Annotated in this window: 30 protein-coding genes (2 of these 30 only partly in view); 16 read left to right on the top strand and 14 right to left on the bottom strand. The window is 65.9% G+C overall.

Annotated features, from left to right (window positions below; all coding sequences use genetic code 11):
* Together ABC728_RS25495 and ABC728_RS25490 are read left to right on the top strand one after the other, a co-directional pair.
* A protein-coding gene (locus ABC728_RS25495) for a filamentous hemagglutinin N-terminal domain-containing protein (RefSeq protein ID WP_416621085.1) crosses the window boundary here: on the top strand, positions 1 to 17,143 show its 3' portion. 2,720 nt of this gene lie to the left of the window's left edge; the window shows 17,143 of its 19,863 coding nt (coding positions 2,721-19,863); the start codon falls outside the window, past its left edge; it ends in the stop codon at positions 17,141 to 17,143.
* A gap of 104 nt (positions 17,144 to 17,247) precedes the next feature.
* Positions 17,248 to 17,973: a SapC family protein gene (locus ABC728_RS25490; protein WP_416621084.1), complete on the top strand. Its 726-nt coding sequence runs from the start codon at positions 17,248 to 17,250 to the stop codon at positions 17,971 to 17,973.
* 161 nt (positions 17,974 to 18,134) lie between these two features.
* On the opposite strand, the gene ABC728_RS25485 is transcribed toward ABC728_RS25490, so the two are convergent.
* Positions 18,135 to 20,255 carry a UPF0149 family protein gene (locus tag ABC728_RS25485; protein WP_416621083.1) on the bottom strand — a complete coding sequence of 707 codons (2,121 nt, stop codon included), beginning with the start codon at positions 20,253 to 20,255 and terminating at the stop codon, positions 18,135 to 18,137.
* Positions 20,256 to 20,508: 253 nt separating this feature from the next.
* Here ABC728_RS25485 and ABC728_RS25480 point away from each other — a divergent pair, with 253 nt between their 5' ends.
* From ABC728_RS25480 to ABC728_RS25450, 7 genes are all read left to right on the top strand, one after another.
* Positions 20,509 to 22,761: a TonB-dependent receptor gene (locus ABC728_RS25480; RefSeq protein ID WP_416621082.1), complete on the top strand. Its 2,253-nt coding sequence runs from the start codon at positions 20,509 to 20,511 to the stop codon at positions 22,759 to 22,761.
* A gap of 8 nt (positions 22,762 to 22,769) precedes the next feature.
* Positions 22,770 to 24,419, top strand: coding sequence for a carboxylesterase/lipase family protein (locus ABC728_RS25475; protein ID WP_416621081.1), 1,650 nt, complete (start codon positions 22,770 to 22,772; stop codon positions 24,417 to 24,419).
* A 74-nt stretch (positions 24,420 to 24,493) separates the two neighbouring features.
* On the top strand, positions 24,494 to 25,201 hold the full coding sequence (locus ABC728_RS25470; protein WP_416621080.1) for a TetR/AcrR family transcriptional regulator: 708 nt from the start codon (positions 24,494 to 24,496) through the stop codon (positions 25,199 to 25,201).
* 25 nt (positions 25,202 to 25,226) lie between these two features.
* On the top strand, positions 25,227 to 26,885 hold the full coding sequence (locus tag ABC728_RS25465; protein WP_416621079.1) for an AMP-binding protein: 1,659 nt from the start codon (positions 25,227 to 25,229) through the stop codon (positions 26,883 to 26,885).
* Between the two features lie 95 nt (positions 26,886 to 26,980).
* Complete coding sequence (locus tag ABC728_RS25460) at positions 26,981 to 28,162, top strand: DUF3089 domain-containing protein (protein ID WP_416621078.1); 1,182 nt, start codon at positions 26,981 to 26,983, stop codon at positions 28,160 to 28,162.
* Between the two features lie 40 nt (positions 28,163 to 28,202).
* The gene (locus ABC728_RS25455; RefSeq protein WP_416621077.1) at positions 28,203 to 29,591 is read left to right on the top strand and encodes an MFS transporter; all 1,389 of its coding nucleotides are present in this window, start codon (positions 28,203 to 28,205) and stop codon (positions 29,589 to 29,591) included.
* Positions 29,588 to 31,141 (top strand): hypothetical protein, encoded by a 1,554-nt coding sequence (locus tag ABC728_RS25450; RefSeq protein WP_416621076.1) that lies wholly within the window; start codon positions 29,588 to 29,590, stop codon positions 31,139 to 31,141. The genes ABC728_RS25455 and ABC728_RS25450 overlap by 4 nt, the downstream gene beginning before the upstream one ends.
* A 28-nt stretch (positions 31,142 to 31,169) precedes the next feature.
* Here the strand turns inward: ABC728_RS25450 and ABC728_RS25445 are convergent, their stop codons facing one another.
* Positions 31,170 to 32,519, bottom strand: a complete 1,350-nt coding sequence (locus ABC728_RS25445) for an APC family permease (protein ID WP_416621075.1) — start codon at positions 32,517 to 32,519, stop codon at positions 31,170 to 31,172.
* 143 nt (positions 32,520 to 32,662) lie between these two features.
* The gene (locus ABC728_RS25440; RefSeq protein WP_416621074.1) at positions 32,663 to 33,355 is read right to left on the bottom strand and encodes a TetR/AcrR family transcriptional regulator; all 693 of its coding nucleotides are present in this window, start codon (positions 33,353 to 33,355) and stop codon (positions 32,663 to 32,665) included.
* Between the two features lie 210 nt (positions 33,356 to 33,565).
* On the opposite strand from ABC728_RS25440, the gene ABC728_RS25435 reads away from it, so the two are divergent.
* The 4 genes from ABC728_RS25435 (at position 33,566) to ABC728_RS25420 (ending at position 40,840) form a co-directional block, all read left to right on the top strand.
* A complete protein-coding gene (locus ABC728_RS25435; RefSeq protein ID WP_416621073.1) occupies positions 33,566 to 36,187 on the top strand; it encodes a TonB-dependent receptor plug domain-containing protein in 2,622 nt (873 codons plus the stop codon).
* Positions 36,188 to 36,297: 110 nt separating this feature from the next.
* Complete coding sequence (locus ABC728_RS25430) at positions 36,298 to 37,620, top strand: spinster family MFS transporter (RefSeq protein ID WP_445376544.1); 1,323 nt, start codon at positions 36,298 to 36,300, stop codon at positions 37,618 to 37,620.
* Positions 37,620 to 39,269 (top strand): carboxylesterase/lipase family protein, encoded by a 1,650-nt coding sequence (locus ABC728_RS25425; RefSeq protein WP_445376543.1) that lies wholly within the window; start codon positions 37,620 to 37,622, stop codon positions 39,267 to 39,269. The genes ABC728_RS25430 and ABC728_RS25425 overlap by 1 nt, the downstream gene beginning before the upstream one ends.
* Positions 39,269 to 40,840 carry an AMP-binding protein gene (locus ABC728_RS25420; protein ID WP_416621871.1) on the top strand — a complete coding sequence of 524 codons (1,572 nt, stop codon included), beginning with the start codon at positions 39,269 to 39,271 and terminating at the stop codon, positions 40,838 to 40,840. The genes ABC728_RS25425 and ABC728_RS25420 overlap by 1 nt, the downstream gene beginning before the upstream one ends.
* Before the next feature lie 52 nt (positions 40,841 to 40,892).
* Here the strand turns inward: ABC728_RS25420 and ABC728_RS25415 are convergent, their stop codons facing one another.
* The 10 genes from ABC728_RS25415 to ABC728_RS25370 all read right to left on the bottom strand — a co-directional run bounded on the left by ABC728_RS25415 (position 40,893) and on the right by ABC728_RS25370 (position 53,409).
* Positions 40,893 to 41,480: a carboxymuconolactone decarboxylase family protein gene (locus ABC728_RS25415; protein ID WP_416621870.1), complete on the bottom strand. Its 588-nt coding sequence runs from the start codon at positions 41,478 to 41,480 to the stop codon at positions 40,893 to 40,895.
* A gap of 101 nt (positions 41,481 to 41,581) precedes the next feature.
* Positions 41,582 to 42,340, bottom strand: coding sequence for an SDR family oxidoreductase (locus ABC728_RS25410; protein WP_416621869.1), 759 nt, complete (start codon positions 42,338 to 42,340; stop codon positions 41,582 to 41,584).
* Positions 42,337 to 44,097 carry a hydantoinase B/oxoprolinase family protein gene (locus tag ABC728_RS25405; RefSeq protein WP_416621868.1) on the bottom strand — a complete coding sequence of 587 codons (1,761 nt, stop codon included), beginning with the start codon at positions 44,095 to 44,097 and terminating at the stop codon, positions 42,337 to 42,339. Before ABC728_RS25405 ends, ABC728_RS25410 begins: the two co-directional genes overlap by 4 nt.
* A complete protein-coding gene (locus ABC728_RS25400; RefSeq protein ID WP_416621867.1) occupies positions 44,094 to 46,190 on the bottom strand; it encodes a hydantoinase/oxoprolinase family protein in 2,097 nt (698 codons plus the stop codon). The genes ABC728_RS25405 and ABC728_RS25400 overlap by 4 nt, the downstream gene beginning before the upstream one ends.
* Before the next feature lie 15 nt (positions 46,191 to 46,205).
* Positions 46,206 to 47,141, bottom strand: coding sequence for a BKACE family enzyme (locus tag ABC728_RS25395; RefSeq protein ID WP_416621866.1), 936 nt, complete (start codon positions 47,139 to 47,141; stop codon positions 46,206 to 46,208).
* Between the two features lie 86 nt (positions 47,142 to 47,227).
* A complete protein-coding gene (locus tag ABC728_RS25390; protein WP_416621865.1) occupies positions 47,228 to 48,535 on the bottom strand; it encodes an MFS transporter in 1,308 nt (435 codons plus the stop codon).
* Positions 48,536 to 48,590: 55 nt separating this feature from the next.
* Positions 48,591 to 49,364 carry an SDR family NAD(P)-dependent oxidoreductase gene (locus tag ABC728_RS25385; RefSeq protein ID WP_416621864.1) on the bottom strand — a complete coding sequence of 258 codons (774 nt, stop codon included), beginning with the start codon at positions 49,362 to 49,364 and terminating at the stop codon, positions 48,591 to 48,593.
* Positions 49,365 to 49,389: 25 nt separating this feature from the next.
* Positions 49,390 to 50,547 carry a serine hydrolase domain-containing protein gene (locus tag ABC728_RS25380; RefSeq protein WP_416621863.1) on the bottom strand — a complete coding sequence of 386 codons (1,158 nt, stop codon included), beginning with the start codon at positions 50,545 to 50,547 and terminating at the stop codon, positions 49,390 to 49,392.
* Between the two features lie 23 nt (positions 50,548 to 50,570).
* Positions 50,571 to 52,739, bottom strand: coding sequence for a TonB-dependent receptor (locus ABC728_RS25375; RefSeq protein ID WP_416621862.1), 2,169 nt, complete (start codon positions 52,737 to 52,739; stop codon positions 50,571 to 50,573).
* Between the two features lie 106 nt (positions 52,740 to 52,845).
* Positions 52,846 to 53,409: a cupin domain-containing protein gene (locus ABC728_RS25370; protein ID WP_416621861.1), complete on the bottom strand. Its 564-nt coding sequence runs from the start codon at positions 53,407 to 53,409 to the stop codon at positions 52,846 to 52,848.
* 407 nt (positions 53,410 to 53,816) lie between these two features.
* On the opposite strand from ABC728_RS25370, the gene ABC728_RS25365 reads away from it, so the two are divergent.
* Entirely contained in the window at positions 53,817 to 54,629 is an 813-nt protein-coding gene (locus tag ABC728_RS25365; protein WP_416621860.1) for a GntR family transcriptional regulator, read from the top strand.
* A 4-nt stretch (positions 54,630 to 54,633) separates the two neighbouring features.
* Here ABC728_RS25365 and ABC728_RS25360 read toward each other — a convergent pair whose 3' ends face one another.
* Positions 54,634 to 55,980, bottom strand: coding sequence for a hypothetical protein (locus ABC728_RS25360; protein ID WP_416621859.1), 1,347 nt, complete (start codon positions 55,978 to 55,980; stop codon positions 54,634 to 54,636).
* Between the two features lie 402 nt (positions 55,981 to 56,382).
* Here ABC728_RS25360 and ABC728_RS25355 point away from each other — a divergent pair, with 402 nt between their 5' ends.
* Positions 56,383 to 56,535 (top strand): hypothetical protein, encoded by a 153-nt coding sequence (locus tag ABC728_RS25355; RefSeq protein ID WP_416621858.1) that lies wholly within the window; start codon positions 56,383 to 56,385, stop codon positions 56,533 to 56,535.
* A gap of 33 nt (positions 56,536 to 56,568) precedes the next feature.
* A protein-coding gene (locus ABC728_RS25350; RefSeq protein WP_416621857.1) for an efflux RND transporter periplasmic adaptor subunit crosses the window boundary here: on the top strand, positions 56,569 to 57,671 show its 5' portion. The gene runs 160 nt beyond the window's last position; only the first 1,103 of its 1,263 coding nucleotides appear in the window; it begins with the start codon at positions 56,569 to 56,571; its stop codon lies off the right edge, out of view.

Genomic DNA, 57,671 nt, shown 5'->3' with positions numbered 1-57,671 from the left:
CCTGCTGGCCAATGCCGGCAATGGCGGGGTATATTTCACGAACGCCGGGTCGTCGGACAGCGCCAACACCATATTCTCCGAAGTCAGAGCCAATAATGGCGACATCGTCCTGAAGGTGACCCGGGGCAGCGCCAATCTCCATGACATCGCCATAGCGTCAGGTGCCGGCAATATCGATGTCAGCGTTGCCAACAACCTGAGCTACGGCACCATCAATGCCGGTAGCGGCAACGTCACCCTGACAGTTGACGGCACCACCACCAGCCAAAGCGGCGGCACGGGCATCACGGGCGACAAGCTGAAGGTCGTCGCGACCAACGCCACCCATACGATGACCCTGCTGACCCAGGTCAATGAGATCGACGCGGTCAGCGCCTCATCGCTGACCTTGACGCAGACGGGTTCGGTGACGCTGAAGCGTCTGGCCTCTGCAACCATCAATGCTACCGTCGAAGGCGACGGGGCGGAAACCACCGTCGGCACCCTGGGTACGGCCACATTTTCGGGAACGGTTTCGCTGACCACATCGGGAAAGATCATTGCCGCGGCCGGCAACAAGGTGGGCGGTACGGGCGTCACGATCACTGCGGGCGGCGATGTCGGTGCCGATGCCGCACGCCTGGACACCCGGACGGGGGTGCTGAGTGTCACAAACACGGGCAGCTTCTTTATTGATAATGATTCGCACCTGACCAGGCTGACCATCAACAACAAGCATACGGGCTCCACCCCTAACAGCTTCGTGCTGACCGCGCTGAGCCAGACATTCGACGTTACCGACAATGGCACCACGGTGACGATCAGCGATATTTCCAACAGCTTCCTGACCAGCTTCAGCTTTACCAGCGACAAGAACCTGGTTCTGGGCCGGTTGCGCATAGCGGACTCGACAACCGGCAACGCCGCGCCTCCCTCGGCATCCATCACGACGACCGAAGGGTCGATCCTGGACGATGGCAACCGCAACACCTTCCTTTCGGCCAGTGTGCTCAAGCTGTCGGCGACGGAAGGTGTGGGGGCCAACGGGGCGGCGTTGGGTATCAGTACCCAAGACCTGGAAGTGACCACGGCCGGCGATCTGGTCATCGCCAATGAAAGCTATTTCAACCGGCTGGTGATCGCCAGCACCCACAAGGACGCCGACGCGGACTACATGTTCGGCATCACGGGTCAGAGCCTGGATGTGTCCCTGACCGACGGGCCGGACGGTTACCTCTTCACGCGACTGATCAGCAACGGCGGTTGGGATGAAAGTCGGGGCCTGAACATCTTCAGCTTCACCGGCGACCGCGACATCACCCTGGGCGAAGTGAATATCGGCAGTCTTGAGTTCAGCATGCCGTCCCCGATGGGGGGGGCGTCGACGAAGACCCTCAACACCGTCCTGTTCAAGTCCACCACGGGTGCCATCAAGGATGATGGCAGTGACAGCACCCGCGTCCTGGCGGGGGCTGTCAACCTGCAGGCAGCCAAGAGTGTCGGTGCGTCCGATGCTGGTATGGACATTGATATCGTGGCCCGCGCGATCGCCGTCTATGCCGGTACGGGCAGCGGGCTTGCGGACGGAGAGGCCGGCATCTACGTCACGGCCAGTTCGATTGTCAATCCGACCAACGCCGATAGTGCTCTCCTGGTCGGCAAAGGCGGCGCCTTCACCGATAATTTCCGTACCAGCAATGGCGATATCGTGCTGAGGCTGCTTGCGGGCGACATCGAGATTTCTTCCAGTACTGTCGGCACGACCAAGGGTGCGCTCACGATGGAGGCCCTTTCGGGCTCCATCCTCTCCTCCACGAGCAGCAACACCATCCGTTCCACCGGCAAGATGGAATTGAAGGCGTCGCAGAACATCGGCACCAGTGCCACTTTGCTCCAGGTGGATGCTGGCGAACTTGTTGCGGAAGCAACGGCCGGTATCATCAATGTCCGGGCCAACGCCTTCACTGGCGGCGACACGCTGACCCTGACCAAGGTGGTGGCCGGTGGCGACAGCCTCACGCTGAGCAGCAGCGGCGCGCTGGACCTGGGAGAGATCAAGGCCGGCGGCGGCACCGGGGCGATCAGTATCACCGCCAGCGGTGCCATCAACGATGACAGCGAAACCGATGCGCGGGTCGAAGGCGGTTCCATCAGCCTGCGGGCCAGCAGCAGCAACAGCATCGGCAGCAGCCGGCAGCTCAAGCTGAAGACCGGGAAACTCACGGTCGAGGGTAAGAGCACCATCGACATCGATAATGACCAGGCCCTTACCAGCCTGGATATCATCCGCGACAGCGGCAGCGGCAGCGTGTCGATCAGTGGCACTGGTCAGACGGTCAGCATCAGCGGTGCCGGCAGCCTTGCGACATTGACCAGCGCCACCGATCTGGATTTCTCGCTGACGGTCAAGGGTGGGACCGTCGGTCTGGGGGCGGCCAATGTGGGGGCCGGCAAGTTCGTGGTCGTCGGCGATGGCGCCATCACCAAGACCGGCGGGGGCAGTGACCGCATCGTCGCCGGATCGGTCAGCCTGACGGCCGGGACCAGTTCGTCCATCGGATCGTCCAGCAGCCCCATCCTGATCAGCAGTACCAAGCTGGACGTGTCGGCCGGCCGCGACATCTATGTTGGCAGCGATGTGGGACTGACCCATCTGACCATCGCCAGCACCAACAGCACGACCGCGAGCAACACGGCAAGCCTTTTCGGCATCACGGGCCCGGCAGGGGAAGTGGTTGCCCTGACGGATAACGGGACGACGCTGACCGTCGATGTGGTTGGCAGCGCCGGGCTGACTGATTTCGGCCTGAGCGCGAGCAAGAACATCGCCGTCAGCGAAATCGTCGTCTCCGGCGCGGTCACACTGAAGACGGAAGGCGGTGGGGCCAATTCCAGCCTGTCGCTTTCGGGCGGGGGTACGGTCATTGCCAGCAGCGTCACGTTGGTTGCCACCGGCACCGGCAGCGATGGCGGTGCCATCGGCTCCTCCAGCCGGGCCTTCAAGACCAGCGCGGCGTCGCTGAGCGTCACCAATAACGGCAATATCTATATCAACAACAGCAATACGGCCCTGACCACACTGGCGGTCACCAATACGCACAAGACCACGTCTCTCACAGACATCAATACCATCAGCTTCATCAATGTCGGCTCGGGGCGGAGTGTTACCGTCACCGAAGCGGGTGGCGTGACCACGGTGGGTGCCAATAGCGGCGCCGGCATCATGGATTTCAGCTACAGCGTCGATCGGGCGATCCGTGTCTCTTCGATCGATGCCGGGACGTCCACCACTGGCAAGGTGACTTTGAAGAGCACGGGGAGCGCCGGGTCCGGCGGCTCCACCGTTTACAGCTTCATCACTGGCAACAATCAAGACGGTACCATTACCGCTGGTGAGGTTTCGCTGACGGCCACGGGATCGAACACGGGCGGTATCGGCAACAACGATGCAATGTTCTTCGTGGATACGAAGAAACTTTACATCAAGTCTGGTGGCAGTGTCCGTTGGGACAACGCAACAACCCTGACCGATCTGACGCTGGATCTTTCTTTTGAGACGACCGGTTCGGTTAATAGCGGATCCTATACATATGAAGTGTATGGTAGCAATAACCCTTCGCTCAGTCTGAATGTTGCTGTTTTAAACAATAGTGTATCGGGCCTGAATATTCAGAATATCTCGCAGACCTCGTCCCCCCTCAATCTGACTGTTCTTTCAACCAAGCAGATCAATGTTTCGGGAATCAATGTCGGCACCGGAACGGTGAAGCTGCAGGCCGGCACGACGTCCGGTGATACCTTCAGCGGTGCCACCGTTAACGCCAGTCGGTCAACCAGTGTGATCACCGCTGGCCGCCTGGAAATCATGGCCAGCTCCGTTGGCAATTCACAGAGCGGACAATCGACGTTCTTCGGTACAGTCGGCACGTTGAAAATCAATGCTACGGGTGACGTGAATTACCAGAATGCGGGTGACCTTGTACTGGATGGTGTAAGCAATCGCACCACCTCCGACGGACGTTCAATCACATTGGCTGTCACCAACGGGAACCTGACCCAGGCCGTCGGTAGTACGGGGGGGCTGTTCACCAATGATCTGACATTGAAGGTCGAGAACGGCAGTATCGGCACTAGTGAAACATCGCTGCTGATCGAGGCGGAAAGCCTGACGCTGACAAGCGGCCTGAATGTCTATTTGAATAATCTGGCCGATCTGGACAAGTTCGATTGGACATTGAGGCATTCCAGTGCGATCAACCAATATAGCATTACCGGCGTGAACCTTACGGTGAACATGCCTGCCAGCCTTGCGTCGGGCAGCACCACGATCAATACGTTCACCGACACGTCGGGTCTTGATCTCAGCATCAGCACCGATACATCCCTGGTCGTGGGTAACATCGACGTCCAGAAGGGGCGGTCACTCAGCCTGACGACGACGGGCACCGCCAAGAGCATTTCCACGCTGGGTGGTGGGATGACCATGCGGGCCGGCAGGATCAACCTGACGGCAACCGGATCGGCCGGTACGAGTGCCAGTACGCTGAGGACCCATACCGAGGCGTTGTTCATCAACACCGTGGACGATGTTTATATCAATAACAGCGCTGCCGACCTGCAGACCCTGTCCATCAAGAACAGCCGGACATCGGGCGATGGCGCCGCCGCCTACAGCCTGCTGTCCGGTAATGCGACCATTTCGATCTCGGGCTCCAGCTCCTATGCGCTCGCCGTGACCGACACGACCGGCCTCGACTTCACCTTCGAAACCAAGATCTCGCAGATTGTCGGCATTGTCGACCTGACCAAGGCCGGGACTCTGACGCTTAAATCCGAAGCGTCGCTTTTCGGCGGCGCCAACAGCAGCCTCTCCCGCATCACGGCGGGTTCGCTGTCCCTGGATGCCATGCTTCTCGGGTCGACTGGCGCCAGGTTCTATATCGACGCCCCTGTGGTGACGCTGAAGGCGCAGGGTGACGTTTATGTCACGTCCAGCACCCATATCGACAAATTGTCGCTGACCAACTCCAGTTCTAGCAGCACCGCGGACCGCACGTTCGACATTGTCAGCGCGGGGCTGGATGGAACGGCGGGGACCGTGCAGGTCCAGGCGACCCACACCAATACCGGCGGCACAGTGTTCAGCCAGATCACCGACACATCCGGGATGGATTTCAGCTTTACCGGTGACCGTTTGGTCACTGTGGACAGTGTCGAAATCGGTGCTGCCAACAGACTGACACTGTCAGGCAATTCCGGTATTCAGGAACTTGACGATGCATCATACATCAAGGCGGGTGTCGTTCATTTGATCGCTTCCTCTGGTGCGGTTGGTCAGACGGCGGGCACCGGCGGCGGCTTGCTGGATATCACCACCGGCTATCTGAAGATTTCTGCCAACAACGGCGCCCTTGTCGACCTGAAGCAGAAGGCCAAGGTCGCGGGAATCACCGTGGCCGGCACCAGCGTTTTCCAGATCAGCAGCGGCGATCTGGATATCGGTTCGCCCGATGATACCGATGGAGGCTGGTCGTTGAACGGTGCCGCCGTGACGGTCAATGTGGTCAATGGCTCCATCCTGGGCGGTGGCTTCATTTCCGGTTCCGGCGACCTGACCCTGACGGCATCCGGTGCCATCGGTGCGGATGGCAAGGCATTGGGCATCAGTGCCGCCAGCAACGGCACGACGACCCTGACGGCGACGGCAGCCGGGGGCGGCATCTATCTCACTGAATCCCAAGCCCTGACCATCAGCAGCATGAATGCGGCCGGTGATGTGGTGGTGGCTGCCGGTAATGGTCAGCAGCAGAAGGACCTGACCATTGCCGGCGCCATCACGGCAACGGGCCACAAGGTGACGCTGACAGCCGCCAACGCGGCGATCAAGTCCGACACCAGTTCCGTTATCGACGCGGCCGAACTGGTGCTGACGGCGATGGGCGGCGCCAATGCCGGCGCCGGCGCCATCGGCGCCAGCACGAACGCCAATACCAGGGTCAAGACCACCGCCACGAAGCTGACCATCAATACCGGCGGCAACATCGTTGTGGGCAGCAACAGCGACCTGACCGACCTGACCATCGACCGCAAGACATCGCAGAACAACACGAGCAGCAGCGGTACATTGTCGGTCACCGCAACCAATCTGACCTTTACGGCCAGTGACAATGGCACAACCACGACCCTGACCAACATCTCCGACACGACGGGCCTCAACCTGACCATCTCGGCCAAGGGGAACATCGCGGTCGGCACCATCTCGGTCGGCAGCGGCAGCGTGGACCTGAACACGGCGGCCTTCACGACAACGAATGCCGCCACCAGCATCACGGCCATCAATGGCAGCAGCCTGATCACGGCCGGCAGCCTGTCGCTGGCCACCAACAGCTATACGGGTGCCGGCATCGGCACCAGCAGCCAGGCAGTGCTGACCAGCGTTTCCCGCCTCACGCTGAATACCGCTTCCGGTGGCGCCTATGTCTCCAATGCCGGCGCGCTGACCACGGGTGCATTGACCAGCAACGGTGCATTGTCCGTCAAGACCGGTTCGGGCGATCTCACTCTGGACGGGGCGGTAAGCTGGGGTTCCAGTGCCGCATTGACACTGGAGGCTGGTGGTCACCTGCGCTCCAACGGGATCGGCCTGACCGCCGGCGGCACCAGCGCCAGCATCAATCTGAAGGCCGGCAGCGGCATCGGCACCGCCAGTGACGTGTTCCGGATCACGGCATCTAACGCCGGTGGCACTGGTTCACTCGTCTCGGCCACGGTGACGGGTGATGGTTCGGCCTATCTCGCCTTCACCGGTGGTGTGAACGGCGGGCTCAGCACCTCCGTCAAGAATGGCAGCACGATCGTCACGGCCGGCGGGACGGTGGTGATCGGCACCATGACCATCACGGACGATGCCGCGGGCAATGATATCCGCGTCACGGCCAATGGCAGCATCACCATCGGCAGCACGGGGACGGCCGGCAGCGTCAGTACCGGCATGGGCGAGGGTCAGGTGGTGCTGACCGCGCTGTCCGGCGGGATTCAGCAGGGCAATAACGGCAGCAGCATCAGCGGCGGCACCGTCACGCTGAATGCGACCGCCGGTTACGGTTCCAGCAGCGCGGCCCTGGGCGTCAACAGCCGCGACCTGACGGCCGTATCGTCCACCGCCGGGCTCGGCACCTATCTGAAGGCCACGGGCACGGAACTGGGCCTGTCCAACATCGTCACCAATGGCGGCGTGATCAGTGTTACCGGTGCCAACACGGCCATTTCACTGGGCCGCCTCGTCTCCGGTGGCAGCGACATCAATGTCGAAGCCACGGGCATTTCCAACCTGCAGGTGGGCATCGTCGATGCCAGCGGCGGCGGTACCGGCAATGTGACCCTGTCCGCGGGTTCGGGCAGCATCACGGATGATGAACTGTCCAGCACCGGGATCACGGGCAACACCGTGACGCTGACGGCCGGCACCGGTATCGGGACCAGCACACATGCCGTCAATACGCATGCTGTCACCCTGCTGGGCGGCACCAGCGGCACCGGTTCTGTCCATCTCGCCGATGGCAACAGCGCGGGCGTCAGCCTGGGCAACAGCAGCACGGGCCTGACCGTCAATGACGGCTCGCTCACCGTGACGGCGGCGGGACCGCTGGCCGTGGTCAATGTCGTGCAATCGACCGATGGCGCGGGCAAGGACGTCACCCTGTCCACCACCAGCGGCGATGTCACCATCACCAAGCTGTATGCCGGCGCCAGCGTTTCCACCGGTGCCCCCAGCAGCAGCCAGGCCAGCGTCACGGCCGCCGGGGGCATCACCACCGTCGGCAACGATACCCATATCATCGCAGGCAAGCTGTCGCTGACCGCCAATGACGGAAATATCGGCGCGGTCACCAATATGGCCACCGGTGACGGCACGCCCGTGCTGGTGAAGGTGTCCAGCATCACGGGCCTGTCGGCGGCCAAGGCGGCGGCCGTCGTTTCCATCTCCAACAGCGGCACCGGCACGTCCACGCTGGGCAGCGGCGCGCTGACGCTGGGGACGGGGGCTTCGGCCTATATCAAGACGGCGGGCGATCTGTCGGTCGAAGGACTGTCGCTTTCCAGCGGCAACCTGCTGCTGGAAAGCGGCGGCACCCTGACGCTGCCATCCTCGGGCAGCTTCAGCACCACCGGCGCTGTGACGCTGAAGGGCACGACCGACATCGTGAGCAGCGGCGGCGGCCGCACCGTGTCGGTGACGGCCTCGGCGCTGACCTTCGTCAGCGGTTCGGCCGGCGGTGACACCACGCTGACCACCACGGTCGACACGCTGGATGCCAGCCTGACCGGCAACGACAAGAACCTGATCGTCACCAACACCGGCGAGGTTTCCTCCCTCACGCTGGCGGCGAATGGTGATGTCACCTTCACCAACAGTGTCGGCTTCACGGCTACCGACATATCGGCCACGGGTGCCAACCGCACCATCACCCTGACGGCGACGACCGGTGATCTGACGCTGGATACCATCAATGCCGGTGCCACGGGCACGCTGACATTGCTGGCGGCCACCGGCAGCGTCCTGTCGGCGGATGGCGGCGCCACCTTGACGGGCGAGACGCTGAATCTGACCACCTTCACGGGCGTGGGCTCGGCGGATGCGGCTTTCGATACCACCTTCACGAAAATCTCGGCCAATGTGACGGGTGTCGGCGGGATCTACCTGTCGGGCACCAGCTTCCAGCTTGGCGACCTGACCACCACCAATGGTGACATCGTCGTCACGACGACGGGCAACATCACCGACACCAACATGGTCAACGGTTTCTCGGCCGGGACCAGCGGCAATGTCACGCTGAAATCCACCGGCGGCTCGGTCACCCTGACCAAGGACTTCAACTCCACCGGCAGCGATGCGACCAAGGCCGGCCTGGCGATCGAAGCCAACAGCATCACCGTGGCCGCTGTCGGTACGGCCGGTGCGCAGGAGTATAAGGGCAATACGACGCTGACCGGCGACCTGACCGGCAAGTCCGTCACCATCACGGGCAATGCCACGCTGGGCGGCAGCAACAGCGCCGTCACCATCAACACCAGCCCGTTCAACGGCGATATCGGCATCAGCGGCACGATCACCGGTGGCGGCAAGGGCCTGACCCTGACGGCCGGCACCGGCACCGCCACGCTGGGGGGAGCCGCGACGGGCCTGGCCAGCCTGGCCGCCACGGCCGGCACCATCAGTGCGGCCGGTGCGAGCAGCACCGGCGCCCAGGCCTATACCGGTGCCACCACATTGTCGGGGACCTATGCCATCACCGGCACAGGCAATTTCGGCGTGACCGGGGCCCTGACCCTGGGCGGCGACACGACCATCGGGGCGGGCGCCAACCAGATCAACCTGTCCAGCACCGTCAATGGTGCATACGCGCTGGCGCTGAACGGCACGGGCGCCGTGACGGTCGGCGGGGCGGTCGGCGGCACGACGGCGCTGGCCAGCCTGACCACGGATACCGGCGGCACCGGCTCCTTCAAGTCGGTGCGGACAACGGGCACGCAATCCTATGGCAGCGGCGTTACCCTGGACGGCACCTATGCGACCACCAACAGCGCCGTCACCTTCTCCGGTGCCGTGACGCTGGGCGGGAACACCACGGTCAGCACCGGCAGCGGCAATGCCACCTTCTCCGGCGCGGTCGACGGGGCCCGTACCCTGACGGTCAACAGCACCGGGGCCACCAGCTTTGCCGCGGCGGTCGGCGGCACCACGGCGCTCAGCAGCCTGACCACCGATGCCGGCGGCACGGTGTCCCTGCAGGCTGTCACCACGACCCTGTCGCAATCCTATGGCGAAAACGCCACGCTGAACGGCAACCTGACCACCACGGCCAATGGCGCCGTCACCCTGGCCGGCGCGGTCCAGCTTGGCGGAGCCACGACGATTGCCACCGGCAGCGGTGCCATCCAGGTGACGGGCACCATCGACGGGGCGCACGCCCTGACCCTGAACAGCGCTGGCACCACGGCCCTCAGCGGCGCCGTGGGTGGCACGACGGCGCTGGCCAGCCTGACGACCAATGCCGGCGGCACGCTCACCCTGAAGTCGGTATCGACGACGGGTGCGCAGACCTATGGTGAGACCAGCGTCACGCTGGACGGTATCTATACGGTCGGAACCGTGGATTTCACGGCAAGCAACAACTTCATCCTGGCCGGCGACACCACGATCAACGCCGGCGCCAATGCCATCAACCTGACGGGCACCATCAACGGTGCCCATGCCCTGGCGCTGAACAGCACGGGGGCGACGACGCTGACCGGCGCCGTGGGCGGCACGACGGCGCTGGCCAGCCTGACGACCAATGCCGGCGGCACCAGCAGCCTGCGGTCGGTCACGACGGCCGGTGGCCAGACCTATAATGACGCGGTCACACTGAATGGCACCTACACCACGGGCAATGGCGACTTCCTGACCGCACAGGCCCTGACACTGGGCGGCAATGTCACGGTCAGTGCGGGCACCGGTGGCGTCACCTTCCAGGGGACCGTCGACGGCACCCACGCCCTGACCGTCAACAGCCAGGGGGCGACGTTGTTCAGCGGTGTCGTGGGTGGCACGACGGCGCTGGCCAGCCTGATCACCGATGCCGGCGGCACGACGACGCTGGGCAATGTCACCACCAACGGTGTCATCACCATCGGTGATGCCGCCACCATCGGCGGCACCTATACGTCCAACAACAATTGGACGATCAGCTTCGCCGGGCCGGTCACCCTGACGGCCGATACCACGGTTGCGGCCGGCAGCGGCGCCATCACCTTTGGCGGCACAATCGACGGGGCGCATGCCCTGGTGCTGAACAGCACGGGCGTGACGACGCTGTCCGGTGTGGCCGGCGGCACGACGGCGCTGACCAGCATCACCACCAATGCCGGGGGCAGCGCCATCCTGACGGGTGTGATCACGACGGGTGAACAGACCTACAATGACGATGTGACGCTGAGCGGGCTGTTCCAGACCAGCGACGCGACCTTCGACGCCAAGGGTAATGTGACCCTGGCCGGGGCCACGACAGTGGAAACCGGAACCGCCGGCCTGGAATTCGCCGGCACGGTGAACGGCGGCCATGCGCTGACCATCACCACCAGCGGTGACACGAAGTTCAACGCGGTCGTCGGCGGCACGACGGCGCTGGCCAGCCTGACCACCACCGGTTCGGGCAATGTCACGGCGATATCCGTCTATACCAGCGGCGACCAGACCTATGCCGGCAACGCCACCCTGAACGGCACCTACAGCCTGGCCGGTGGCGCGTTCCTGACCAGCGGCGGGCTGACCCTGGCGGGCGATGTCACCATTACGGGTGGCAACGTGACGTTCAGCAGCAATGTCGATGGCGCCCATGCCCTGACCATCAGCAGCACCGGTGCCACGACGGCCAATGCCGCGATCGGCGAGGGTACGGCGCTGGCCAGCCTGACGACCAGCGGTGGGGCGATCAACCTCCAGTCGGTCACCACGACCGGAGCGCAGTCCCTGGGCGGCTCCGGCGGGTCGCTGAACGGCACCTACGGCGCCGGCAGCTTCACGCTGACCAGTGCGGTGTCGCTGGCGGGCAACACGACCGTTTCGGCCGGGTCCATCACCATCAGCGCCACGATCGATGGCGGCAGCGACCTGACGCTGAACAGCAGCGGCGCCACCAATGTCAGCGCGGCTCTGGGGGGCTCGCAGGCTCTTGGCAGCCTGACCACCGACAGTGGCGGCACCAGCAGCTTCGTCGGCGTCAGCACCAGCGGGGCCCAGACCTTCAACGACGCGGTCACGCTGTCCGGCAGCTTTGCCGCCGGCGGGCTGGTGGCCAATGCGGGGGCGACGCTGGCTGGTGCCACCACCATCGACAGCGGCGCGACGTTCAATGGTGGCATCGGCGGCGGCTTCGACCTGACGGTCAATGCCGGTTCCAGCGATGTGAGCTTCAACGGCGCGGTGAACGGGCTCGGGGCGCTGGCGGTCAATTCCGGCGGGTTGACGAAATTCTCCTCCGCGGGGGTCAGCGCCTTCTCCATCGTGACGGATGGTGCCGGCTCGCTTGATCTTGGCGGCGCCACCACGGTCACCACCACGGGCGCGCAAAGCTATGGCGAGGTGCTGAACCTTACCGGCGACACGGTGCTGACGGCCAGTGCGGTCACCCTGTCGCAGGGGGCGCAGGGTTCCCATGCGCTGACGGTCAACAGCGACCTGACGCTGGGCGCCGGGGCCAGCATCAACAGCCTGACGGTCAGTGGCCTGACCAGCATCAACGGCGGCGTCAACACCTCCGGCAAGCAGGATTACAAGGGCGGCGCCCTGATCACGGGTGATCTGGAACTGAATGCTGGCGGCGGCGTCGATTTCGGCGGTTCGGTCGATGGTGACGGTGCGCTGACCGTCAACAGCGCCGATACCACGCGCTTCGGCGGCACGGTGCGGCTGGGGTCGCTGACGACCGATGCCGGCGGCACCGTGGTGTTGAGCGGCGCGGTCACCACCAGCGGCGCCCAGACCTATGGCGAGCAGCTCCGGATCGACGATGAGACCGTGCTGACGGGTTCCACCGTCACCCTGTCCGCCGGGGCGGAGGGCAGTTCCAGCCTGACCATCAACGGCGATGCCGACATTGCCGGCGATGTCGGTGCCCAGACGGCGCTGGCATCGCTCTCGGTGAGCGGCGGCACGCGGCTGGGCGGTGGCACGGTGCGGACCAGCGGCGACCAGCAATATGGCGGTCTGCTGACCCTGTCCGGCGACACGACCCTGTCCGGCACCAGCGTCACGCTGGGCGACGGCGCCACGGGCGGCGGCTTGACCATCCAGGGCAATGCGGTGCTGCAGGGCGGCCAGGGTGTGACCCTGGACAGCCTGTCCGTCACTGGTGCCACGCTGCTGGATGGCGGCACCATGGCTACGACCGGGTCGCAGACCTATGGCGGGGCCGTGACCTTGACGGGCGACCAGATCCTGACGACCAGCAGCGGCCATATCGATTTCGGCGGCACCATCGATGGCGCGGCCGATCTCACCATCAATGCCGGCGCCTCCGATGTCATCTTCACCGGGGCGGTCGGCAGCACGACGCGGTTGGGCACGCTGACCATCAACAGCGCGGGGCTGACCAGCTTCGCGGCGGCCGGCATGAACATGACGTCCGTGGTCACCGATGCGGCGGGCACGCTGAACCTTAATGGCGGCGCCATCACGACCGTCGGCGCCCAGTCCTATGGCGAGGCGGTGACGCTGACCATCGATACCGTCCTGACCGGTTCCAGCGTCACGCTGGGGCAGGGGGCCACGGGTGGTCGTGTGCTGACCATCAATGGTGATGCGGATCTGGCAGGCAGCATCGATGTCGCCGCCCTGGCGATCAGCGGCAACACGCTGCTGCGCAGCGGGGCGGTGAAGACAAGCGGCACCCAGACCTATGGCGGTGGCCTGACCCTGGCCAGCGACACGGTGCTGGAGGGCGCGCTGATCACGGTTGATCAGGGGGTCGATGGTGCCTTCGCGCTGACTATCCGGGGCAATGCCGCCTTCGGCGGCGCGCCGGGTGCCGGCACTCCGCTGGCAAGCCTCGATATTGCGGGTGACACGCTGCTGAATGGCGGCAGCATCACCACCAGCGGCGCGCAAAGCTTCACCGGCACGGTCACGCTGGGCGGCGACGCCACGCTGACCGGCGGGTCGGTCGATTTCCAGGGTGCGGTCGAAGGACCGGCGGGCCTGACCGTCAACAGCCCCGGCCTGACCCGGTTCGGCGGCACCATCAATGTCGGGTCCCTGACCACGGATGGGGCCGGCAGCCTCTCGCTCGCCAGCAGCGCCATCACGACCACCGGCGCCCAGAATTACGGCGAGCGTCTGACCCTGGTCGCCGACACGGTCCTGACGGGCAGCTCGGTGACCCTGAACCAGGGGGCTGACGGTGCCTTTGCGCTGACCATCCGGGGCGATGCCGGGTTCGGCGGCGCGCTGGGTGCCGAACAGGCCCTGACCCGCGTGGATGTCAGCGGGGGGACCGTCCTGTCCGGCGGCAGCATCACCACCAGCGGCAGCCAGGCCTATGGCGGGGCTGTGACATTGAACGGCTCCACCGTCCTGACCGGCGGCTCGGTCGATTTCCAGGGCGCGGTCACCGGCCCCGCCGGCCTGACGGTCAACAGCGACGGGCTGACCCGCTTCGGTGGTACGGTCACGCTGGGCTCGCTGACCACCGATGCCGGTGGCAGCCTGTCCATGGCCGCCAACAGCGTCACCACCACCGGGGCCCAGAATTACGGGGAGCGTCTGCTCCTGACGGCGGATACCGTCCTGACCGGCTCCAGCGTGACGCTGGCCCAGGGGGCGGAAGGCGATCATGGCCTGTCCGTGGAGGGTGATGCCGTGTTCGGCGGCACCGTTTCCCTGGGTTCCGTCGCTGTCAGCGGCACGGCCGACCTGAATGGCGGCGCGGTGACCACAACGGGTGACCAATCCTATGGCGCCGCCCGTCTGGGCTCTGCCGCCGTCCTGGCGGCGGGGGGCGATGTCCTGTTCGCCGGCACGGTCACCGGGGCCCATGCCCTGACGGTCGATGCGGCCGGCCTGACCCGCTTCGGCGGGGCGGTCGATCTGGCATCGCTGGCCACGGATGCGGCGGGCTCGCTGCTGCTGGGCGGTTCCGTCACGACGACGGGCGCGCAGACCTATGGCGAGCGGGCGCTGATCGGCGGCAATATCGTCCTGACCGGCAGCACCATCACCCTGTCGCAGGGCGCGGATGGCAGCGATGCCGCCGCGGCCGCACCGGCGGGTGCCCTGGCGGCGCCCGGCCGCTATGCCCTTGTCGTCACCGGCGATCTGGTCACTGGCGGCGCTGTCGGCGGCGTGACCGCGCTGGAAAGCCTTGCTGTGTCGGGCAGCACCGTGCTGGGCGGCGATGTCACCACGACGGGCGACCAGACCTATGGTGGCGCGCTGACCCTGGCCGGCGACACGCGACTGACCGGTGGGTTGGTCACCATCAACGGTGCCGGCAGCGGCCATGGCCTGACCATCGCCGGCGATGCGGCCATCAATGGCATCGTGTCGCTGGCCGGTCTGAATGTCAGCGGCACCACGCTGCTGAACAGCGACGTTGCGACCCTTGGCGGGCAGACCTATGCCGGTCTGGTCACCCTGGGCCGTGATGCGGTGCTGACGGGCAGCCTGGTCAGCCTGAATGGTGCCGATGGTGCCCATGCCCTTGCCATCACGGGTGATGCCGTGATCGCCGGGGCGGTCGGTGCCGGCACGGCGCTGGCGGGCCTGTCGGTCGGCGGCACCACACTGTTGTCGGCCAATGTAACCAGCACCGGGGCCCAGACCTATGCCGGTGCCGTCACGCTGGGTGACGACGTGGCCCTGTCGGGCGGCACTGTCGCCTTCAACGGCACCATCGACGGGGCGCATGCCCTGTCCGTCACCGGTCCGGTCGGCTTTGCCGGCGTGGTCGGCGGGCAGCAGGCGCTGTCCGGTCTCGTCGTGCGGGGGGCTGCCCGCGTCGATGGCGGTGCCATCGACACCACGGGCACCCAGCATTGGGAAGGGGCGGTGACGCTGGGCCGGGACACCCGGTTCGGTACGGCCGGCGGTGACGCCCTGTTCGATGGCACGATCGATGGTGCCTTTGCCCTGTCGATCGACAGCAGCGGCCTGACCCGCCTTGGCGGGGCGGTGTCCGTTGCCAGCATCGTGACCGATGCCGCCGGCTCGCTCACGCTGACGGGGGGCAGCATCACCACCAGCGGCAACCAGACCTTCGGCGAGCGCGCCGTGCTGGGGTCCGACATGCTGCTGACCGGCGGTCTCGTCACGCTTGCCGGCGGGGTGGACGGTGCGCATGCCCTGTCCATCACGGGTGACGGCGTGATCAACGGTGCCGTCGGTGGCACGGCCGCCCTGACCTCGTTCAGTGTCGGCGGCCGCACGCAACTGAATGGTTCCGTCGCCACCACCGGGGCGCAATCCTATACCGGGCCGGTCACCCTGCTCGCCAATGCCGGTCTCACCAGCAGCGGCGGGTCCATGACCTTCGGCGGCACGGTGGACAGCAATGGCGGCGCCAGCCTGACGATCACCGCCGGTGGCGCGGTTGCCTTCAATGGTGCTGTCAACACCGGCGCGCTGGCGGTCACGGGGCAGGACACCACCTTCGGCGGTACGGTCACCACCGGAAATCTGGTGGTGACCGGGCACAATGTGACCTTCAGCGGTGCCATCACCGCCGCGGACATGACGGTCACGGGCCGCGACATGACCTTCAACGGGGCGGTCACCAGCAGCGGCCGCATCAGCCTCACCAGCAACAATGCCAGCGGCACGATCACATTCGCCGGATCGGCGCATGTGCAGGCGGCTAGCGGCTTCACGCAGGCCGGTGGCGCCCGCGTGCTGCTGCCGACCACGGTAACGGTGACGCTGGGCGACATTACGCTGGAGGCACCGGCCGAACTGCCGGCCGGTGCCGCATCGATCAGCACCAGCGGCAACATCACGATGGCAGGCCTGGTTGGTCCCGGCACCAACCTGACGCTGTCGGCGGGAACCGGTGCCCTGAAGATCGGCGTCAGCGGGGGTGCGGCGGCGCAGACCCTGCAGGTCCTGACGCTGACCGTTCCCACGGCGGGGTCGGCCAGCATGTTCGGCACCATCGGCACCAACGCAGGTGCCGCGGCGGCCAAGGCGGTGGACAGCTCCTATCGCGGGGCGCCCTACTTCCTGAACAATGTCGCCTGGGGTCCGGTGGAGGATGTGACGCAGGTCGTGTCCACCATCGTGCCGCGCAATCCGGTGCCCAGCACGCCGACCGTCGCGTCGCTGTTCACGGGCACCGTGACCAGCAGCGGTGTGACCCCGAACGCGCTGTCCGCCTATCAGGCTCCGCAGGTCCTGACCAATGTCGGCTTGCTGGAGACCGGCGGGTCGGTGTCGGTCCTGCAAACCTCACCGGCTGCCGGTGCGGCGGGTGGCGTCGGCAGTGGTGCGGCGGGCAGCAGCAGCCCGTCGGTCCTGGCTGCGCCGGATGGGACGGCCCCCGCCGGGGCCGGCAGCCAGCCCTCGTCCGAAGCCACGTCCGATGGCCAGGGCACTGCAAATAGCGAGGAGGAAGAGGGGCGTCCCCGCAATTGATCGGTTTTCCTTGAAATCGCCCCGATACCTTGTGCGAAACTGGCCGGGCCCGGCCCATTTTCTTGCCGGCCCGGCATTCACACCATCTCAGAAAGTCCCGGAAGATGAGCGAGCCCACCCTTCCCGTCCTGTACAAGACGCCCCGCCCCGTTCTGGCGGGCCGTGATGCCGATACGTCCCTGGTCAGCAGCAATGATTTCAGCTTCGCCGCTCAGACCAATTCCGTGCCGGTGATCGGCACGGAGTTCACGCTGGCCTGCAAGCATTTCCCCATCCTGTTCACCGAAGGGGAGGCCGCCCAGCCTGTGGTGCTGCTGGGTCTCCGGGATGGAGAGAACCTGTTTGTGGGGGCTGATGGTCAGTGGGAGCAGGATTTCTATGTCCCGGCCTATATCCGTCGCTATCCCTTCATCTTCCTGGAGGACAAGGACCGGGGCGAGTTCGTTCTGTGCCTGGATGAGGCGAGCCCGGCCATCGTCAAGGATGACAGCAATCCGCTGTTCAAGGATGGCAAGCCGACGGAACTGGCTCAGCGCGCCCTGGATTTCTGCCAGCAGTTCCAGGCCCAGCACGCCGCCACGGTTGAATTTGCCAAGGCCCTGGCCGAGCATGATCTTCTGGTCGACAATCGTGCCGACATCACGCTGGTGAATGGCGGCAAGTTGAGCCTGAACGGCTTCAAGGTGATCGACGAGGCCAAGTTCAATGCCCTGCCGGCCGAGGAATTCCTGCGCTGGCGCGAGCGCGGCTGGCTGCACCTGGTCTATTGCCACTTCATCTCGTTCAGCAACTGGGCCGGTCTGATCGATCGCGTGGCCAAGCGCGCGTAAATGGCATAACCGGTTATCGGCCTGCCGTCCCGCCGGGGTGATGGGCTGGCCCGGACGGTGCGGGGATCACCGCCAGAACAAAGGGCCGGGGATGCGGATGCATCCCCGGCCCTTTTCCCGTGAGCGTTCCACCGGCGGCAGTGTCGCTGGTGCTACCGGTGCTATCCCATACTGCGCACGAAGCGGGCGTTGATCCACCGGGCGAGGATTTCCACCTCGCCGGGTTGGAACCCGCTCTGGGCGGCGGCGCTGACCGTGCGGCCCATCGCCTTGTCGTCCGGCGCCAGCGATTTGCCCGACCAGGCCGATTTGAAGCTGGCCTGGGCCGCGGTAAAGCCGGCCGCCCATTCGCGCTGCGCCTGTCCCGTCCGTACCGACAAAGCCTTTTCCATTCTGGTGCCGTCATCGGCCAGTTCCGCGCTCATGTTGAAGCGCAGAAGGATGATGTCCAGGAAGCGCTGGAGACTGGCCGGGTCCAGGACGTTGACCACCTTCTCCATTATCGGGGCGATCCAGCGGTTCGGTGGCACGCCCTTCGGTGCGATCACGATGCCCACGAGATACCCGTCGATCCAGTCACCGGAAACGCCTTTCCCCTTCAGCAGTCGCGAAAGCTCCCCCTCGCGTTCCGGCTTTGGGTCCGACATATCCATGTTGGCGGACGTCAGCGGGTCTTCGTCGATATCGCCGTCGTCCGGACCGTCATGCAGCCAGGCCTGCACCGTCTGCTCATGTATATAGGACATTACGGGAATGTCCTTCAGCTTCTGGCCACCCTGCAGGGCCAGCGCCGTGGCGGTGAAGCTGTTGGCGTCCGGATGGCCCGCCGCATCCAGCACCATGGCGGCCTGCGCGATGATCCGCGTCCACCAGACGCGCCGCAATTCCAGCCATTTCCAGAGCGCGCTGTTCCTGGCCCGCGCGGTCTTGGCGCCCTCCAGCGCCGCATGCGCCTCGTCATTCTCCTCGAACCAGCTCTGGGCGATTGGATGGCGTTGCCACCATTGACCGCTGGCGCTGACCAGTTGGTCGCGCAGGGCCGCCGGCAGGGTGGGGATGGTGGCAGCCGGACCCAGGGCCGCGATCATGGCCTCTGTTTCCAGCGGCTCGGGGCGCAGGTTTGTCAGGCCGCAGAGGGCCGCCACCTCGATCAGGCCGGGGGCGGGGGGAAGGTTCCGGGCAAGCCCGTCCGCCAGCGCCTGCGACAATAGTCGCGCCAGCACGGGCGGGGGAATATCCTGGGCGCCCGTATCCTCTGCCATCTGCCGGGTCATGCGCTTCTGTTCGCTGGCCGAGGTGCAGGGAAGGACGAAGGCGTCCTTGATCCCGAAGCCCTGCTTCAGCAGCACCATGCCCATCTTGCGTTCCCGGCCGAGCTGCAGCGCCACGGCGATGCTTTGGGCGCCGCCGCCATCGGGCAGGGTTGCCTGAATGCGGTGGCATGTCCAGGTGGCCGGGGTGGCGGCGGGGGTGGCGATACCGGCCCGCATGGCGTCGCGCAGCAGCCGGTCGACGGCGGCCCGCGCCGCATCCTCCGGCATCCAGCTCCGCAGGATCACCAGCGTGGGCATGATGTCGCCGGGCAACTCGCCGCGGGCCAGACGGGCCGCCAGCCCTTCCGCGGCGTCGAGGCGCAGGTCCGCCGCTGCGTCGAGCAGCCAGAAGCAGGCCAGCCGCAGATTGATGGCACCCGGGCGTGTCAGGATATAGGCGACCAGATGTTCCCGCATCCCCGGCGGCATGGCGGGAAAGCTTTCCTGCAGCGCGGCGTGCAGTTCCCCGACATCACCGTCGGCCTGTTCGATCAGGCTGTCGAACAGGCTGCCGACAATGGCATCGCCGTCCTGCCCCAGCGATGCCTGCGACAGGAGTTCCGCCATCTCTTCATCCGTGTCATTGATCGCCAGCACGTCCGGGGCCGGCAATCCGTTGCGGGCCCAGAGACCGGCCAGCATGAGCCGGTGCGTCGACCCCAACCGGCCCTGGCCGTCGGCCAGGATGATCGCGTCGTCCACGGCCCGCAGGAAATCCCGGCCGCGCTTCAGTCCCCCTTCCTGGGCCATCCGCGCGTTTTCCAGCGCATGGTCGAGAAGGTCGCCCAGATCCTGCATGGCTGGCGCGTCCTGCGGCGCCGCGCAGAAACGGGCCACGAGCTGCCCGCCCAGCGCCGGACGGCGCAGCAGGGCGGCGCCGATGGCGGTCAGCGCCTCGTGCCGCTGGGTCGGATCGGCCGACAGGCCGGCAAGTTCCACCAGGGCGGTATCAATGAAGTCGTTTGCCAATCCGGCCCCCTTCCGGCTGTGCCGTCCATCGTATCCAGGGCCGCAGGTCGCTGGCCCCAGGCTGGTGAGAATGACTGTTACTGGTATAGGCGGGGTGGGGGGCGCCAGCAATCCCGGATCAGGGGGAGGGTCCCTGGACAATAAATACTGACTGACACATCAGTCAGTATTGACGGCTGCGCCAGGTCATGCCACTGTTTGCCTGCATGCGAAACAGCGTCACCCAAGACGCGGGCGCATAAGGGAGGACAAATTGAGATATCTAGCTTGGACGGCGTCGGTCGCGGCGCTGCTGACCGGCGTGCCCGCGTCCATTGCGCAGACGACCCCGTCGAACGAGGGGTTCGCGCTTGAGGAGATCGTGGTGACGGCCACCCGCCGCGCCGAACGCCTGCAGGATGTACCCCTTTCCATCACGGCGTTCACGCAGGCCGACCTGACCCAGAAGGGCATCGTCAGTGTAGAGGGGATCACGCGGGAAACGCCCGGCGTGGTCATGGACCATCGCAGCAGCAACAATCTCAGCATCACCACCCGCGGTATTTCCGTAAACGGCTATGATGCCGGGCTGCAAAGCACCACAACCATCTATCTCGACGACCTGCCGCTGACCACCATCGGCAATTCGGTGACGCTCGACCCCACATTGTTCGATGTGGAGCGCGTGGAATTCCTGCGCGGTCCCCAGGGCACGCTGTTCGGATCGGGTTCGCTCTCCGGCGCCTTGCGCATCCTGACCAAGAATCCCGACCTGACGCGCACCGACACGGCCCTGTCCGTGGATGGCGGCTATACGCCCGCGTCGGAGGGCATCCGCCAGCGCTATAACGGCATGGTGAACGTGCCGCTGGTGGAGGACAAGCTGGGCCTGCGCATGGTCGGCTTCTATCGTCACGAGGACGGCTATGTCGACAATGTCGGCACGGGTGTGAAGAATGCCAATACGCTGGAAAGCTGGGGTGGCCGGGCGACCCTGCTGTGGAAGCCGACCGACCGGCTCAGCCTGCGCCTGATGGGTCTTTACGAGGACAGCCAGCCGCAGGATGCCTCGCTGGTGACGCCATCGCTGGGCAAGCGCAAGCGCTACACCACGATGCCCGATCTCTATACGTCGGAAACGCAGCTCTACAACCTGACCCTGGATTATGATTTCGACTGGGCGCACCTGACCAGTTCGAGCAGCTATGGGCACCAGAAGGGGCATTTCGACGTCGATCTGTCCGGCACCTTCAACCTCGCCATTCCCTACAACCTGTTCAATACGGGGACCTGGAAGAATTTCGTCCAGGAAACGCGGCTGGTCTCCAACACGGGTGGCAGGCTGGACTGGACGGTGGGTGCCTATTATCTGCACCGTGACCAGTTCCTGGATGCGCGCCAGGCATCAACGCCGGAATTCCTGGCTGCGCGCGGGATCACGGGTTTGCGGGCCGATGGCACCTTCATGTCCAACGTGACCGATGCCAGTTCCTATGAACTGGCTGGTTTCGGGGAACTGACCTATCGCATCACCGACAAGCTGTCCGCCATCGGCGGCCTGCGGTATGGCAAGTACAAGACCAAGGTGGATGTGCTGTCGGGCTTCAATTCGGCCTATTTCACCTATGCCCTGGGCGGTTTCAGCGGGCCGCTGGCCGTGGTGCCCACCACCCCGGTCACCCGGGAGAACCCGTCGGCGGAAAAGGGGTCCTGGAAGGCCAGCCTGAGCTATGAGCCGTCGCGCGACCTGACCCTTTATGCGACGGTATCCACTGGCTATCGCACGCCCGTCTACAATGTGCGTGCCGGCAGTGTCAGCACCCTCAACCCCAACGACCTCGTCATTCCCTCCGGCGCCAGTTCCGACGACCTGACCAATTATGAGGCCGGCGTGAAGGGTTATTGGCTGGGTGGCAAGCTGACCGCCAATCTGGCCGCCTACTACATCGACTGGAAGAACCTTCAGGTGCAGGCCAACCGTGTGTCGGACAGTGTCCAGTTCGCCACCAATATCGGCGGCGCGGTCAGCAAGGGGCTGGAGGCGGAGGTGACGTTGCGGCCGATCCCCCGGCTGACCCTGGGGCTGAACGCCGCGTTGAATGATGCGAAGGTGACAAAGCTGTCCCCGCAGGAGGCCCAGATTTCCGGTGCGGTGAAGGGTGTCCGGCTGGCCTCGCCGCATGTCCAGGGGTCGTTCTTCGGCAGCTATGGCTACACCCTGTTCGCCGACACGCCGGCCTTCACCAGTTTCCAGATCCAGCATGTCGGGTCCTTCCCCGTCGGTTTCCCCAACACCCCCGGCTCGGCGGGCGTGCCCCGGCCGACCTATGCGCGCACCGACGCCTACACGCTTTTCAACCTGCAGACGGGCGCCACCTTCGGCGACGTCACCATGACGCTCTATGGCGAGAACCTGACCAACCGCCGGGCCGTCACCTATGTTCATCCGGAAGCCTTCGTCTATAGCCGCCACACCATCACACGGCCCCTGACGGTCGGTGTCCGGCTGGGGTACAGCCTGTGGTAAGGGCGGCGGTGAAGGATACGCTGCGCCGGGGATGGCTGGCGGCGGCCGGTCTCTGTCTGGTCATCGCCGCCGGGACCGTCACGGTCCCGGCCCGGGGAGAGCTGGCGGCGCAGGTGCGCGTGGCCGGAGGCGTGCTGCAGGGCACGGCACTGGCGGATGCTGCCATCCTGTCCTACAAGGGCATTCCCTATGCCGAGCCGCCGACCGGGGACCGCCGCTGGCGGCCGCCGGTGCCGGCCGGGTCCTGGCAGGGCGTGCGCGATGCAACGGCGTTCGGAAAATCCTGCCTGCAGCCGCCACCGGTGCCCACCAGCATCTATTATGGCGGCATGACCCCGTCGGGGGAGGATTGCCTGACCCTGAATGTCTGGGCTCCGGCCGGGGCCAGGGAATTGCCGGTCATGGTCTGGATCCATGGCGGCGCCCTGATGGGCGGCGGCAGCTCGGAGCCGCTTTATGATGGGACGAAGATCGCGCAGCAGGGCGTGGTCTTCGTCTCCATCAATTACCGGGTGGGATTGCTGGGCTTCCTGGCCCATCCGGCGCTGAGCGCGGAAGCCCCGGATGGGCTTTCCGGCAATTACGGACTTCTCGACCAGATCGAGGCGTTGCGCTGGGTTCGCGATAATATCGCCGCCTTCGGCGGGGATCCGGCCAAGGTCACCATCGCCGGGGAATCCGCCGGTGGTCTCAGCACCATCGCCCTGATGGCCAGCCCGCAGGCCCATGGCCTGTTCCGCGCGGCGATCACGCAGAGCGGCTACATGCCGGCCTATCGTGCCCTGCGGGAGGAGGTGCTGGGCCTGGCCTCCGCCGAGGCGATGGGCGCGGCGCTGGGCGCGGCGGCGGGTGCCACCGATGTCGCGTCCCTGCGCGCCGCCGATCTGGTGGGCCTGTTCCGGGCTGGCATGGCAACGGGCTGGGCGCCGGAGCCGGTGATCGACGGCGTCACGCTGAAGCGGCAACTGGCCGACACCTTCGCGCTGGGGGAACAGGCCAGGGTTCCCGTCCTGGCGGGCTTCAACGAGGGGGAGATCCGGTCGCTTCCCTTCCTGATGCCGAAGAATGTGCCCGACACCAAGGCGGCCTATCAGGCGGACGTGCGGCGGCGCTTCGGCGATGGGGCGGCGGCTTTCCTGTCCCTTTATCCCGGTGACGATCCCAGGGAGGATGCCGCGGCCTCCATCCGTGACGGGCTGTATGGCTGGGCCGCGCAATATGTGGCTCGCCAGCAGGCGGCAGTGGGGCAGGCGGCCTATCTCTATTATTTCCGGCACAGCACGCCGGCACAGCGGGAACGGGGTCTGGCGGCCTTTCATGCCAGTGAGATCCCCTACATCTTTGGTCAGGTCGGACCGGAGGCCGCCCTGGGCCCCAACTGGCCCCGGCCTCCCCTGACGGCGGACGAGACCCGGTTGTCGGCCGCCATGATGGGATATTGGCTGTCCTTCGTGCGTGACGGCGTCCCCCGCGCGCCGGGGGAGGCCGCCTGGCCCCGCTATGCCGCACGGGAGGCCCCCTATCTGGATATCGCGGGGCGTCCCGTGGCGGGAAGCGGCCTGCAGGCCGGTCCCTTCGCTTATGCAGATGCGCTGGTCGCCAGCCGGCGTCAGCAGGGGCGCGGTTGGCGTCTCGACATCGGGTTCTCAGCCTTTTAACCGTATCTGGCGAAGCAGGGCGGATGGCGTGGCAGCCCTCCGCCCCGCGACCCCAGTTCGGGAGTTTGGAATTCATGAGCGACATTGAACAACCTGTCCGTGGCAGAAACCATAAAGCCCGTGTCCGCGAGGCATCGATCGAACGCATCCTGGATGCGGCCGAGCAGCTTTTTGCCGAATTCGGCTATCACGGTTTCACCTTGAAGGATGTCGCTGCCCGTGTCGGCGTCAGTTCCACGCTGATCCATTACCATTTCAGCGGCAAGGACAGCATCTGCGAGGCGGTCTGGGCCCGCAAGGCCCCCATCTCCGCCCGCAACCGCCTGGAATCGATGCGCCGCTATGCCGAGGAGGCGGGTGACAGGATCACGGTGGAGGGGGCCCTGGCCGCCTGGATAGATGCCGACCTGGATGTGCAGATCGAGGAAACGGACCAGTGGCGGGCCTTTGGCAAGATCGCGGCCCAGGCCAACAGCGCCGCGGGCTGGGGTGCCGAGAAAATGACCAAATATTTCAACCCCGTCGTCCTGGCCCTGATCGATCTGCTGAAGAAGGCGATGCCGGATTGCGACGAGGAGACGATCTTCTGGGGCTATCATTTCGTCTCCGGTGCCATGACGCACAACATGGCGCGCACGGGCCGTCTGGACGAACTGTCCCACGGACTCTGCTCCTCCGACGATTTCGTCTCCATCCGCCGGCACATGGCGAAGTTCATGGCCGCCGGTTTCGAGGCGATCTGCCGTGAGGCGAAGGCCACTAGGCAGAAGGAAATCACATAGTGTCCTGCGGGAGTGACGCAACAACATGACCATGCCTTTGCCGGCCGGCGCCATGCAGCCCTATGCGCTGACGCTGGACCGTTTCATCGACCATGCAGCCAAATGGCACGGCACCACCGAGGTGGTGACGGCCGGCAGCGGCGGGGTCACCGGCCGGATCGGCTATGCGGACCTGCGCGACCGTGCCCGTCTTCTGTCCGGCGCCCTGCAGGCGCTGGGCCTGCGGGCGGGTGACAATCTGGGCCTGCTCGCCTGGAACAGCCAGACGCACATGGAATGCTGGTACGGGGCCGTCGGCGTCGGGATCGTCTGCCACACGCTGAACCCCCGCCTGTCGCCGGACCATCTGGCCGCGATGATCCGTCAGGCCGGCAACCGGGTGCTGGCCGTCAGTCCCGATCTGGTGGGGGTGGCGCGGACCCTGGTGGCTGCCTGTCCCGGCATCGGGCATGTCGTGGTGCTGGACGAGCCGGGCCACGCACCGGACCTTTCCGACTGCGGTCCGGCCCGCGTCTGGCGGTACGGGGATCTTCTGGCCAGCCATGGCCGGGCAGCCGGCTGGGGCGGGTTCGACGAGAATGCACCCGCCGGCCTCTGTTTCACCTCGGGCACCACGGGCGCCCCCAAGGGGGTCACCTATACCCACCGGTCCAATTATCTGCATACTGTCCATCAATTGCAGGCCGATGCCTGCGGCCTGACATCCGCCGACCGCGTCCTGGTCGCCGTGCCCATGTTCCATGCCAATGGCTGGGGCTTTCCCTTTTCCGCGCCGGCGGCGGGGGCGGCACTGGTGCTGCCCGGCCGCTACCAGGACGGGGCCAGCCTGGCCCACCTGATCAACCGGGAGGGCGTGACCGTGGCGGCCGGCGTGGCGACGGTCTGGCTGGGGCTGGCCGACCATCTCGACCGGACGGGTGGTGAGACGCCATCGCTGCGGCGGGTGATGATCGGCGGCGCGTCGGTGCCGCAGGCGCTGATGGAGCGGCTGGAACGGCGGCTGGGCGTCATTATCCAGACCAGTTGGGGCATGACGGAACTGTCGCCGCTGGGCACCGCCTCTCCCCCGACGGCGGCGGTGCGCAGGGCCTCTCAATCCGGCCGCCCGCCCATCGGCGTCGACCTGCTTCTGACCGATGCCGACGGGGTGCCGCTGCCCGAACAGCGGGACCGGGAAGGAAGGCTGCGGGTGCGGGGCGCCGCCGTCGTCCAGCGTTATTTCGGGCGGGAGGAACCGGCCGTGGATGCCGATGGCTGGTTCGATACGGGCGACCTGGCCAGCATCGACGCCCAGGGCAACATCACCATCACGGGCCGTGCCAAGGACCTGATCAAATCGGGTGGCGAGTGGATCAATCCCGGCGAGATCGAAGCCATCGTGGGCGCCCTGCCGCAGGTGGCCCAGGTGGCCGTCGTGGGCCGGGCCGATCCCAAATGGGGTGAGCGGCCCATTCTGATCATCGAGGCCAGCATGGGGGCGGATATCGCCGACGCGGCCTTGCTGGATACGCTGCGTGCCCGTGTCCCCTCCTGGTGGCTGCCCGACGCCGTGGTGCGGGTGCCCGCCATGCCCGTGGCGGCCACGGGCAAGATCGACAAGGCGCGGCTGCACGCGGAGTACGGCGGCGTTGCAGAGGTCCCGGTGCGAGCAGATATCGGCACCGGCGCCGCTCCGTCCCGCTGACCATCGGCGCCGTTCCTCTCCCGTCCCGACGGGAGAGGAACGGCGATTGCCCGTCGGCACCATCGGCCGTAACGACAAGAACGAGGGAGGATGACATGACTGGATTGTGGAAAGGGGGGCTGCTGGCGGCCGCACTCTGGCTTCCGCTGCCGGTACAGGCCCAGGAGGCGGTGCCGGCGGCCGATTACAGCATCGATGCCAACTGGCTGTGCCGTCCCGGCCGCGATGATGCCTGCGCCCACGACCTGACCAGCACTTCCATTGCCGCCGACGGGACGGTGACGCGGGAAGCCTTCGTCCCGGCCACCGACCCGGCCGTGGACTGCTTCTATGTCTATCCCACCGTATCGACCGATCCCGGCGGCAACAGCGATCTGGTGGCGGGGCGCGAGGAAACATTCGTGGCGCAGGTGCAGTTCGCCCGTTTCGGGGCGCAGTGCCGGACCTTCGCACCGCTCTACCGGCAGGCGACGCTGACCTCGCTGCATGCCCGCATGGGCGGCAGGGCCGGACCCGTGGCCGACCGTGACCTGGCCTATGGCGATGTCCTGGCGGCCTGGCGCCACTACATGGCGCATGACAATAAGGGCCGCGGCGTCGTGCTGATCGGCCACAGCCAGGGGGCGGCCGTGCTGCTGGCCCTGATCCAGGCGGAAATCGATGGCAAGCCGGTGCAGAAGCAGCTTGTGTCGGCCATCCTGCCGGGCACCAACATCGTCGTGCCGAAAGGGGCCGATGTCGGCGCTTCGCTGAAGCATATTCCGGCCTGCCGCGCAGCGGACCAGACGGGCTGCGTCATCTCCTATGCGGCGTTCCGGGACACGGCCCCGCCGTCGGACAGCAGCCTGTTCGGCCGGGGGGTGGAGCCGACGACGATGCGCGCCTTCCCCGATGCCCGTGGCCTCTGCACCAATCCCGCCAGCCTGGCCGGTGGCCCGGCGCCGCTGGACAGCTATTTCCAGACCGATCTCGGGCCCTGGGCGGATGCCGGCTTTGCCTGGACACGCAACGGGCAGCATATCGACACGCCTTTCGTGTCCATGCCCGGCATGCTCAGCGCCCAATGCGTGACGACGGCGGATGGCAGCTACCTTGCCGTGCATATACACGCGGCACCGGATGATGTGCGCACGCACGACATTCCCGGCGACGTGGTCGTGAACGGGCGCCGGTTTTCCGATTGGGGCCTGCATCGCATCGACATGCACCTGGCCATCGGTGACCTGGTCGGGATCGTCGGCCGCCAGGGTGCGGCCTACGTCGCCGCGCAGCGTTGAGCCTTTGCCGCGGATGCGGAAGAATTGAAGGGGACCAGCCATGACGGCGGGGAAAAAAACGGCGTCCACCACCAAGGTGGCGACCACGGCAGGGGCCGCGGCGGCCATAGAGTGGTATGATTTCTTCATCTACGGTACGGCTGCGGCACTGGTGTTCCCGGCCAAGTTCTTCCCGGCAGACCTGCCGCCCCTCATGGCGCAGATCGCGGCCTTCAGCACCTTTGCTGTCGGCTTCATCGTCCGGCCGCTGGGTGGCATCCTGTTCGGCCATCTGGGTGACATGTTCGGCCGCAAGCGGGCCCTGTCGACCGCGCTGCTGATCATGGGGATATCCACGACCTGTATCGGCCTGTTGCCGACCTATGATCAGGCGGGGCTGCTGGCGCCGCTGGCCCTGGTGCTGCTGCGCTTCGCCCAGGGGCTGGCCGTGGGCGGGCAGTGGGGTGGGGCCGCGCTGATGGCCATCGAAAGTGCGCCCGCAAACAGGCGCGGCTATTACGGCAGCTTCGTCCAGATCGGCGTGCCGGTCGGCCTTGTCCTGGCCAATACCGTCTTCCTGCTGGTCAGCGAGGCGGTTTCGCCGGCGGCATTCCAATCCTGGGGCTGGCGGGTTCCCTTCCTGCTTTCCGTGGTCCTGGTCCTGATCGGCTCCTATGTGCATCGCCGCCTGGAAGAACCGGAAGAGTTCAGGAAGGTGCGGCCCGAGGCGTTCGGGCCCAAGCCGGAGGCGGTGGGGGCCAAGCCGGAGGCGGTGGGGCCCAAGCCGGGGGCGGTGGGGGCCAAGCCGGAGGCGGCTGGCAAGGCCAGGGAGTTGCCGCTGACCAAGGTCCTGCGGGAGCATTGGGCGGATGTGCTGCTGGCCGGTGGCGCCTTCGTCGCCAACAATACCTGCTTTTACATCGCCATCACCTATATCGTCGCCTATGGCACGGCCACGCTGGGCATCGCGCAGGAAACGATGCTGATGGCAGTGATGACTGCCAGTGGCATGATGCTGCCGGTTCTGATCATCTGCGGCGGCATTTCCGACCGGTACGGCCGGCGGGGCATCTTCATGATCGGCGCCGTGTTGAGCGGGCTGTGGGCCTTCGCGCTGTTCCCGTTGGTGGAGACCGGGTCGCCGCTGCTCATCACCCTGGCCATCGCCGTCAAGATGCTGTTCATCAGCATGATGTACGGGCCGCAGGCGGCGCTGTTCGCCGAGCTTTTCCCGGCGGATGTCCGCTATTCCGGGGCATCGCTGGGCTATCAGGTCGGCTCCGTGGTTGGTGGCGGTTTCGCCCCCATCATCGCCACGGCGCTTTATGCGCACTATCAGTCGACTCTGTCGATCTCCTGGTATCTGTTCGCCATGTGCGCCGTTTCCTTCTTCAGCATCGTGGCCTTGAGCCGGCGATCCCGGCATATGCCGGTGGAGCACGGGGCATGAGAGGGCCGACGAGACGGGGCCTCATGCTGGGTCTGGGTGCCGCCGCCCTTCCGGTCTTTCCCGCCGGAGCCGGTGCCGGTGCTGTCGCCGGGCTGGACCGGGTCAGGCGGGACTGGATCGTTTCGGAAGCCGAAGCCACCCGCTGGCACCGGATCAAGGATGAGCCGGGACCGGCCCTGACCGGCAACGCCTCCTGGCACCATTTCATGGGCTTTCTGGAAACGGCGCTGGAAGGGCTTGGCTGTGTCGATATCCATCGCTCTTCCTGGCACTTCGCGCGGCGGGAGAGCGGGATCTGGCCGGATACCTCCAAATGGGGACTGGTCCTGGACGGCCGGCCCGTGCCGGTGGCCAGTGTCGGTGCCAGTTGTGCCCTCACCGGGCCGCAGGGTGTCACGGCTCCGCTGGTCCTGTGGGACCCCGTGGCCCGGCCGGACGTGACGGGCCGGATCGTGGTTTTCCGCCCCGTGCCGCGGGCGGAATTGCGATCCGCCTTCGTCGATAGCGATTACGAATGCGCGACCCCCTTTGACAGCCACCCGGTCGAAGGGCAGCCGGTACCGCAGGCCCAGGATGGAACCGGGTCCATCTCCGCCGCTGTATGGGATGAGATGACCGCGACCTCGGCCTTCATCGCCGAGATCGCCACCGGCCGGCCGGCCGGTGTGGTCTTCGCCATGAACCTGAACCGGGCGGCGACGGCCGGCCTGCACACCTTTCCCGTGCCCGACCATTATGATTTCCCGGCGATCTATCTGGATCGCGCCAACGGCGACGCGCTTGTCGCTGCGGCGCGGGCGAACCGGGCGGCGACGGTCCGGGTGGAAGGCGTGGAGCAGCAATCGGAGGCCTATCAGCTCGTCGCCTTCCTGCCGGGCCGGGATTATGGCACCGGCCGGGACCAGCAAATCCAGTTCCGCACCCATACCGACGGCCCGTCGATCAGCCAGGATGACGGGGCGCTGGGGTTGCTGGGCGTTGTCGGCTATATGGCGAACATTCCCCGGCAGGACCGGCCCCGGACGCTTTTCCTGGAGCTTGACTGCCGGCACTTCATGCCGGGGGCGGAAAAGCGCTGGGAACAGCAGGATTATTTCGTGAAGAATCCCGGTGCCCGCGACAAGGTCATGGCACTGGTCGCCATGGAGCATATGGGCCAGATCGAATATGTGGCCGACGGGGAGGAGATCCGGCCCAGCGGCCGGTCGCTGCCCACCTGGATCTATGCCAGCGCCAACCGGACCATGATCGATCAGGCTTGCCGGGCCGCGGCGGAAAACCAGGTGCGCTCGGCCGTGATCCGCTCGCCCGGCCGGCCTGGCCGGCGCGGCGCCTCGCAGGGGCGATGGTACGGCATGTCCAAGGAGGGGCCGGCATTGGGCCTGCCGACATACGGCGTGCAGGGCGACCTGGGTGCCTATTGGGCCTTTTCCGGACGGCTGGACCGGTTCGATGCCCGATCGTTCTGCCGGCAGGTGGCCATGTTCGTCCAGTTGACCGCCTTCCTGATGACGGCCGACCCGGCCGCGCTGGCCACGGGGCGGGGATGACCGGACGCCGCTGGAACGGGGTGTTGCTTCATTCCAGCGGCAGGCTTTCGGCCTCGTCCAGCTTGTCGACGCATTTCGGGCGCATGACCAGATACAGCACGACGATACCGGCCAGCAGCCCGATGGCAAGCGCCGGGGCCTGCCAGTCGCCGGTGAAAAGCCGGTTGCAGAACAGCAGCGCGCAGATGGCGGCACCAGCCGCCGGCACGAAGGACGGCACCTCGAAGGCGCCCTTGACCTCCGCCGTGCGTCGCTGCAGCACCAGCAGCGCCACATTGACGATGGTGAAGACGGCCAGCAGCAGCAGCACGGTGGCCGACGCCAACTGGGCGATGTCACCCGACAGCATCAGCGCCGTCACGATGGCCAACAGGACCGCGATGGCCACGTGCGGCGTGCGCCGCCGGGCATGCACCCGGCCCAGCGCGCGGGGCAGCAGGTCCAGCCGCGCCATGCCATAGGCCAGGCGCGAGGCCATGATGTAATTCAGCAGGGCCGTATTGGACACTGCGAAGACGGTGATGACGACGAAGACGGCACCCGGTATCCACGGGGCGGCGCGATGCGCCACTTCCACCAGTGGTGCCGACGCCGTTGCCAGTTCCTGCCAGGGCACCACGGACACGGCAGTGACGGCCACGGCCAGATAGATGACGGTGGCGCAGGCCATGGCGATGATGATGGCCCAGGGCAGGGTGCGCTGCGGGTCCTTCACCTCCTCGGCCACATTGTACGTATCCTCGAACCCGATGAAGCTGAAGAAGGTCAGCACGGCACCCTGCAGAAGCAGGGTGGGGCCGATGCCGCCCGACGCGGGCGGCACCTCCAGCAGGTTCACCCCGCCCCAATAGGGCAGGCCGACGGCAATGACGATCAGCAGGCCGCCCGCCTCCATCACCGTACACAGAATGTTGACCCACATGCTCTCCCTGATGCCGCGATAGACGATGCCGGCAATCAGCAGCAGGAAGCCAAGCGCCAGGGGCAGCACGGGCGTGCCGTCGAACAGCGGCAGCCGGGTCAGGGCTTCCGCCACCACCCGGCTTTGCGTGGCCACGGAGGTCAGGCCCGATGCCATCACCGTCAACCCCACCAGATATGTGAGCAGCGGCAGCCCATAGGCCCGCTGGGTGACATAGGCCGCCCCGCCGGCCCGCGGATAGCGTGATCCCAGCGAGGCATAGGACAGGCCGGTCAGCAGGGCCGCGACCATGGAGACCAGGAAGGCCAGCCAGACCGCATTGCCCATCTCCCCCGCGGCCTTGCCGATCAGCCCGTAAATGCCCGCACCCAGCATGCTGCCCAGGCCATAGAGCGCCAGCTGCGGCAGGTTGACGGTGCGTGCCAGGGTGGGGCCGCGCTGGCTCTGGTCTGTCATGCCTGTGCTCCTGCACTACGGGAAGAAGGGAAGAATAGGAAGAGATAGGGGAACACTGCCATCCATCTCCATGGGACCGGACCGGCAACGGACAGCGCCGGCCACCGGTTCCACGGGCATGATCAACACAAACAGGCCGGGTCCTATCCGGCCTGTTGCTTGCGATGCCTGTACAACGCCTCGAACCCGCCCGCCATGAAGGTCACGAACCGTTGGCGCGCCGCCTCGAAATCATCGGACGAGCACAGGTTGTCCGACAGCCGGTCGATGCGGCCCGTGCGGGACAGGATCAGTGTATAAGCGCCTGACGTGAACTGGAAACACCAGAAGAGATCCTCCTGCGTCGCGTCGGGCAACGCCTTGTTCAGGATCTTCAGCAGGCGCAGGACCAGTGGGTCGAAATAGGTGTCCATCTTCTCCGCGCCATAGCCGGGCGCGTTGTTCACCTGTGCGAAGATGCGGCCGAAATTGCGCCAGCCGTCACCACCATTGATGTAGATGTCGAACGCCCCCTCGTAAAAGGCGCGCAGCACCCCCTCGACCGTCGGGTGATCCCCGACCGCCGCCTCATATTCATCCAGGGCCGCGGTCCGGGTGGTGACCGCATATTCGACGCGGCGTTCGAAGACGGCATCGAACAGCGCCTGCTTGCCGTCGAAATAATAATGGATCAGGGCAGGGTGGATGCCCATCTTGTCGGCGACGTCCTTGATCGTCACCCCGAAATAACCGAGCTGCGAGAACAGGTCTTCGCTCGTGTCGAGGATCAGTTTCACGGTTGCCGCCCGCTGCTCCGCGCGCGTGCGGCGCCCCTCGATTTTCGGCTTCGCTGCCATAACCTCCGGCCTTCCCGATCGAAAGCGTCCGGGCAGGACGCCCCATCCGATCATTCAGCAGGGACGATGGGGCGTCGGCCCCGTCCGGTCAAGTGAGGAGGTTCCGTGTGCAGAATTTTCATTTACTGCTAAATGAATGAACTTGACGGGCGGTCCGACCCGCGGTATCGCTTTGAGAAAGCCAGAAATAAACCCCAGGGAGGAAGTTGAATGCTGAAGACCTTGCAGACCGCGAGGCGGCTCGCGCTGTCCGGAACGTCGCTTGTGGCGGTGATGCTCGCCGTGGCCGGGCCGGCATCGGCGCAGGTGCAGGCGCCGGTGGCATCGGGCGAGCTGCTGGAAGAAATCATCGTGACGGGGTCGAGAATCCGGGGCGTGCCGCCGACGGGTTCGAATCTCATCAATGTCTCGCGGGCCGATATCGACGCCGTCGGTGCGGCCACCACACCGGACCTGCTGGCCAGCGTGCCGCAACTGAACAGCTTCAACACGGCACCGCGGGCCAGCAGTGCCGGCTTCGGCCCCTTCGCGCCGGGCCTGCGCGCCCTGCCGGCAAGCGCGACCCTGGTACTGATGAACGGGCACCGGCTGGTCGGCGCCGCCGCCAATGACACCAACCCCGATTATCCCCATATTCCGGGCCTGGCGATCGAGCGTGTGGAGGTTGTGGCCGACGGGGCGTCGTCGGTCTATGGCTCCGACGCCATCGCGGGCGTGGTCAACTTCGTCACCCGTCAACGCTTTTCCGGTGCGGAAGCCGATGTGCGCTATGGTGTGGGCGATGGCTACCATTCCACGTATGCCGGCGGCCTGATCGGGGAGGATTGGGGCAGCGGGTCCATCCTGGCAGCCTATCAATATACTCAGAACGACAACATCACCGGCAGTGACCGGGACTACCGGGTCCAGGATTTCCGGCCCTTCGGCGGCGTCGACAGCAGGCTGATCAATTGCCCGTCGCCCAATCTGGTGATCCCGCAGACCGGTGCCGTCACCTATGCCGCGCCGGGCTTCGCGCCGAACACCACGAATTATTGCGACAATGGGGCGACGGTCGACCTGTTCCCCAGGACCCGCATGCATAGCGGCTTCGTGACCGGCCGGCAAAGGCTGGGCGAACTGGTCACGGTATGGGGCGAACTGCTCTATTCGGACCGCAAGGACAAGATCCAGGCCGCGCCGGCCATCCAGGCGGTGACGATCAACAATACCAATCCGTTCTTCGTGGCGCCGGCCGGCACGGGTGCGACCCAGGCGACGGTTCTGTTCCGCACCGACAATCTCTATGGCAGCGACCATGTGATCAACCGCGACCGGGCGAAGGTGGGCAATTCGTCGATCGGCGCCGATGTGGAACTGCCGCGGGGGCTCAATCTGAGCGCTTATGGCACGTTCGGCTGGACGACCAATACCGCCTTCATACCCGACATCAACCCTGTGGCGTTGGCCATTGCGGCGGCCGGGACCACGCCGGCCACGGCGCTCGATCCGTTCGGTACGCGCACGGCACCGGCGGTCGCCGCGGCCATCACCGATTATTCGACCAGCGTCACGGTCAAGCAGCGGACATCGCTGGGGGCGCTGAAGATCGACGGGCCGCTGTTCGACCTGCCGGGCGGTGAACTGAAATTCGCGGTCGGTGCGGAATATCGCCGGGAGACGTTCGAACAGCAGGGCTTTGTCGGATCGTTCCCTGTGCCCGAGGATCTGGGCCGCAATATCCAGTCGGTGTTCGGCGAGATCTTCGCGCCGATCGTCGGACCGGAGAACGAGGCGCCCTTGCTGCATCGCCTGTCGCTGTCCCTGTCCGGGCGCTATGACCATTACAGTGATTTCGGGTCCACGACCAATCCGAAGGTCGGCTTCAACTGGGACCCGGTTGCGGGGCTGACCATCCGCGGCACCTATGGCCGTTCGTTCCGGGCGCCGGGCATGCGTCAGGTCGGGGCGACCGTTGGCGCCTACTATCTCGACGCGGCGTCGGCGGCCGTGGTCGCCCGCGATCCGACGCGCGGTGCCGGCCAGGTGAACACCATCTATTTCCGGGGCGGCAATCGCGGCCTGCAGCCTGAAAAGGCCCGGACATACTCGGTCGGCGTGGACTGGCTGCCCGATTTCCTGCCGGATATGCGTGCCAGCGCCACCTTCTATGACATCCGTTTCACCGACGCGATCGGGGTTCCCGCCGCCGATCTCATGTTCACCGATCCGACGCTCGCCTCGATCGTCTATCGCAATCCGTCCGCGGCGCAGCTTGCCGCCCTGCTGGCGCAGGCGACGCCGGTCAACCTGCCCACGCCACTGCCGTCGATCGGCAACGTGCTGGATCAGCGCCTGGGCAATTTCGGCATCCGTGAGACCAATGGCCTGGATTTCGATCTCGGCTGGCGGCGGGCGACCGATTTCGGTGCGGTGTTCGCGGGTCTGGCCGGCAATTACATCCTGAAGTTCGACACGCAATTGTCGCCGGGCGCACCCGTGGCGGACAGCCTGCATCTGGGCCTGCCGCGCTACACGGCGCGGGCATCGCTGGGCGCTTCGGCCGGGCCGGTCGGTGTGATCGGCTTCGTCAATCACCGCGCCGGTGTCCGAAGCACCTACAATACCCCCACGGGCTTCGGCGAATACAAGGCCGATCCCTATACCACGGTCGATCTGCGGGTGTCCTGGACCTTGCCGGACGACGGCATGACCGCGGGCACGCAGTTGACCTTGCAGGTGAACGATCTTTTCGACAAGAAGCCACCCTTCTTCCCCGCCACCGACGGGATCGGCGGCACCTATAATCCCATCGGCCGGTTCGTGGCCCTCAACCTGCGCAAATCCTTCTGACCGGATTTCTGGTCTTATGTCGGGGACACCGGCTGCTACCCGTCTTTCCGCATGGGGGATGGGAAGCGGCCGGGACCCCGGATCTCCGCAGCAGCCAAGAGCGTCAAGCCATGACCACCGTCTCCCCGACCTCGCCGCCGTCCGCCACGGCCCCGCCCCCTGATGCCCGCGCCTGGTATGTTCTGGGCATGCTGTGTTTCGTCTATGTGCTGAACTTCCTGGACCGGCAGTTGCTGTCGATCCTGGCCAAGCCCATCCAGGACGATCTGGGCGTCACGGATGGTCAGCTGGGCCTGATCAGCGGGCTTTATTTCGCGCTGTTCTACTGCACCATCTCCATCCCGGTGGCCTGGCTGGCCGACCGGACCAACCGGGTGAAGGTGCTGTCGATCGCCTGCGCGCTGTGGAGTGCGGCGACGGTGGCCTGCGGCATGGCCTCCACCTATCCCCAGCTTGTCCTGGCGCGCATGGCGGTGGGTGTGGGGGAGGCGGGGGGCGTTCCCCCCTCCTATGCCATCATCACCGATTATTTCGCGCCCGGCCGGCGGGGCACGGCGCTGGGCCTGTTCAACCTGGGCCCGCCGCTGGGACAAGCGCTGGGCGTGGCCTTCGGCGCCTCCATCGCCGCGGCCTATAGCTGGCGCAGCGCCTTCGTCGTGCTGGGCCTGATCGGCGTCGCCGCCGCCGCCGCCGTCTGGCTGACCATCCGCGAGCCAAAGCGCGGCGGCCTGGACCGGCCCGCGCCTGCCGCGGTGCCGCATCAGCCGATGGCCAGGGCCGGCTTTGGTGAGACGGTGTCCATGTTCTTCAGGCGGCCCACGCTGCTGGTGCTGTCCCTGGCCGGTGGGGCGACGCAGTTCGTGACCTATGCCGTCATGAACTTCACCGTCCTGTTCCTGATGCGGGAAAAGGGCATGACGCTGGGCGAGGTGGCCATCTATTACGCGCTGCTGATCGGCATCGGCATTTCCATCGGCATGTTCGCGTCGGGCCGGCTGATCGACCGGTTCGCCGCCCGGTACAGACAGGCCTATGCCATCATTCCCGCTGTGGGCCTGGCCTTGTCCGTGCCCTTCTTCGTCGGCTTCGTCTGGGCGCCGGGCTGGGAACTGGCGCTGCTGTTCCTGGCCGGCCCCACCGTTCTCAACTATTTCTTCCTCTCGCCTGCTGTGACGCTGGTTCAGGAAGAGGTGCGGCCCAATCAGCGGGTATTGTCCGGCGCGCTGCTGCTGCTGGTCATGAACCTGATCGGGCTGGGGCTGGGGCCGACATATCTGGGGGCCGCCAGCGACTATTTCCGGGCCACCAACCCCGACAATTCCCTGCAACTCGCCTTCTACACGCTCATCCCCTTCTATTTCCTGGCCATTGCCCTCTATCTGGTGCTGGCGCGGGTGTTGAAGCGGGAGGCCAGCCGCAACGGAGCCTTCTGATGCGTCTTTCCCGTCATCTTGGCGCCTGTGCCGCCGCCGGCCTGCTGGCCTTTGGCGCCGCGGCCCAGGACCATCCCAGGGTGCAGGCCCCGGCCGGCATCCTGGAAGGCCGCGTCAGCGGCGACACACATGTCTTCAACGGCATCCCCTATGCGCAGCCGCCGGTCGGGCCCCGACGCTGGAAGGCGCCGGAACCCCTGCCCCCCTGGCAGGGTGTCCGTGACGCCGGATCACCCGGCCTGGCCTGCGTCCAGCCCAGGGCGACCACCACCAGCGTCTATACCAATCCGCCCCCGGCGACGGGAGAGGATTGCCTGACCCTGAACATCACGGTACCCACGGGGGCCGGGCAGAACGGGGCGAAGGCTGCGCCGGTGCTGATCTGGATCCATGGCGGCACCCTGATCAATGGCCGCGGCTACAATGCCATGTATGACGGGACCGCCATGGCTGGGCGCGGGGTGATCGTCGTCTCCATCAATTACCGGCTGGGTGTGCTGGGCTACATGGCGCATCCGGGCCTGAGTGCCGAGAACCCGGACGGGATTTCCGGCAATTACGGTCTGCTGGACCAAATCGAGGCCTTGCGCTGGGTACGCGACAATATCGCGGCCTTCGGCGGCGACCCGGGCAATGTCACCATTTCGGGTAAGTCCGCCGGTGCGCTGTCGGTCATGTACCTGATGGCATCGCCCCTGGCCAAGGGGCTGTTCGCCAAGGCCATCGTGCAGAGCGGCTACATGATTTCCGGCCCCGAACTGAAACAGCCGAACCATGGCGAGTTTGCGGCCGAGGCGATCGGCGCCTATATCGTCGCGCAGGCCGGTGCGACGGACGTGGCGTCCATGCGGGCCATGGATGCACAGGCCCTGGCGGATGTCGGCGCCCGGCTCAACTATTTCCCGCTGGGCACCGTGGATGGCAAGGTGCTGACCGGACAGTTGGTGGACGTGTTCGACCGGGGCGAACAGGCGCCCGTTCCCATCCTGACCGGCTTCAATGGCGGGGAAATCCGGTCCCTGCGCCACCTGCTGCCCCCCAAGCCCGCCGATGCCAAGGCCTATGAGACGGTGATCGCGGAGAAATACGGCGATCTGGCGGGCTCGTTCCTGCGGCTCTACCCCTCCGACGATCTGGAGGAGAGCATGCTGGCCGTGACGCGCGACGCGCTTTACGCCTGGACGTCGGAACGGCTGGTCCGCGACCAGACGGCGCTGGGCCGTGACGCCTATTATTATTTCTTCGACCATGCCTATCCGGCTGCGGCGGAGAAGGGGTTGAACGCCTTCCATGCCGCGGAAATCCCCTATGTCTTCGGCACGATGAAGCACACGCCGGCCTATTGGCCCAAGGCGCCGGACAGCCCGGCCGAGCGTGCCCTGTCATCGGCCATGACCGATTACTGGGCCAGCTTCGCCCGTGACGGCAGACCCGTGGCGACGGGACAGCCGGACTGGCCCGCTTACGGACAGGACCGCGGCTTTATGGCGTTCGCCGACACCCCCCGGCCGGGTCACCGGCTGATGGAAGGGATGTTCGACCTGCACGAGACGGCCATGTGCCGCCGCCGGGCAGCGGGCACCCTGCAATGGAACTGGAACACGGGCGTCATATCCCCGGTATTGCCGCAGAATGGCGGAGAGTGCTGATGCTGGACGGAACCATGCAGGATTTTCCCCTGACGCTGGATCAGTTCCTGCGCCACGCCGCGAAATGGCATCCCGATGCCGAAATCGTGACGGCGCGTGAAGGGGCCGAGCCTTCCCGCATCGGCTATGCGGCCCTGATGGACCGCTGCCTGGCCGTATCCTCCATCCTGGCGGGATATGGCATGCGGCAGGGCGACCGGGTTGCCACGCTGGCCTGGAACAGTCAGGCGCATGTGGAGGTATGGTATGCCGTCATGGGGATGGGTGCCGTCTGCCACACGCTGAACCCCCGCCTGACGGCCGAGCAACTGGCAGCGATGCTGGGCCAGTCCGAAGCCCGCATCCTGGTGGCCAGCGCCGATCAGGTGGGTCTGGCGCGGCGGGTCGCGGCGCTGGCACCGGGCATCGCCCATGTCCTTGTCATCGACGGGTCGGCACCCGACGACTGGGCCATGGCCACATCCCTGGAGCCGCTGATCGAAACGGCACCGCGTGATGCGCAATGGGGCGGCTTTCCCGAAACGGCGCCGGCCGGCCTGTGCTTCACCTCCGGCACCACGGGATCACCCAAGGGCGTCACCTATACCCACCGTTCCAACTTCCTGCATGCGGCCAAGCTCTTGCAGACCGATGTCATGGCCCTGTCGGGACGCGATCGTGTGCTGGTGGCAGTTCCCATGTTCCATGCCAGCGCCTGGGGCATGCCGTTCGCCATGCCGGCCGTGGGCGGCGGGCTGATCCTGCCCGGCCGGCACACGGACGGCGCCAGCCTGGCCCGCTTGATCGCATCCGAAGGGGTGACCATAGGGGCGGGGGTGCCCACGGTCTGGCTGGGGCTGGTGGACCATATGGAAGCGGTGGGCGGGGAACTGCCCAGTCTGAAAAGGGTCATCGTCGGTGGCAGCCCCCTGCCGCCGGCCCTGATGGAACGGATCGAGCGCCGGCTGGGCGTCATCGTGCAGACCACCTGGGGCATGACGGAACTGTCCCCGGCCGGCACCGTGGCCCCCATCGGCGACCCGGTCCGCAACGCCGCCCTGTCCGGCCGGCCGGCGGTGGGCGTCGACCTGCTGCTGACCGATGGGGATGGGGTGCCACTGCCCGAACAGCGGGGGGTGGAAGGCCATCTGCGCGTGCGCGGGGTTGCCGTGATCGACCGTTATTTCGGGCAGGACCGGCCGGCGACAGACGCGGCCGGCTGGTTCCCGACAGGTGATCTGGCCCGTATCGACACGGCCGGCAACCTGATGATCACGGGCCGTGCCAAGGACCTGATCAAGTCGGGCGGGGAATGGATCAATCCCGTGGAGATCGAGGCCCTGGTCGGGAGCCTGCCGGAAGTGTCGCTGGTTGCCGTCATCGGGCGCACCCATCCGAAATGGGGTGAGCGGCCCGTGCTGCTGGTGGAAACGCGCACACCGGTCAGTGACGAGGCGCTGCTGGCGCCGTTGAAGGGCAAGGTGGCGTCCTGGTGGCTGCCGGATGAGATCATCCGGCTGGACAACATGCCGCTGGCCGGGACGGGCAAGATCGACAAGACCCGTCTGCGGGCCCTGCACGGCGCCGGTTGACCGGTGGGGGAGCCGGGGGCGGGCTGAGCATCCCTCCCGGCTCCCTCCCGGATCAGCCATGCTTGCCGATTTCCCAGCCATGCGGCGTCAGGTGTTTTTCGGCGAACAGGCGGGGGGAGGTCTCCAGCGTGGTGCCGACCGTGTCGTTCCAGCGGTTGAAGAAGCCGTAGAGCGCAATGACGGATACGATTTCGACTTGCTGTTCCCGGCTGAAATGCCGGGCCAGTTCGGCAAAATCATCATCGCTGACGGCGTTCGGCACCTGGCCTGCGCCAATGGCGACGCGCAGAACCGCCCGTTCGGCATCGCTGAACAGCGGGCTGCGCTCGAAATCCCAGATGGCCGCCAGCTTTTCGGCCGGAACGCCATTGCCTGCCGTCGCGGTGCCGGTATGGGCGGAGCAATAGCGGCAGCCGGCGGCCATGCTGGCCATGTATCCCGCCATCCATTTCAGGCCGGGATCGACCGTGCCCGACAGCATGATGGCGGCCCACAGGGCGCCGCTGGCCTTCAGGATGTCGGGCCGCCAGGCCAGCGTGGGCACAGAGTTGGGCAGTTCGTGGAAATCGTCGCCGATGAAGGACAGGTCGATGCCGCGTGCCGCCATGTCATCGGCGGTCAGCGGGGGGATGCGGGCCATGGCCGGTTCCTTTCTGATGACACGTCCCGGTGATCGAAACCGATCACCGGCCTCAATTGCCGGTGCCGCCATCCGGCGGCCTGGCGACGCGCCACGGGGCGTCATTCCCATTCGACATTGCCGTCGACGGCGATCAGCTGCCCCGTGACATGCTTGGCCGCGTCAGATGACAGGAAGACGGCCATGTCGCCGATCTCTTCCGGCTGGATCTTGGCGCGCAGCGAGATATAGCGCAGGAACTCCGCCTCCACCGTCGCGGCATCGGTGCCGCGCCCGGCGGCGATGCCGGCCATGATGCCGCGCATGCGTTCGCTGTCCACGAAGCCGGGCCGGATGGCGTTGACCCGGATATTGTCGGGTCCCAACTCCCGTGCTGCCGCCCGCGTCAGCCCCTCCAGCGCCCATTTCGACGCGATATAGGGGGAGCGGTTGACGGGCAGCGTCGTGACGGAACCGGTGGAGATATTGACGATGGACCCGCCGCCTTGCGCCTTCATCAGCGGGGTGACGGCCCGCATCATGAAAAAGGCGCCATGCACATTCACCTCGAAGCAGGTGCGCCAGCCCTGGTCGCAGATATCGGTCAGGGGACCGATCTGCCCGGCGATGCCGGCATTGTTGACCAGGGTATCGACCCCGCCCCATCGCTCGCCGACCAGGCGGACGAACCGGTCCACCGCATCGGCATCCGACACGTCCAATGCCATGGCGATCAGGCCGGGATGGGCCTGGACCGCCTTGTCCAGCCGGCCCTGATCGGCGTCGCAGATGGCGACGTCGGCGCCGGCGGCCAGGAACCGTTCGACAATGGCCAGGCCGATGCCGGCGGCACCGGCCGTAACGATGACACGCTGCTTCATGATGCGGCCCTCAATGCCTGCGTGGCGGAAAGATCGGGATGGCCGGTCGTATCCAGGGCCACGCGATAGATGTCGCGGGCACGTTCCGGCGACAGATAGCCTTCGCGCACGGCGTCGGCCACGCTCTCCGGTATCCGCGACCGGGGATCGCCGTAACCGCCTCCACCGGCGGACACGGCCGTGATCATGTCACCCGCCCGGACATTGACCAGGGCGCAGGCGGGCAGCGCCTCGCGCTCGCCATCGGCCCGGTCCAGCCACTGATCGGCCCGGCCACCCGTCCCGCCGCCGCGCACGCCCAGCGGCGCATTCACATGCCCGTCGGAGCCATAGCCAATGTCGAAGGCACCGACCAGCGGCCCGAATTCCACGATGGTGGAGGGCGCACCCGTGAAGCGGCCCGGCCCCTCGCTGTCGGGCAGGAACCCGCGCCGCTTCACCAGCAGCGGCTGGTAAAGCTCGTCCAGTTCCACCCCGTCGATGCAGCACATGCCGGCATTGCCGACATGGGCCGTGGTCCACCAGGCGTCGGCCTGCGGGCTGGCCGCCCCGCCGGAGAAGGCCAGGAAGATCTGATTGACGAAGGCTTTGCCGGTGCGGGCATCGATGCCGGAAATCACCCCGGCGGACGGTGCGATCACGGCCCCCACCTCCGCCATGCCGAACCCGTCGCCCAGGTCGGCAACGGCTACCTGCACCGCATTGGCCACGCGGTCGGCGATGTTGGTGGTGGCGGTGGAACAGCTATAGGGATGTTCGGTGATGCCGGCGATGCAGCCCCGCCGCAGTACGACGTCGATGCGGCGGAAGGCGCCGGCATTCTTGGGCACGCGGTGGTCCAGGGAATTGAACACGCCGATCATGGCCGCGGTCCGGGCGCAGGCCTCGCTGAGATTCATGCCGCAGGGCAGGCTGTCGGGATTATCTGTCAGGTCGACCCGGATACGCCGGGCGGCACTGTCCACCGCCACCTTGGCGGTAATGGTGACGCCGGTTTCCGGCATGCCGGGGAAGGCGTCATGGGTGCTGCTGGCCTGGGCCTGTCCGTCCGGCAGGTTGGCCAGCGCCTCCACCATGGCGGCCTCTGAATAGTCGAACCACTGGCCGGAGAAGGTTTCCAGCCGGTCCCAGCCGACCTCCCGCCCCATGGCGAGCAGTTCCTTCTCCCCGATGCGGACGGCGCCGACCATGGCCAGATAATCACCGCGCCATTGCTCGGGCACGCGGATACGCATCTCGCACATGCGGATGATGTCGGCGATATCCTGATAGTCCCGCTGAACCTGCACCGCCGGGAAGATCAGCGCGCCCTCATGATACAGGTCGCGGGCATTGCCCATATAGGTGGTGGGTTCGGAATTGCCGATATCGGCCTGATGCGCCTTGGCCAGCACCGTGAACCGGTGGGTGCCGTCATCATCGATGACGGGGACCAGCAGGGTCAGGTCGGCCGGATGCGAGCAGCCGTGATAGGGCGAATTATGCAGGAAGGCGTCGCCGCGTTTCAGCACCGGGTGGAACTGCTTCATGGTGCGGGCCATCATGTCCGGCCCGGCCAGCACATGGATGGGCAGGCTTTCCGCCGCGGCCAGCAGGTCGCCCGCATCGGTGACGATGCAGCAGGAAAAATCCCGTGCGCGGTTCAGCACGCCCGACCGTCCGGTGCGCAGCAGCGTGTTGGCCATCTTGCGCACCACGCCCTCGAACCGGCTGTTCAGGATGGCAAGATCGGCGCCGTTCAGTTTCATGTCGCTCATGCTTGTTCCCCCTTCACGCCCGCCCGGCCGGCCGGATGGATCAGGATGCTGCCCGCCGCCGACCGCTGCGCCGTGGCACCGGGATCGACGACGATGGTGGTGAAGGCGCTTTCGATGATGCAGGGACCCGCCATCACCCGGTCCGCTTCCATCGCTTCCAGCCGGTGGATGGCGGTATCGACCCAGCCGGTTTCCTTGAACCAGGCCGACCGGCTGCGCTCCTGTCCCGCCGCTGCCGCAGCGGCGCCCAGCCGGAATTCGGTAAAGGGCCGGACCTGACAGCGGATGGTGGCCCGCAACCCCACGATCTCCACGGCCGAGGTGGGATCGTCGATGGTGAAGATCTGCTGGTGGGCCGCATCGAAGGTGCGGCGGAAATGCTCCACATCCTCAGCGCCGGCGAACTGATGCAGGGGCAGGGTGACATCGATGTCCCAGACCTGGTTCTCATACCGGGCTTCCGCCACGATGACGGGCTCGGCAGGGCGCGAAGGGTCGCCGGACCGGGCGGCAAAGGCGGCACATTGGGCCGTCAGGTCGGCCAGCGCCGCGTTCACCCTGGCGAAATCGAACCGTGCCGTGCTGGTGAACAGGCTGGTGGCAAATTCGCCCGTCACTTCCGACATCATGGCGCCGGCCGCACTCAGCGCCGCCCCCGTTTCCGGGATGATCAGCCGTTCGCAGCCCAGACGGCGCGCGATGAAGGTGGAATTCAGCCCCGCCGCCCCGCCGCCGCCGATCAGCACGGACCGGGCCGGGTCGATGCCCTGTGCCACCGTGATGTCGGCGATGGCCTGCACCATGTTTTCCGTCGACAGGTGGATGATGCTCCAGGCCGCTTCCTCCACACTGATGCCCAGCGGGGTGGCGACGTGATGGCCGATGGCGTCGCGTGCGCCGGCCAGGTCCAGCTTCATGGAACCGCCCAGGAAGAAGTCGGGGTCCAGGAAGCCAAGGGCCAGGGAGGCGTCGGTGACCGTGGGGCGGGTGCCGCCCCGGCCATAGCAGACGGGACCCGGCACGGCACCGGCACTTTCCGGCCCGACATGCAGCAAGCCGCCGGCATCGACCCGCGCGATGGAGCCGCCGCCGGCACCGACACTTTTCACCTCCACCGACGGATAGCCCACCAGATGGCCGCGCGTCGGCTGCCCGATCCACAATTCCCGCGTCATCGGCACCCGACCGCCGCGCACCAGGGAGATGTCGTAGGTGGTGCCGCCCGTATCGGCCACGATGACGCTGTCGCCGTTGCCTTCCAGGTCGGCATAATGCTGACCGGCGATGGGGGCCATGGAGGGGCCGGAATTGATGATGCGGATGGGGTTTGCCGCCACCTCTGCCGCCGGCATCATGCCGCCGGAACTGGTCAGCACCATCACCTTGCCCTTGAATCCCGCCTCGCGCATCCGCGCTTCCAGTCCGCCCAGATAGCGGCCCATCAGGGGTTTCAGGGCGGCGTCGATGGCGGTGGACGACGCCCGGCGGAATTCGCGCAGGCTTGGGTTCACCTGATGCGACAGGCTGACCGGCACACCCGGCAGTGCCGCCGCCAGCGCCTCGCCCACCCGCACCTCATGCGCGGGATTGATGGTGGACCAGAGAAGGCAGACGGCCACCGCCTCCACCTTCTCCGCCCGCAGCCGGTCGATGATGGCGGCCAGCGCCACCTCATCCAGCGACTGGTGGACCGACCCGTCATGGATCAGCCGCTCCGGCACCTCGAAGGTCAGCGCACGGGGCACGAAGGGCTTGGGGTAGGGGACAGAGTGGTTGAACGGCTCGATCCGCCCGCCCTCGCGCAGGGTCAGGATATCGCGGTGCCCCTCCGTCACCAGCAGGGCGGTGCGCGCCGTGCGGCCGGTGATGATGGCGTTGATGGCGTGGGTCGTGCCATGGATGAAGGTATCGCCACGGTCCAGCAAGGTCGGCAGGTCCAGCCCGCGATCCGTCGCCGCCAGGGTCAGGGCTGCCAGAACCCCCTGTACCGGATCGCCCGGCACGGTGGAGGCCTTGTACATGCTGATCCGGCCATCATCCTCTTCCACCACAAGATCAGTGAAGGTGCCGCCGGTATCGGTTGCAAAGCGCATGATCTGTTCCCACCCTTAAAATGCAACGCGATCCGGACCCTTCAGCGCCAGCATGGCGCGGGCCTCGTCCGGGGTGGCGATGTCCATGCCCAGTTCCGTCAGGATGGTCCTGATCTTGCGCACCTGTTCGGCGTTGCTCCTGGCCAGTTGGCCGCGTCCGATCATCAGGCTGTCTTCCAGGCCGACGCGGACATTGCCGCCCAGCATGGCCGACATGGTCAGGAACCGCATCTGCATGCGGCCGATGCCGAAGGCCGACAGGTAATAATCATTGCCGAACAGGCGGTCGGCCGTCTGCTTCATCGCCGTGAGGTTTTCCAGATCGGCCCCGATGCCGCCCAGCACGCCGAAGATGCCCTGGATCAGGAAGGGCGGCTTGATCAGGCCGCGTTCGGCGAAATGCGCTACATTGTAGAGATGGCCCAGGTCATAGCATTCATATTCGAACTTGGTGCCATGGCCTTCACCCAGTTCGCGGATGATGCGTTCGATCAGCGCGAAATTATGGTTGGCGGCGAAACGCTTGCTGGCCTCCAGGAACGGCTTCTCCCAGGTATGCTTCCATTCCGGGTATTTGTCGGCCAGGCCGAACACGCCGAAATTCATCGACCCCATGTTCAGCGAGGTCATTTCCGGCAGGGCGCGCAAGGGGGCGGCCAGCCGGTCATCTTCGCTGAAACCCGGCGCGCCGCCCGTGGTGATGTTGATGATGGCGTCGGTCTGCTGCTTGATCTGCGGCAGGAACTGCATGAACAGGTCGGGATCCGGGGACGGGCGTCCATCGATCGGGTCGCGGGCATGCAGGTGCAGGATGGCCGCACCAGCCTCTGCCGCTTCCACCGACTGCTCGATGATCTGCTGCGGGGTGATGGGCAGATAGGGTGACATGGTCGGCGTATGCAGCGACCCTGTGATGGCACAGGTGATGATGACCTTGTCGGATTTGCGCATGGGTCTTCTCCGGATCTCGGGGCAAATCTCGCCCCTTCGGCGCCTTCAGGGCCGCCGTTTGTCGTGGCTTCGATGGATGATGGGGATCAGGTTTCGGCCAGCGTGGCGGCCCGTGCCGGCGCCCGGCTGAACCAGGCGAACAGGGCGCCCAGGATGCCGAAGATGAAGGTTGCCAGCAGCAGCGAGGACCCCAGCGCCTTTTCATCCTGAAAGACCTGATCGGTGAAGATGCCGATGCTGGCCGGTCCCAGGCCGATGGCGGTGAAGGTGATGGCCGCCATGAAGCAGGCGCTGGTGATGCCGCGCAGCCGTTCCGGGGTCAGCAACTGGATGCCCGACAGGCCCGGCGGGGCCGCAGCCGTGATGGTGACGTTCAACAGGGCGTAGCTGGCCAGGGACAAGGCCTTATTGTCCGTCGTGCAGAAGATGACGGCCAGCGGTATCGACAGGACCAGCATGGTGCCGATGACCAGCCCCGGTGCGCCGCCGACGCCCTTGGCCTGCAGGCGGTCGGTCAGGAAGCCACCGGTCAGGTGGCCGGCCGGCCCCGCCACCAGCACCACCATGCCCACCAGATATCCCGCTTCCGCCGGCGTCATGCCGAAATTGCGGATATAGAAGGTGGGCGACCACGCGGCATAGGATTGCACCAGCAGGATGGCCGATGCCGCCGCCGCCGTATGAAGCAGATAGGCGGCCCGGTGCCGTCCGATATGGGTGAACACATCCCGCAGCCCCGGCTTGGCCGTGTCGGCGCCGGTCACGGGCCGGGGCGGTTCCTTTACCGTCAGCAGCAGCAGGGCCACCACCAGACCGGGCAGGGCCGCGGCCATGAACAATCCCTGCCAGGGCGACAGGTGTCCCAGGCCCGGCAGCATGGCTCCGCCGCGCGCCGTCAGCCAGGCCAGGATCAGGCCGCCGACGATCAGGGCCACCGACTTGCCCAGCGAGGCGCCCATGGTAAAGGTGCTGACGGCGCGCGACAGTTTCGCCCGGGTGAAATAGGCCGCGATCAGCGACATGGCGGCCGGCACCAGCGCCGCTTCCCCGAAGCCCACGGCGACCCGCGCCAGGAACAGACTGTTGAACGAGGTGGCGAGCCCGCAGGCCGCTGTGGCCAGGCTCCACACCAGGATGCCGGCCACGATGATGTTGCGGCGATTGGCGCGGTCGGCCATCCAGCCCAGCGGGATGGCGGCAACGGTATAGAGGATGACGAAGCCCGTGCCGTGCAGCAGCCCCAACTGCGTATCGCTCAGCAGCAGTTCGGTCTTGATCGGCACCAGGACCAGGCTCATCACGAACCGGTCCACGAAGGAGATCAGGTGGGCGACGGACAGCAGCACCGCCACGTACCAGGCATAGGTACTGTCCTTGCGAATAATGTCCGTCATTCCCGATCCCCCTGTTTTACTTTCGTGTTCCCTCAAGCGCCGGGCGCCGATGGTTTCAGCCGATGGCGGCCGAAATGCCTTCATCGATGACCAGCGTCGTGCCGAAGACGGGCCGGGCGGCATCGGACAGCAGGTAGAGGGCGGCCCCTGCGATCTCCTCCGGCTTGGAGAAGGTGATGCCGCTGGGTGTCATGCGGCGCATGCCGTCCAGCACTTCGGCCATTTCCGGCGCGGTGCGCAGGGCCTCGTTCATCGGGGTTTCGGTGTTGCCGGGGGCCACCGCGTTGACATTGATGCCGAACGGCGCCAGTTCGGCCCCCGCCACCCGCGTCATCATGACGATGGCGGCCTTGGACGCGCAATAGACGGCGAACCCCTTGACACCGATGGTTCCGGCCACCGACGCGAAATTCAGGACCTTGCCACGGCCGCGCGCCTTCAGATGCGGCACGGCGGCCTGCAGGCAGTTCCAGGTGCCCTTCAGATTGATGTCGACCATGCGGTTCATCGTGTCGGATGCCGTGTCGCCGATGGGGCTGGGTTCGAACACGCCAGCCGCATTGACCAGGATGTCCAGTCCCCCGAAATCCGCCACCACCTGGTCCAGCAGGGCGGTGACCGCCACCTCGTCCCGGACATCGGCGGCATAGGCGCGGGCGGTGCCGCCGGTTGCGTTCACCGCATCCACCACGGGGGCGGCCTTGGCGACCGAACTGCTGGCCACGATGGCGACATGGGCGCCCCGGGCGCCCAGCGCCTTGGCCACCGTGGCGCCGATGCCGGAACTGCCGCCGGTCACCAGGGCCACTTTTCCTTTGAAATCGGACATTTTTCCCCTCCCTGGGGGTCATTGATCAGATGATGGCTTGCTTGCCGAGGGCGGCCTGCACCAGGGCCTCGCACCGCTCGCCCATGCCGGCGCCCGCGCACATCAGGTTCGGGCTGTAGCTGAAGGAGAGGCCGGCTTCCGGATCGGCGATGCCGACGGCCCCACCGGCACCGGGATGGCCGAAGGCGCGCGGATTGGCACCGAAGCACAACATGGGGGCATAGTTCAGGAACAGGCCGACCCCATAGCGGAAGGGCCGGTCCGTCATGCCGCAGATGCCGCGCCAGCTTTCGGTGCGCATCTCCTCCACCAGGGCGGGGGAGATCAGATGCACCCCGTCCAGCGACCCGCCATTGGCCAGTGCGGCATAGACGCGGGCGATGGCGCGGGCATTGCCGTGACCGTTGGAAGACGGGAACACGGCCCGGCGATAGGCCGGTTCATTGTAGGGGTTGGCCGAACTGGGCCGCACGCGCCAGGCGCGGCCCAGCTTGGTCGTCTTGTCCTTGGCCTGTACGAAGGTGACGCTGCCGGGATTGGGGAGGATGTCGGACACGCGGTGCATGTCCTTTTCCGCCACCCCGAACCCGTAATCGACGTCCAGGGGGCGGGCGACTTCCTCGCGGAAGAAGACATCGATCATGCGGCCATCCACCCGCCGCACCATTTCCCCCAACAGATAGCCGGCGGTCACGGAATGATAGGCGCCCCGGGTGCCCGGTTCCCATTCCGGTTGCTGTGCGGCCAGTGCCCGGCACATCACATCCCAGTCATAGGCCGAGCCATCCGGGGCCGCATCGGCATAAAGAACACCGGTAAGGGCCGACAGCAGCATGCGGACGGTGGTCTTTTCCTTGCCGGCCTGGCCGAATTCCGGCCAGTAGTCGGTGACGAGGGCTTCCAGGTCGACCTTGCCCCTGTCGATCAGCATCAACAGGCACAAGGCCGCCATGGACTTGCCCACGGACATCATGCAGCAGATCGTATCCTGCTGCCAAAGGGCACCGGTGGCGACATCCGCCACCCCGCCCCACAGGTCGACGACCTTTTTCCCGTCGCGATAGACGCAGACGGCGGCACCGATTTCGCCCCGGCTGCGGAAATTCTCGGCGAACACCTCCCGCATATGCGCGAAATCGGGATCGCAGGTGCCGTCGATATGAAGCGGGGATGCAGAAGACATTTCCAGACCCTGTTTGCTGGCGGTCAGTAGGTGTAGGTCAGGCGCAGGCCATAGGTGCGCGGATCGCCCGGCGTGCCGGCCGGCACCGCCGTGAAGCTGCCCGTGGAGACCAGATATTGCGTATCGGACAGGTTGCGGCCGTACAGCACCACCTGCCAGTTGCCGCCATCCGGGGCGAAGCCGATGCTGGCATTCAGCAGGTCATAGCTGCCCATGGTCTGCACCGCGTCATTCACGACCGTGAAATATTGCCGGTCCTTCCAGCCATATTCACCGCGCACGAACGCCGTGCCGCCCCCCAGATCGAAACTGTACTGGCCATAGAGCGTATAGGCCCATTTGGGCGAGGAGTTCAGGTAATTGCCCGACGCATCGATGGTCACGGCCGGGCTGGTTCCCGGGATCGGCGCCTGGGGGTAGTTTTTATAGCGCGCGTTCAGATAGGTCAGCGTGCCGCCGATATCCAGCCCGGTCACGGGTCGCGTGGTCAGTTCCAGCTCAACCCCATCCACCTTCGCGTCGGAGGCGTTGGTGATGTCGGTGACGCCGGGGACCAGGAAGGATTGCACCTGCAAATCCTTGTAATCATAGGTGAAGGCCGAACCGTTCAGCCGGATGCGCCTGTCCGCGAATTCCGTCTTGAAGCCCGCCTCGTAACTCCACAGCGTTTCCGGCGCGAAGCCCTGAGCCGTGTTGCCGGAGGAGAAGTTGAAGCCGCCCGACTTGAACCCGCGCGTCGCCGAGGCGTACAGCATGACATCGGGCGTCACCTTGTATTCCGCGCCGAATTTCGGGGTCCAGGCCGTGTAGTGGCCCTTGTTCAGGTACCGGCGCGGGTATGTCGCCAACGGCGCGCCGGTCGACAGGGTGTAGATGTTCAGATACTGGTCGAAATCCTTCTTTTCATCCGTATAGCGGATGCCGGCGGTCAGGGTGAACTGATCGGTCACGTCGAAGGAACCCTGGCCATAACCGGACCAGGCCTTGGTATCCACGGTGGGGGCCGGGTTGGTGACGCGGTTCAGATTGAAGGCCGTGACCGTGGAATCCGTGTCGATATGCTCGTCGAAATAATAAAGGCCCAGCACATATTTGAACCGATCGATCCGGCCCGACAGGTTCAGTTCCTGGGAGAACTGGTCCTGATATTCCTGCTGCCGCGTTTCCTGGCGGTGCAGGTTGGTGGCGTCGGTGTCGTTGACATAGTCCAGGTCGCTCTTGCGATACGCGGTCAGCGACTTCAGGACGGCCATATCGGAGAAGGTGTAGGTGATATCCGCCGACACGCCCTTGATCTTGCGGTTGGTGTCGCTGGGGCTGTCGAGCGCCACCTTGTGCCAGTCGCCGCGGATGGCTTCGGTCACCGGGTCCACGGGGCCGCCGGCCACGGGGCGGAACGGCTGCAACAGCGCCTGATTGCCGACAAAATGACCGTAATCGGCCAGATAGTCGGCGCGGAACACCATGTCCAGCGCCTCGTTCGGGGTGGCGCGCAGGATGGCGCGCGCGCCCCAGGTATCCTCGCTGGCGCGGTCATTGCCCGACGCGACGACATTCTTGAAATAGCCGTCATGCTTGCTGCCCATCAGCGACACGCTGCCATAGAGCCTGTCCTCGATCAGGGGCGCGCTGATATAGGCTTCGCCGCGGAACAGGTCGTAATTGCCGATGGTAGCCTGGGCCTTGGCCCGGACCTGATTGTCGGGCAGGCGGGAGATGATGTTGATGGTGCCGCCCACCGAATTGCGGCCATAGAGTGTGCCCTGCGGCCCGCGCAGCACCTCGATCCGCTCGACATCCAGGAAATTGTTGAAGACGGCGGCGGGGCGGGCCAGATAGACACCGTCCATATGGACCGTCGTGCTGGGGTCGGACCCGGCGAAGACATTGTTCGACCCGATGCCGCGGATATAAAGCTGTGCGAAGGCGCCGTTCTGGGCGACGACCAGGTTCGGCGTCGATCCGGCCAGGTCGCGGACATCCTTGATGCCCGTGCGTTCCAGCGCGTCCGATGTGAAGGCCGTGATGGCGATGGGCGTTTCCTGCAACCGCGTGTCGCCCATCTTCGTCGCCGTGACGATGATTTCTTCAAGCAGGCCGCTGTCCGCCGCCTGTGCCAGTGCCGGCAAGGGAGCCAGCGCCATTACCGTGGCGCCGCTCAACAACAGGGTGTGAAGCCTCGAACTGGTCATGTCCCCGTCCTCCATTTGTATTCTTATATGAAAGATGCGTAGGCGTAACGGTACATCCGGCAATCATCATGGATTGCCGTTCAGGATAAACCATGCGCCCGTCGGATCAGATGTCGAAGTGAAGCCCCTTCGACTGGAAGTACGCCAGATACTCTTCACCGTGACCGGCGATTTCCCTGGCTGTTCTGGCTGGAAAGGTGATGTCGTCCACGTCGTGCCGGCCGCCGGTGATGATCACCTGCAGCAAGCCTTCGCCCGCGCTGACATTGCGGAAGGCGCGGGCGACGCCCGGCGGTACGGAAATGACGTCGAACGGGTCCAGCACGGCCGTGCCTTCCCCGTCATCGCCCAGGGTGAACTGGAATCGCCCCTTCAGGACCGTGAAGGTCTCAAAGGTTCGGCGATGGGTGTGCAGCGATGGTCCCGTGCCGGCCGGGCAGACGGCATAGGTGATGGACATATCCCCGGCGCCTTTGATCGGCGCTCTGGTCCCGAAGGGGCTTGGTGCCTCGTCCGCCCGCGTCACCACGGGCAGCAGACGGCGTGACCAGATCAGGTCCGCTACATGCTGTGGAAGATCGTGTCCGCGCTGTGGCTCGATCTCCGTCAACTGACCAAGCCGGGCGATGCGACTGCCGAGGCCGGTGCCGACGGGGTCGGTGTCGGTCATATGGTTTTCCATGGCGTCAGTCCCCGATGAACATAAACCGCCTGTGCGCCCGGCCTCCCGTTTCATTTCCCCACCACCTTGGCAAGGTCGCCGTGCGCCCCTTTAATCCGCCATAAAGTGTCGGCACTTTCAAGAAGGAATTGCCAGAATCATTGATTTTTTTGTCTCTCAAGGGGCTCCTGAAATAAATAACAAGCAAAATCAATATGATACAAATTGGCACATCGTTCCATCAGAAACGAAATAGGGTGACGCCAATAATCTGTCGACACTATTGGCCTTTGCGCTATGCTGTGCGCCGGGCTTCTATGCAGGGGGATGGTGGTTGTCGTAGCATCTGCGACGATGGGCCGTCCGTCCCGCCGGCATGAGGGACAGGCCCATGATAAACGGGGGGCTTTGGGGTGATGACAAAGGCAAGGACCGGCATGCGGGCGGGTGAGGAAGCCAGGGTGCGTGCCCATGTTCCGCCCCCGCCCGATGATGGGGATGATGACATGGACGAAATGTCATCGGATGCGGCCACGGCACCATCACCGTTCGGTGCGCCCAAGCTGATGGCCGACGGCAGCACGAAAACGACGCTGGTGCAGCGTGTACACGAGATGCTGATGCAGAGCCTGGATGAGGGCGTTCTGCGGCCCGGGCAGCGCATCAAGGCGGCGGAACTGGCCAAGCGCCTGGGTGTCAGCCGCGCGCCCGTGCGCGAGGCGCTGCATATCCTGGCGGGTCAGGGGCTGGTGGAATTGCTGCCCGACAAGGGCGCCATCATGCGCGAACTGTCCCTGGCCGACCTGATCCAGATCTATGAGGTGACGGGCCCCATCGCCAAGGTTGGTGTTGTCGCCGCCGCGCGGCGTATCGGCGAGGGGGATAACCGCACACGGGTGGAAGCGGCCATCGATCGTATTCGCGCCAGCCGCGACGACCCGCCCTCCTACAGGTTCTATCTGGTCCTGAACGATTTCCACTATCTGCTGAACGAGATCGGGCAGAAGCCCTATGTGGATTATCTGCTGGGACTGCTCAACCTGGAATACTGGAACCGGTTCCTGGCCGGCACCATCGATCTGCCCCGGCACATACCCGGCTACATCGCCAATTACAATCGTCTGGCCGATGCGGTGCTGGCCGGTGACGCTCGCACGGCGGCGGCCGTCATGGACAGCCATGTCGAATGGTCGATCGGGCTGCTGGAACGGGCGGTGGCCGGGGCCTGATATTTCAGGCCGGGATGGCGGCCGGGGCCATGGCGCGGAAATCGTCCAGGCTCCGGCGCACGGCCTGTTGCGGCACCTCCACCCAGCCGCCGATCAGGTCGCCGGACAGGAAGCTGATCTGTGCCTCCTCGCACAGGGCCTCCATGGCGAAATCCTCCACCCCCTCCACGGAAGTGTGCAGCCGGTGCTTCTGTGCGGCCAGGCCGAACCGCAGCAATTCGGCCCGGTGCCGCTGCACGCTGGCGCCGGGTGGCAGCAGCAGGCAGGCCACCTTGGCGCCCGCCGCGGCGACAACGGAAAGGTCGGCGGAGACGGGGTCGACGACGACCATCGTGGTCCGGCCATAAGGGCGCAGCGTGCTGATCATCTCCGCCAGCCGGCTGACCGGCACGCCCGCCGGCGCCCCACGGAGATGATAGGTCATCAGGCTGCGCATATGCGGCGGGATCGCCTGCAGGCAGCCGATCAGGGCGCGCCGCCGGCTCTGCACGGCCAGGCTTTCGAAATGGATGGGCACGGACAGGAAGAAGCGGAACCGGTTGTCGAACAGTTCCAGCGCCACGGACACGGCCTCGCGCAGGACGAACAGGTCAAGCTCCAGGATCTGGGCCGGGTCCTCCGGATCGTCCAGGCAGTCCAGGCCCCAGAGCAGGCTGCCGCCGCGTCGCTGGCGGCAGGGGCGGACCGTGAAGACGGACAGGACCTGTTGCTTGACGTCCCAGATCGGCCGGTACCGGACCTCCAGCGGCCCGGCAGCCTCGCCCTGGGACCCCGTGAACCCGTCCGTCGCCGTTCCCGTGCCTGCTGCGCCGGTGCGGGCGGCGTCCAGGGTGCGGCGCAGCTTGGCCGGATCGAACATGGTCTCCGACCCGATGGCATGCACGACGGCGCGGGCCTTGATGCTGCCGGTTTCCGCCGTGCCCCATAGCAGGGCCTGCAATTCCTCCACCAGATGGGAGCAGATTTCCCCCGCCTGCGCCGGTCCCAACTGGGCGAAGACCACGACATAGGTTTCCCCGTCCGGGCGGAACCAGGTATCCAGCGGTGACAGATACTGGTTCAGCAGCCGGATGGTCAGCAGATGGACACGATCGGCCACGGCAGGCCAGCGGTCACCCATCCGCGCCCGCAGGCTCTCCAGCCCCATCAGTTGGATGCTGCCCGCCTGTGACGGGTCGCGCCGGCCCAGGATGCGCCGCAGGGCATCCACGACATTGTCGTCCGCCCGGGGGATCGCCGAGTTGGCCGGGTTCATGGCGCGAGCCGGGCCGTTCCCCGACGCCGGAACGTCCTGGGCCGGGCCGTCAGTGCCCAGCAGGTTCGCGATCAGCGATTCCATCATCTTCAGCATGGCGTGGTGCCTTTCGGGAAACATCTGGCCCGATCCTATGCCTGTTATCCGCAGGCGGCGGCGCGCGAAAGGCTATATGACCCAATGCGCAAAGACAGTCTGTGCATGGCTTGCCGCCATCGCTGCTGCCGCCATGCCAATGCGTTGATCGGCCTGTTTCTTTTGGAAATCATGGCCATCCGCGCCAGCAAGGGCCGCTGCCTCATGCGCGGGCGGACCGTTCCATTGTCCGATTTTGGGGAAGCAGCATGTCCGAAAACGGACACTGTTCGAAAACGTACAAACGGGATGGCCTGAAAATCCGAGCATTTCCGCCAGATTCCGCTTGGCACGACCCTTGCCTATGAAAGGGGGGAACATCACGGCTGAACACCGGTGGGGCCGGCAGACAAGGTGGACATCATGCGCAAGACGACGGAACAGACGACCGATGCCCTGGACCAGAACGGCCTTCTCGACCGGATCGAGGATGCCGTGCTGCGCGTCCATCCGGACATCTGGCTGGGTGGGCTGGTGCTGGTGGCGCTGGCCCATTTCCTGGGCCGTCTGGTCTGACGCGAAAGATAGTGACGGGGTAGGGGGCTAATCATGGCGATGGACCGCCGGATCGAGAAGACGGGCATCAAGAAGCACAAGAAGGCCATCATGGCCGCCGGCGTGGCCTTGCTGGTGGGGGCGGGTGGACTTTACCTCGCCCTGGGCAGCACGGGCGGACAGACGGTGCGCGTGGCGGAGGAACGGCTGGTGGTCTCCACTGTCAGCCAGGGCCCGTTTGAGGATTTCATCCCTGTTCGTGGCTCCGTGGAACCCTTGACCAGCATCTTCCTGGACAGCATGGAAGGCGGCCGGGTGGAGCGGCGCTTTGCGGAGGCCGGCCAGTTCGTGACGGCGGGCCAGCCGCTGCTGGAACTGACCAATACCGACCTGCAGCTTGAAGTCATCAGCCGTGAGGCGCAGGTGATCGAACAGTTGAACCAGCTTCGCACCGTGGAACTGAACCTGGAGGTCTCGCGGCTCACCAACCGGCAGAACCTGGTGGAGGTCGAATACCGGCTGGTGCAGTTGAAGCGCACGCTGGACCGCCGGGCAGAACTGATCAAGAGCAAGGCCATCAGTCAGGCGCAGTATGACGAGGCGCGGGACGAATACGAATATCTGCTGCGCCGCCGCGAGGTCCTGCGCGAGACGCAGCAGGTGACCGACCGGCTGCGGTCCGAACAGTTTGGCCAGTTGCGCGAAAGCACCGCGAAATTGCAGGAGAATCTGGAATTCGCCCGCCGCAACCTGGACAATCTGATCGTCAAGGCGCCCGTCGACGGCCAGCTCACCTCGCTGGAGGCGGAGGTCGGCCAGAACAAGACGCGCGGCGAGCGGCTGGGCCGCATCGACCGGATGGACGGCTTCAAGGTCGTGGCGCAGGTCGATGAATTCTATCTGCCGCGCCTGACCACGGGCCAGACGGCGGAGGTGGCCATCGGCGCGGGTACCCATGTGCTGCGCGTCGCCAAGATTTTCCCGCAGGTGCGGGACGGACAGTTCCGCGTGGAGCTTGAGTTCGCCGATGCCGCACCCAGGGATATCCGGCCGGGCCAGACCCTGCAGCTTCGCCTGAAGCTTGGGGATACGTCGACGGCGCTGCTGATCCCCAATGGCGCCTTTTACCAGGACACCGGCGGCGCCTGGCTGTTTGT

This window comes from Niveispirillum fermenti (assembly GCF_052474395.1).
Note: the sequence above shows the minus strand (reverse complement) of the source record. Positions and strands in the feature narration are given on the sequence as shown.

What these genes read in the sequence shown, in the direction of transcription:
- ABC728_RS25380 (WP_416621863.1), bottom strand. Translation starts at nt 50,547, where the DNA reads ATGTCTTCTGCATCCCCGCTTCATATCGACGGCACCTGCGATCCCGAT.
- ABC728_RS25445 (WP_416621075.1), bottom strand. Translation starts at nt 32,519, where the DNA reads ATGACAGACCAGAGCCAGCGCGGCCCCACCCTGGCACGCACCGTCAAC.
- ABC728_RS25385 (WP_416621864.1), bottom strand. Translation starts at nt 49,364, where the DNA reads ATGTCCGATTTCAAAGGAAAAGTGGCCCTGGTGACCGGCGGCAGTTCC.
- ABC728_RS25395 (WP_416621866.1), bottom strand. Translation starts at nt 47,141, where the DNA reads ATGCGCAAATCCGACAAGGTCATCATCACCTGTGCCATCACAGGGTCG.
- ABC728_RS25405 (WP_416621868.1), bottom strand. Translation starts at nt 44,097, where the DNA reads ATGAGCGACATGAAACTGAACGGCGCCGATCTTGCCATCCTGAACAGC.
- ABC728_RS25440 (WP_416621074.1), bottom strand. Translation starts at nt 33,355, where the DNA reads ATGGCAGCGAAGCCGAAAATCGAGGGGCGCCGCACGCGCGCGGAGCAG.
- ABC728_RS25455 (WP_416621077.1), top strand. Translation starts at nt 28,203, where the DNA reads ATGACGGCGGGGAAAAAAACGGCGTCCACCACCAAGGTGGCGACCACG.
- ABC728_RS25365 (WP_416621860.1), top strand. Translation starts at nt 53,817, where the DNA reads ATGACAAAGGCAAGGACCGGCATGCGGGCGGGTGAGGAAGCCAGGGTG.
- ABC728_RS25435 (WP_416621073.1), top strand. Translation starts at nt 33,566, where the DNA reads ATGCTGAAGACCTTGCAGACCGCGAGGCGGCTCGCGCTGTCCGGAACG.
- ABC728_RS25375 (WP_416621862.1), bottom strand. Translation starts at nt 52,739, where the DNA reads ATGACCAGTTCGAGGCTTCACACCCTGTTGTTGAGCGGCGCCACGGTA.
- ABC728_RS25470 (WP_416621080.1), top strand. Translation starts at nt 24,494, where the DNA reads ATGAGCGACATTGAACAACCTGTCCGTGGCAGAAACCATAAAGCCCGT.
- ABC728_RS25415 (WP_416621870.1), bottom strand. Translation starts at nt 41,480, where the DNA reads ATGGCCCGCATCCCCCCGCTGACCGCCGATGACATGGCGGCACGCGGC.
- ABC728_RS25400 (WP_416621867.1), bottom strand. Translation starts at nt 46,190, where the DNA reads ATGCGCTTTGCAACCGATACCGGCGGCACCTTCACTGATCTTGTGGTG.
- ABC728_RS25355 (WP_416621858.1), top strand. Translation starts at nt 56,383, where the DNA reads ATGCGCAAGACGACGGAACAGACGACCGATGCCCTGGACCAGAACGGC.
- ABC728_RS25460 (WP_416621078.1), top strand. Translation starts at nt 26,981, where the DNA reads ATGACTGGATTGTGGAAAGGGGGGCTGCTGGCGGCCGCACTCTGGCTT.
- ABC728_RS25430 (WP_445376544.1), top strand. Translation starts at nt 36,298, where the DNA reads ATGACCACCGTCTCCCCGACCTCGCCGCCGTCCGCCACGGCCCCGCCC.
- ABC728_RS25450 (WP_416621076.1), top strand. Translation starts at nt 29,588, where the DNA reads ATGAGAGGGCCGACGAGACGGGGCCTCATGCTGGGTCTGGGTGCCGCC.
- ABC728_RS25370 (WP_416621861.1), bottom strand. Translation starts at nt 53,409, where the DNA reads ATGACCGACACCGACCCCGTCGGCACCGGCCTCGGCAGTCGCATCGCC.
- ABC728_RS25465 (WP_416621079.1), top strand. Translation starts at nt 25,227, where the DNA reads ATGACCATGCCTTTGCCGGCCGGCGCCATGCAGCCCTATGCGCTGACG.
- ABC728_RS25420 (WP_416621871.1), top strand. Translation starts at nt 39,269, where the DNA reads ATGCTGGACGGAACCATGCAGGATTTTCCCCTGACGCTGGATCAGTTC.
- ABC728_RS25490 (WP_416621084.1), top strand. Translation starts at nt 17,248, where the DNA reads ATGAGCGAGCCCACCCTTCCCGTCCTGTACAAGACGCCCCGCCCCGTT.
- ABC728_RS25425 (WP_445376543.1), top strand. Translation starts at nt 37,620, where the DNA reads ATGCGTCTTTCCCGTCATCTTGGCGCCTGTGCCGCCGCCGGCCTGCTG.
- ABC728_RS25410 (WP_416621869.1), bottom strand. Translation starts at nt 42,340, where the DNA reads ATGAAGCAGCGTGTCATCGTTACGGCCGGTGCCGCCGGCATCGGCCTG.
- ABC728_RS25390 (WP_416621865.1), bottom strand. Translation starts at nt 48,535, where the DNA reads ATGACGGACATTATTCGCAAGGACAGTACCTATGCCTGGTACGTGGCG.
- ABC728_RS25360 (WP_416621859.1), bottom strand. Translation starts at nt 55,980, where the DNA reads ATGCTGAAGATGATGGAATCGCTGATCGCGAACCTGCTGGGCACTGAC.